Genomic DNA, 57671 nt, shown 5'->3' with positions numbered 1-57671 from the left:
CTTCCGCGTCCAATTCGACGAACGCCTCAACCCGCGCCTGTTCGACCCGGCCGGACGCGAACGCAAGACCCTCCCCGCCCCCGGCGTCCGCGACGACAAGGCCACCGCCGAGGCCTCCCGCAAGCGGTACAGGCGGCTCCTCGCCGACCTCGAACGCCTCGTCCGCCACGAGGAGGCCCGCCTCGAGAAGTCTATGATGGACCGACGAACCCGCACTCCCGCCGACTTCCGCCGTCTCGCCGCGCACCCGGTCATGTCGACCCTCGCAAGGCGGGTCGTATGGGCCGCCGACGACGGCCGCAGCGTCACGGGCTTCCGCATTGCCGAGGACGGCAGTCTCTCCGATGTGGACGAACACCGCTTCGAGCTGCCCGAAGACGCCCGGGTCCTGATCGCCCACCCCGCGCTCATCCCCGCCGAAGTCGCCGCCTGGACCGAGATCCTGCGCGACTACGCGATCCTCCAGCCCTTCCCGCAGCTGACCCGCCCCACGCCGGCGTTCACCGAGGACGAGCGGGCGACCGGCCGCCTCCGGCGGTTCGAGGGTCGCACGGTGCGGCTCGGCGCGCTCGCCGACGCCGTCCCGATCATGCGCCAGTACCGCAGCCCCGACGACCACGAGTACGTCCACCCGCTGGTGCGACAGGTCTCCGGCGGCTGCCTCCTGGTCGACATCGATCCGCCCGTCACCGACTTCAGCCCCGACCCCGACGGCCTGCACCGCCTCGTCTCCGTCCACTTCGCCACGACCGCGAACCGCCACCCCGACTACGCCGAGCCCTTGCCGGGCGAAGCGATCGACCCGGTGACCGCCGCCGAGGTGCTCGGCGCGCTCACCGACGCCTGCGCCTCCTGATCACAGTGCACACCACAGTGAACCCCGTGTCGTACCCGGTTCCTAAGCTGTCGCCCATGACCGAAACCGAGACTCCCTCAACCGCCTCCGCCCTCCCCGACGAGGACCGCCTGGCCTTCCCCTCGACCTGGAAGCGGTTCGTGCAGCCCCGCCGCGGCGACTCGAAGGTGCGCAGGGTCAAGCTCGACCCCGAGACCGGGCGCGAGTACCTCGCGACGCATCTGCCCGCGCTCGACGAGCGCCTCGCCTCGGCATGCAACGAGGAGTTCCAGCCCGCAGCGAAGGCCTTCCTCGAGGGAAAGCGGGACGTGCTCGGCGCGGCGGCAGTCCTCCTGCTCGCCAACCCCTCCACGAACTCCTCGCCCGCGAACCTGCGGCCGCTGTTCGACCTCGTCGCGCACGAGCACGACCTGCCGTTCGCCTTCGCCGCCTACGTCGAAGCCATGACCTTCGACACCGCGCAGCACGGCAAGCACGCCGTGGGCCTGGAGCGGCGGCCGCTCAACTCCTACAACTGGTCCCGATACCAAGAGCGCCAGGAGATCCGCGACCTCCGGGCGATCGCGGCCGCCGCCTCCGACGCCGACCACGCCGCGATCCTCGCCGCCGTCGCCGAGCGCCGCACCGACCCCGGGCACCGGCTCGCCGCGAGTTTCGTGCTCCCCGACGAGCACGACTGGATGACGGAGGTCTGCGACGACTACCGCGCGCACCAGACGAACTGGTCCGTCTCGCGGCTGATCCTCGAAGTGGTCGCGTCCGCCGAGCACCTCGCCGCGCTCGACGTCGCCCTGCTCGGGCGGTACTGGGTGCCCACCGCGGAGATCGCCGACCTCCTGCACCGGCTCGGCGCCGAGGCCCTCCCGGTGATCGAACACTATCTGGAGGGCCACAACTACACCGACGAGCTCAAGACCCTCTACCGAGCGCTCGCCGCGATGCCGAGCAGCGACGCCTTCGACATGCTCCTCGACCGGCTCAAGGAGCCGCACGTCATGGGCGCCGCCATCGAAGCCGCCGCGAACTTCCCCCGGCGCGCCATCGCCCTCATAGCCGAACGCGTGCCAGGAGCCGACGAAACCGAGCGCGGTCGGCTCGCCGCGATCCTCCACTCGGACCCGATCCTCCTCGACGTCGCACTCCCGCTGGCCGACGAGGCCACCCGCGAGACCCTCGCCGTCCTCACCGCCGGGCGCGAATCCGTCCCCGAGGCCCCCGCCGAGGCCGTCCCCGCGCTGCTCGTCTCGCCGCCCTGGGCCGCGGGCGCCGCCGCGGCCGCGCCGGTCGTCCTCAAGCTCGACCCGCTCCCCGTCAGCACGGCCACCTGGGCCGAGGGCGAACGCGAAGCATGGTCCGCTGAGCACCACTACGCCTTCGAGCAGTACAAGGGCAGCGACGAATGGTCCACGGACCGCTGGATCCACGAGACTCGCGGATTCGAGGACAAGGACTCCTTCCAGCAGACGGTCATGCTCGCCCTCGCGCCCGTGGAGGTCGCCACCGAACTCCTGCCGCACTGGAAGACCGGCGGCAGCTACTACCGCATCGAACTCCTGCAGCGACTCGTGGCCAACCTCGGCGCCGCCGCGGCCGACCAGGTGCTGGCCGCGACCGCCTACGACGCCGATTTCCGCCGGACCCTCCTGCTGCCGCTCGCCAACCTCACCGCCGCCCGGTACACCGCCGACGCCCTCGTCCGCTTGAAGACCCTGCGCTCCTTCGCGATCGAATGGCTCGACCGGCACACCGCCGACGCCGCCGCGCTGCTCGTCCCCGACGCGCTCGGCAGGCCCAAGAAGCTCCGCGCCGGCGCCGAGGCCGCACTCCGCTACCTCGCCGCGACCCACGGACCCGACCTGGTGCACGAGGCCGCCGCCCGGTACGGCGACGAGGCCGCCGCCGCGATCGACGCGCTCGTGGACGTCGACCCGCTCATGCCCGTCGGCATCCCGGTCCCCAAACCCGCCCCGTGGGTCTCGCCCCTGCTGCTCCCGCAGGTGCTCTTGAACGGCCGCGAGCACGCGCTCCCGCACGCCGCCGTCCACAACCTCGTCACCGTCCTCGCCCTCGGCACGCCCGGCTTCGAGTACCCCGGCGTCGCGGTCGTCGCCGCGGCGTGCGACCGGACCTCCTTGACCCGCTTCTCGATCGCGCTGTTCGAGCAGTGGCTCACCGCCGGCGCCCCCTCCGAGGACGGCTGGGCGCTCACTCAGCTCGCGCACTTCGGCGACGACGAGGCCGTGCGCCTCCTCCAGCCCCTCGTCGCGAAGTGGCCGGGGGAGAACCAGCACAAGCGGGCCGTCACCGGCCTGGCGGTGCTCGGCGCGATCGGCACCGAGGCCGCGCTCCGTGCGATCAACCAGATCGCCGAGAAGGCCAAGTTCGCCGCGATCAAATCCGAAGCGGCCGACCAGATCCAGGCCATCGCCGCGAATCTCGGCCTCACCGGCGAACAGCTCGCCGACCGCCTCGTCCCCGACTTCGGGCTGCGCGACGAGGCCGCGCTCGTCCTCGACTACGGCCCCCGGCAGTTCCGCGTCGGCTTCGACGAAGCGCTCAAGCCGTTCGTCACCGACATGGACGGCAAGCCCCGCAAGAGCCTCCCCAAACCCGGCGCGAAGGACGACGAGCTGCTGGCCGACGCCGCCTACAAGCGGTTCGCGGCCCTGCGCAAGGACCTCCGCAGCGTCGCGGCCGACCAGGTCAAGCGCCTTGAACGCGCCATGGTCCAAGGCCGCACCTGGACACCCGCCGAGTTCGACGAGCACTTCGTGCAGCACCCGCTCGTGTGGCACCTCGCCCGCCGCCTCGTCTGGATCGCCGAGCACGGCACCGCCCGCACCGCGTTCCGCCTCGCGGAGGACAAGGGCTGCAGCGACGTCGACGAGAACGAGTTCGCGCTGCCCGCCGACGCCGCCGTCCGCCTCGCCCACCCCGCGATCCTCGACGACGTGCCCGCCTGGGCCGAGATCCTGGCCGACTACGAGATCCTGCAGCCCTTCTCGCAGCTCGCCCGCCCGGTCATGGCCTTCACCGACGAGGAGCTGCGCACCGGCCGCCTCGCGCGGTTCGAAGGGGCCGCCGTCCCGGTCGGCAAGCTCCTCGGCCTCACCAGCCGCGGCTGGCAACGCACCCCGCCGCAGGACGCCGGGATCGAACCGGGCATGTTCTGCCCGTTCCCCGGGGTCGGCTACCTCGTGTTCGACCTCGACCCGGGCATCACCGTCGGCTACGTCGAGATGTACGACACGCAGGAGCTCCGCAAGGTCGTCGTCTCGCGCAACGCGATGTACGGCTGGGACGTGCCCGCGCCGAAGACCGACTTCGGCCCGGTCGACCCCGTCATCGCCTCCGAACTGCTGTCCACACTGGCGAAACTCACCGACCAGGGCTGAGGCGGCCGCCTCCGGGCCGCCGCCTGTTCGAAAGGCGGTGGGCCGGAGGCGTGTCGCACCCCCCTCATATGCTCATGCGAGACGATCCCGCCCCACGAAAGCAGGCCATGGCCGAACACCTTGCGCCACAAGAAGAACGACTCGACGTGACCGTCCAGTCGCAGCCTTCCGGACTTCCCGTCGCGGCGCTCGCGGACCTCCCGAAGGTGCTCGTCGCCCCGCCCTGGACCGAGAAGCGCAAGAGCACCGCGCCCCGCGAGATCCCCGGCCTCGAAGCACCCGCGCCGCAACTCGTCGGCCGCGGCGACGAGTTCGAGCGCGCCCTCGCCCTCGAACCCGACCTTGTCGAATGGGACCCCGACACCTACTGGGACGGCATCGACGACGACCGGGTCTACAGCTACCGCCACGGCTTCAGTGTCGCCGACGGCGTCCGCTCCCAACTTGCCCGGAGTGGTCCCAAACTCGCCGACCAGGCCGTCGAGCAGCTCCAGGACCTGCCCTGGCACGGCGACGCCCTGCTGCCGATCCGCAGCACCCCCGCCGCAGCCCTCGCCGCCCACTGGTTCCTCCGCCTCGACGCCGGACGCGACGCCGGCCTCGACTGGTTCGACCGCCACGGCCTCCACGCCGCGGCCCTCCTCGTCCCGGAGGCCTTCGGTCCCAAGGTGTACCAGCGCACCACCGCGCGCGGCGCGCTCCGCCTCCTCGCTTGGCGGTACGGCGCCGAAGCCGTCGTCCAGGCCGTCGAGGTCCACGGGCCGGAAGCGGTCGCCGGCGTCGAAGCCGTCCTCGCCGACCCCGATCGCCCCCTCCTCAACAACCCCAACGTAGGCGGTCGGCTCAGGAACACGGACTTGCCGCCGGTGCTCACCGCGGACCGGAAAGCGGTCCTGCCGCGCGAAGCGGTGTCACATCTGATGAACGTGCTCTCGCAGTGGACGCCGCGCACCCCGTACCCGGCGGTCGAGACCGTGGCCGAGGCCTGCGACCGCGATTCGCTCGCCCGGTTCTCACTCGCGATGGCGCAGCGGTTCCCCTGGATGATCGGGCAGCTCGGGCGCTTCGGCGGCACCGAGGCCGTGGCGCTGCTCGAGGAGCACGTCAAGAAGTGGGGAGCCCGGCAACTCCTGCTGACCGGACTCGGCCTGGAGGCCCTCGCCGCCCTGCCCGCCGACATCGCGTTCCCGGCCCTCTACCGCATGTCCCGCGGCAAGCTGCACGACTCGGTGCGCGCACTCGCCGCCGCCAAGGCCGCCGCCGTCGCCGCCCGCATCAAGTCCGAAGTGGAACCGCTCGCGGACCGCGCCGCGCCCACCCTGGGCCTGGACGATCCGGCGCAGCTCGTGCTCGACTTCGGGCCGCGCGCCTTCCACATCAAGGCCGACGAGCGGCTCAAGCTCCGGATCGCCGACGACGCCGGGAAGCTCCGGGCGCGCCTGCCGCGCCCCGGGCTCCGCGACGACGCCGAGACCGCCGCCGCCTCGACCGCTCGGTTCCGCAAGCTCTCCAAGGACCTCACGGCCGAGCTCGCGTTCCAAAGCGACCGTTTGAAGGACGCGATGCTCGCCAGCCGAATCTGGGACGCGGACGGGTTCGCGCGCCTCCTCGCGAACCCGGTGCTCGCCTCGCTCGCCAAGGGCCTGCTCTGGATCGGCGAGACCCACGATGGGCCGCAAGGGTTCCGGCTCGCCGAGGACGGCAGCTTCGCCGACGTGAACGACAAGCCGCTGGAGCTCGCCGAGGGCGGCCGCGTCCGCCTCGCCCACCCCGCGCTCCTCGGCCCCGATCTGCCTTTGTGGACCGAAGTGTTCGCCGACTACGAGATCCTGCAGCCCTTCGACCAGCTCGCCCGCCCTGCCCTGACCCTCACAGAGGAAGAGGCCCGCACCGGCGTCCTCGACCGCTTCTCCGGCGCCACCGCGGCGTTCGCCGCGTTGCGCGAAGTCCTCGACTGGAAGCACCTGTACTGGGACGAGCCCGACAAGCCCATCGAACTCGCCTACCTGTTCGCGCGCGAGCTGCCGCGCGAGCGCCTGAACGCCGAGAGCGCCGCTGTCGTCGACAACGCGCACCTCCTCGCCGAGATCGACCCGAGCCCCGACTACCGCGACCCCGACCCCGACGGCCGCCACCGCATCCTCTGGGTCTGGTTCTCGCCCACCAAGAACCGCCGCCGCGGCGTCCCGACCCTGCGCGGCGACGCCCTCGACCCCGTCCTCGTCGCCGAGATCCTCGCCGGCCTCGGCCGCGCCACCGGCATCAACCACTGACCAGAAAGCCGCCATGACCACCGATTCCGTGAGCACCGTCGCCGAACCCAAGCTCCAGCGCCCGCCTGCCGAGCGCCGCTACGCCGTCGAGCTCGCCAAGCTCGCCGCCGAAGACGACTCGCCCCGCCCGCCCGGCTGGGCCCTGAGCCTCCAGGCCGCCCGCACCTTCATCGTGGGCGACGACTCGCGGGGCATCGCCCGCAAGTTCGTGGGCGACCCCTCGCTCATCGACCGCGCGCTCGTCACGCTCGCGACCAACCGCGGGCTCATGCTCGTGGGCGAGCCCGGCACGGCGAAGTCGCTGCTGTCCGAGCTCATCGCCGCTGCCGTCTCCGGCGACTCGACCCTCACCATCCAGGGCGGCGCGTCCACCACCGAGGACCAGATCGCCTACTCCTGGAACTACTCCCTGCTCGTCTCGGAGGGGCCGACGGAGCGCGCGCTCGTGCCCGCGCCGCTGCTGCAGGGCATGGCCGAAGGCCGCGTGGTGCGGTTCGAGGAGATCACCCGCTGCCCGCTCGAGGTCCAGGACTCGCTGCTGTCGCCCCTGTCCGACCGCGTGCTCGCCATCCCCGAGCTCGAAGGCGACTCGATGGTGTTCGCCCGCGAGGGGTTCAACATCATCGCCACCGCCAACACCCGCGACCGCGGCGTCAACGAGATGAGCGCGGCCCTCAAGCGCCGCTTCAACTTCGAGACGGTCTTCCCGATCGCGGACTTCAAGACCGAACTCGACCTCGTCGAAGCCGAGGCCTCTGCCGCCCTGGCCCGCTCCGGCGTGCCCGCGCCGCCCTCGCGCGACGTGCTCGAAGTGCTCGTGCGGGTCTTCCGCGACCTGCGCACCGGCGACGCGAACTCGGGCCGTCCGCAGGCCGTCATGTCCACCGCCGAGGCCGTCTCGGTCGCGCACGCCGTGGGCATCAAGGCCTGGTACCTGCGCGGCGGCACCGCCGTGGCAGGGGACATCGTGGACTGCATGGCCGGGGCCGCGGCCAAGGACAACGCCGAGGACCTGGCGCGCCTGCGCCGCTACCTCGAGCAGAAGGCCCCCAAACGCAAAGGCCCGCACTGGGAGTCGCTCTACCAGGCGCGGAACCTGCTGCCCGGATGATCGACCGCCTCCACGTCCAGGGCGTGCGGCACCACTCGCCCGCCTGCGCCCGCCTCGTCGCCCGGCGCATCGAGGAGCTGCGGCCCGCCGCGGTCCTCATCGAGGGGCCCGCGGACTTCAACGACCGCCTGGCCGAGCTCGCCCTCGAACACGAACTGCCCGTGGCGATCTACTCGTACGCGAGCGCCGACCTCGCGGTGCGCCGCACGTGGGCGCCGATGTGCGACTACTCGCCCGAGTGGGTCGCGCTCACCGAGGGCCGCCGGGCCGGGGCGGCGGTGCGCTTCATCGACCTCCCCGCCTGGCACGGCGCCTTCGACGGCGTCGAGAACCGCTACTCGGACGCCGAGCGGCGCTACACCGACGCCACGGACGCGCTCTGCCGCGCCTTCGCCGTCGACAACGTGGACGCCCTGTGGGACCACCTCGTCGAGGTCGCCGAGCCCGAGGGCCTCGCCGAACGGCTCGACCACTACTTCGACCTGGTGCGCGGCGAAGCGGACGCGGACGGCCGCGACACGGCGCGCGAAGCCTATATGGCCCAATGGATCCGCGCGACCCTCGCCGAGACCGACGGGCCGGTGCTCGTCGTCTGCGGCGGTTTCCACGCCCCCGCGCTGCGCCGCCTCGCCGCCGAAGGCGACACCGGGACCCCGGTGCTCCCCGAACCGCCGGAGGGCACCGAGACCGGCGGCTACCTCGTGCCCTATTCCTTCAAGCGCCTCGACGCGTTCGCCGGATACCAGTCCGGCATGCCGTCCCCCGAGTACTACCAGCGCCTGTGGGAGGCCGGACCGGAGGAGGCGGCGGCCACGCTCGTGCAGCGCATCACCACGCGCCTGCGCGAGCGGGGCCTCCATGTCTCCACTTCGGACCTCATCGGGGCGCGGAGCCTCACCGACGGGCTCGCGCGCCTGCGCGGCCACGCCCGGCCCGGCCGCACCGACCTCCTCGACGGCCTCGCCAGCGCCCTCATCAGCGACGACCTCGAGCAGCCGCTGCCGTGGACGCGGCGCGGCCTGCTCACGGCCGGAACGCATCCGGTGGTGGTCGAGATGACCGCCGCCCTCACCGGCGAACGCGTCGGCCGCCTCCACCCCGACACGCCCCGGCCGCCGCTCGTGGACGACGCCGTCGCCGAGATGGCCCGGCTCGGCCTCGACGGCGACGGCCCGATCCGCCTCGACCTCGCCAAGCCGAAGGACCTCGAGCGGAGCCGCGCCCTGCACTGCATGCGGCTGCTGCGCCTCCCCGGCGTGCGCCGCGAGTCGGGCCCTTCCGCGGGCGCGGACGTGACCGCCGAGGAGCAGTGGACGCTGGATTCGGGCGCGGACCGGCTCCCGGTGCTCATCGAGTCCGGGGCGCTCGGCGCGACCCTGGGCGACGCCGCCCAGACCGTCCTGGAGCAGCGCGCCGACGCCGAGCGGGCGCTGGACGCCTTGGCCGCCATGCTCTTCGACGCCGCGCTGTGCGGCCGCGCGCACCTCACCGACCGCCTCGGCACCGCCGTCGAGTCCGCAGTGGACGACAGCGGCGACCTCGGCGAGGTCGGCCCCGCGCTCGCCACCGTCCTCGCCCTGTGGCGCCACGACCACCTCTTCGGGACCGCCGGCAGCGACCTCTACGCCGCCGTCGTCACCGCCGCCGCGAACCGCGTCCTATGGCTCGCCGAAGGCCTGCACGCCGGGCCGGGCCCGGCCGACCAGGGCCGCCTGCGCGCCATGCGCGCGCTGCGCGACGCCGTCCGGCACGCGCCTTCGCTCACGCCGCCCGCCGCCTCCGTTGCCGCTGCGGCGCAGCGCATCGCGGTCGACGGCCAGGCCCCGCCGGATCTGCGCGGCGCCGCGCTCGGCCTCGCCTGGGCGCTCGGTGCGCCCGCGAACGCCGCCGAAGCCGCGGCGGGCGCTGCCGACCCCGACCGGCTCGGCGACTGGCTCTCGGGCCTCTTCGCGCTCGCCCGTGAAGAAGTGCTCGCTGAGGAGCAGGGCGTCGTATCCGCAGTGGACGAACTCATCGGCGACCTCACCGAGGACGAGTTCCTGATCGCCCTGCCCGCACTGCGCCAGGCGTTCGCGATGTTCCCGCCGCGCGAACGCGGCCTCATCGCCGAACGCCTCGTCGCCGCCCGAGGCGGCGGCGACTCCCGCGGCCTCACCAAGCGCCTCGACGTCAACCCGGTCGTCATGGCGTCGGCGATGGCGCTCGAAGCCCGCGTCGAGGCCGCCCTCGCCCGCGAAGACCTCGTATTCGGAGGGGAGTCCTGATGGGGGACCAGCACAACGGTGCTCAGCAGAACAGTGCTCAGAACGACAGTGCCCAGCAGGGCGGTGCCGACCTCGAGCGCTGGCGGCTCGTCCTCGGCCCCGCCGCCGAGAACTGCCTAGGCGGCCTCGGCGAGTCCAACGCCGCCCGCGACGCCGCCCTCGACTGGCTCTACAGCCGCGACGACGACCTCGGCAAGCGAGGCGTGCGCCGCGGCGGCGCCCGCAGCGACGGCCCGCGCGGCGCGGACGACTCGCCCTCCCAGCTCACCACCGTGGACTGGCTCGACGGCATCCACCGGCTCTTCCCCAAGGAGACCATCGAGCGGCTCGAACGCGACGCGGTCGAGCGCTACGAGATCCACGACGTGCTCACCAACCCCGACGTGCTCGAGCGCATCGAGCCCAGCCCGTCCCTCCTCAAGGCCGTGCTGCGCACCAAGCACCTCATGAACCCGCAGGTGCTCGCCGCCGCCCGCCGCATCGTCGAAGAGGTCGTCGAGCGCCTGGTCGAGAAGCTCTCCGTGCAGGTGCGCACCGTCTTCACCGGCAGCCGCACCCGCAAGCCCAGCTGGCACCGGCGCTCGCGCGACTTCGACCTCAAGCGCACGCTCCGCGCCAACCTCAAGCACTACCAGCCGGAGGACCGCCGCGTCGCCATCGAGCGCCCGCAGTTCCACTCGCGCACCTCGAAGCGGCTCGAGCAGTGGCAGCTCGTGCTCCTGGTCGACCAGTCCGGGTCCATGACCGGCTCGGTGATCCACTCGGCGGTCACCGCCGCGTGCCTCCACGCCCTGCCCGGCCTCAAGACCCACCTCATCGCCTTCGACACCGCCGTCGTCGACATGACCTCTGATGTGGACGACCCCGTCGAGCTGCTCATGAAGGTCCAGCTCGGCGGCGGCACCGACATCGCCCGCGCCGTCGAATACGGGGCCGGGCTCATCGAGAACCCCCGCCGCTCCATCGTGGCCCTCATCAGCGACTTCTACGAAGGCGGCAGCGAGGCCCGCCTCGTCCACCTCGTCAAGCAGCTGTGCGAGCAGGGCACCCAGGTTCTCGGCCTCGCCGCCCTCGACGAGGACGCCAACCCCATCTACGACCACAACATGGCCGCCCGCCTCGCGAACGTGGGCGCCCACGTCGGCGCCATGACCCCCTCCCACCTGGTCGAATTCGTTGCGGAAAGGCTCGGCACGTGACCGCGGAACCCAGGCACGACCTCCTCGCCCTCACCCCGGACGCCCTTGCGGCCCTTGCCAACCGGGGTCTCGTCAAACGCGCCGCCAAAGACCTCGACGCCGGGACCGCTCCTACCGTCGCCCTCGCGGACGACGGCACTCTCACGGCCGTCTTCCCCGACGGCGCCGAGACCGCGCTCCCCGCCTCCGGCGGCCTCGAAGCCTCCACCTGCACCTGCGGCGCCGCCGGCAAATGCCGCCACCGCATCGGCGCCGTCCTCGCCTACCAGCGCGCCCAGGACGCGCCCGCAGCGGCACCCGCCGAATCCGAACCCCTCGCCACCCCCGCCGCCATCACCGACGAGGAACTGCGTGAGGTCCTCGGCCACCACGCCCTCAAAGCCGCCGAGCAGACCCGCCGCGCCGGGTACACCGCCCGCCTCACCTGGCCGGGCCCCGACCGGCCCGCCGCCGCCGAACTCCCCGCGGCCAACGTCAGCTTCCTCGTCCCCGGCCTCGGCTACGTCCACACCGACGCCACCGGCCCCGCCCGCGACACCGCGATCGTCCTCGCCGTCTGGGCCTTCCGAGAGGCCGCCCAGGACGCCGCCACGGTCAGCGTCGGCGGCGGCGCGGCCGCCGACGGCCTCGACGAGGCGCTGACCCTCGCCGAAAGGGTCCTCCTCGACGGCGCCACCGGCGCCGACGGCGTCCTCCGCGCCGCCCTCCAACGCGAATCGAAGGCCCTCACCCGCCGCCGCGCCCACTGGCCCGCCGGCGCCGTCGACGACCTCGTCGACCAGCTCGAACGCTACGAGGACCGCTCCGCCTCCTACGACCCGCAGCGCCTCGCCGCGCTCCTCGCCGAACTCCCCGCCCGCGCCCGCGCCGCCCGACACCCTGAAGGCACCCCGGCCGCGCAGATCCTCGGCAGCGAGGAAGCCGACGCCACCCCGCTCACCCTCGTGCGCCTCACCGCCCTCGGCGCCCGCGTCGGCACTGAAGGCGAGACCCGCACCCTCGAGATCTACCTCGCCCAGTCCGAGACCGGCATGGTCCTCGCCGTCCAGCGCGACTGGCCGGTCCCCGCGGACGGCACCCTCACCGGCGCCGACCTCGCCTCCCGCCGTCTCGCCGGCTGCAAGATCGGGGCGCTGGCCTCGGGCAACACCGTCACCGAGGCCGCGTCACGCACGGCCGCCCGCGCCCTCAAGCTCGGCACCGGCCGCCTCGCCAAGACCCAGGTCCTGCCGCTCGGCCTGGCCTGGAACGACCTCCCGGAGTCGCTGCGCGCCACGAACCTCGACGCTCTCGCCGACGAGCTCGCAGCCCGCCCGCCCGCGCTCGTGCGCCCCCGCGTCACCGCCGAGTCCCTGCGCGTCGTCGCCGTCGAAGAGGCCCGCCTCCTCGGCTACGACCCCGCCTCGCAATGCCTCACCGCGGAGGTCGCCGCTCCGAAGGGCGGCACCGCCCTCCTGCGCGTCCCGCACCGCGCCGCCGCGCCCGGCGCGCTCGAAGCGGCCGAGAAGGCCCTGCTCAAAGGCATCACGGCCGTCGCCGGCCACGTCCACCGCCACCGCGGCGAGCTCATCGTCGAGCCCACCGCCCTGCTCACCGAGGACGGCCCGGTCGTCCCCGACTTCGCCCCCGGCGACGACACCGCCGAGCTCGCCGCCGCCGACGCGGCGGCCGACACCGACCCGGTGTCCGCCGCGATCGACGGCGCCCTCATCGCCTGCGCCGACCTCGCGCACCAGGGCCTGCGCAGCGCCCGCGAACCGTCCCGCCGCCGCGTCGAAGCCGCCGCCGCCGAACTGCAGCGGGTCGGACTCCAAAGGGCCGCAACGGATTTCGTGCACCTGTCCAAATCGTTGGCCGATGAGGACGACCCCGTGAAATGCGCCGCCTGGACTGCCGCCGCAGTCCGAATACTGGTCACCGCTGAGCTACACTGATGACCTGGGTCACCCCCAGTCTTCTCCAGCCACTCGTATCTCAGCCGGAGCCATCCGTTCGGCGTTCGCAGAGTCGGCGATCATCATCGAAGCAATGAGGCTTGACCAATGATCGATCTGCAAGACCCGATCTTCGTCGCCCACGAGGGCGGCAAACTGCGCACCTCCACCACCGTCCCCCTCGACAGCCGCGAGGACCTCTCGGTCGCGTACACGCCGGGCGTGGCCCGCGTCTGCGAGGCCATCGCCGCTGACGAGTCCCTGGCGCGGACCCACACCTGGCGCTCCAACGTGGTCGCCGTCGTCACCGACGGCACCGCCGTCCTCGGGCTCGGCGACATCGGCCCGGCCGCCTCGCTGCCGGTCATGGAGGGCAAGGCCGCCCTCTTCCGCCAGTTCGCCGACGTCGACGCCGTCCCGATCTGCCTGGACACCAAGGACCCCGACGCGATCGTGGCGGCCGTCGCGGCCATCGCGCCGTCCTTCGGTGGCATCAACCTGGAGGACATCGCCGCCCCGCGCTGCTTCGAGATCGAGGACCGCCTCAAGGCCCTCCTCGACATCCCGGTCTTCCACGACGACCAGCACGGCACCGCCGTGGTCGTCCTCGCCGCGCTCACCAACGCGATGCGCCTGCAGGACCGCCGCGCCGAAGACCTCACCGTCGCCGTCGTCGGCGCCGGGGCCGCGGGCGTCGCCATCACCAAGATCCTCGGCGAGGCCGGGGTCGGCGACCTCATCGTCTGCGACTCCACCGGCATCATCTACGAAGGCCGCGACCGCCTCAACCCGGTCAAGGCCCAGCTCGCCGCGAGCACCAACCGCTCCGGCCGCAGCGGCGGCATCACTGAAGCGCTCAAGGGCGCTGACGTCCTCGTCGGCGTCTCCGGCGGCTCGATCCCCGAATCGGCCCTGGAAGGCATGGCCGACAACGCGATCGTGTTCGCGCTCGCGAACCCGACTCCCGAGGTCGCCCCGGAGACCGCCGCGAAGCACGCCGCGATCGTCGCCACCGGCCGCAGCGACTACCCGAACCAGATCAACAACGTGCTCGCTTTCCCGGGCATCTTCCGGGGTGCCCTCGACGCCGGCGCTCCGCGGATCACCGAGGCGATGAAACTCGCCGCGGCCCACGCCATCGCCGACATCGCCGCCGCCGACCTCGCCGCCGACCGCATCGTCCCGTCCCCCCTCGACCCCCGCGTCGCCCCCGCGGTGGCCGCCGCGGTCCACGCCGCCGCCTGACGAAACCGAAGAGGGCGGCCCGGCGAAACGCCGGGCCGCCCTTTCGTGTTGCGAGGCAGCCACGTACCGCTCCGAAAGGGGACAATGCGAAGACGGGGGGACCACCGTGCTGCCCAGCGAGAGGACCCCCGGGTGCCGCGCCCGGTCCGTCATCCGCCGGTTCCGGGCTCAGGCAACGGGTTCCATCAGGTTCGCCAAGGCGTGGATGACTTCGCGGCCCTCCACTTGGGAGGCCCACTCCTTCGGCAGGGCCGCGTGGCCGTAGGCCGCGCCGTAGAGGTTGCCGAGGATCGCGCCGGTGGAGTCGGAGTCGCCGCTGTGGCTGACGGCGGCGGTGAGTCCCTTGCGGACGTCGTCGGTGCCGAGGAAGCAGTAGACGGCGATGGCCAGGGCCTCTTCGGCGACCCAGCCTTCGCCGAGCGGGGCGCAGGTGTTGGGTCCGGGCGGGATGTTGCCGGCGAGTTTGAAGGCCTGCTGGAGGGCGTCGGCGGTCTCGGAGCGGTCGATGCCGCCGCGGAGGTGGAGCAGGGCGGCGGAGACGGCGCGCTGCGGCGTCTCGCCGTTCATCAAGTGCGCCACGATCATCGCGAACGCCCCGGCCGAGGCTCCGGCGGTCGGGTGGCCGTGGGTCATCTGGGAGCACCGCTCGGCGAAGGCGTACGCCTCATCGGGTCCGAAGTGGAGTCCGAACGGGGCCGAGCGCATGACGGTGCCGCAGCCCTTGGAGTTCGGGTTGACGCCGGGCCGCCCGCCGTCGCGCAGGCCGGAGACGCAGGCGTTGCCGGGCGCGCGGCGCGAGTAGAGCCACGGCTGCGCGGCGAGGCCCTCGGATCCCAAGGGCGGCATCGGCTCCCGCTGGGTCGTGAGCCAGCGCAGGTACGCGAGGCGGATCTGCTCGACGCGGTCCTCTTCGCTGCCGCCGTCCGTCCCGAGGAGCAGGCCTTCGACGGTGAAGAGCGTCATCTGGGTGTCGTCGGAGATCTGGTTGTTGCGCAGTTCGGTCACGCCGGCCGGACCCCAGCTCGCTTCGATTCGATCCCAAGGAGTGAATTCGACCTGGTAGCCGAGGGCGTCGCCGACCGCCCCGCCGACGAGGCATCCGAGGACGCGGTCGTGCCGCGTGATCGCTTGAGTCACACGGGGATTCTATGGGGTCCGCGCCGCCGCGCCCCGGATTGCGCCGCGCCCCCGGCCATCGAACGCCTCCTGGCTGCGGCCCGAGGCCGTGTCGTCCCCGGCCATCGAACGGCCCCGGCCTGCGGCCCGGGGCCGTGTCGTACCCCTGTGGGACAGTGTCCTTTTCGCTGGTAGTGGTGCAGGTGGGAACGGGTGGGTATCCGGGAAACCCGGAACGCCCTCGCGACGGCCCGCGGCGGCCCCACGGGTGACCCCGGCCACGCTCGTTTGCGTTCGAGCGCACTCGAAGCCATAGCGTCGGGCCCATGACAACGACCTGGATCATCACCGGCGCTTCCCGCGGCCTCGGCCGCTCCCTCGCCCTCGCCGCACTCGCCAACGGCCACAATGTACTCGCCGCGGTCCGCGACCCCGAGACCGTCGCCGACCTGGCCACCGCCCACCCCGGCTTCGCCGCCGTCGCCCACGACGTGACCGACACCGAGGCCGCCCCGGGTCTCGTCCAGGCCGCGCTCGACCGCTTCGGCCGCATCGACGTCCTGGTCAACAACGCCGGCCGCGCCGTCGTCGGCGCCGTCGAAGAGGTCGGCGACGCGCAGCTGCGCGACCTCATGGCCCTGCACCTCTTCGGTCCCGCCGCGCTCGTCCGCGCCGCCCTCCCCTCCATGCGCGCGCAAGGGAGCGGCACGATCATCCAGATGAGCAGCCAGGGCGGCCGCATCTCGTTCCCCGGCGTCTCGGCCTACTCCGCCTCCAAGTTCGCCCTCGAAGGCTGGTCGGAGTCCCTCGCCGGCGAGGTCGCCCCGTTCGGCGTGCGCGTCATGATCGTCGAGCCCAGCCGCTTCCGCACCGGCTTCCACGGCGCGCTCGAGTTCACGGAGGCCGACGCCGTCTACGGCGACACCCTCGCCGCGGTCCGCGCCGACATGGCCGGGGTCGACGGCCGCCAGGAAGGCGACCCCGGCAAGGCCGCCCGCATCATCACGGATCTGGTCGCAGGCGAGGACCTGCCGCTGCGCCTCCCGCTGGGCGCCGAAGCGGTCGCACGCCTCTACGCCGCGCACCGGCGCGGCCTCGACGAGATCGAACGCCTCGCCGACCTCGCCCGCAGCGCCGACTTCGAAGGCATGGCGCCCTCGGTCCGGCCCGTCTAGGTTTGCGGCATGTCCACCGACGATCTGCTGACGCGGGCGCTCGAGGCCATCGGCGACGACCCGGTCTCCTTCGAGGCGATCCGCCGCCTCACCGACCCGGGTCCGACCGCCGAGGCGATGACCATCGCCGAGGTCGCCGACCTCCTGGACGTCTCGGCGCACACCCTGCGCTACTACGAGCGCGAAGGCCTCGTCACGGTCACCCGAGACGGCCTCGGCCACCGCGTCTACGACGCCGCCGCCGTCCGCCGCCTCGTCTTCCTGACCCGGATGCGCTTGTCCGGCATGCCGATGCGCGACCTCGCGCACTACGTCGACCTGGTCGACGCCGGCGACGCCACCGTCCCCGAACGCCTCGACATGCTCATCGAGCACCGCGACACCATCCGCCGCCGCATCCGCGAACTCACCCTCTCCCTCGCCGCCACCGAGTTCAAGATCGCCACCTACGGCGGCGAGGCCGGCCCCGATTCGATCGAGTGAACGCGAAGCGGCCCCGGGCGAAAACCCGGGGCCGCTCCACGAATCGACTAGGCGACCGGCGCTTCCTCCACCGCCGACTTCTCCACGATGCGGTCGCCTTCGCGGTCGCCGTGGATCTCGTAGTGCAGCGGCACCGCATCGGCGTGCGGCTCGCGCTTGCGGAGGCTGAAGGGCACCAGCACCGCGGCGACCCACAGCACGCCCGCGCCGAGCATGTGGAGGCCGACGAGGAGTACGGGCAGGTCCAGGTAGTACTGCGTATATCCGATGACGCCCTGCAGGAGCTCGACCACCAGCAGCGTGTACGCCGCGCGGACCGCATTCGCAGGCGCCTTGACCGCGTGCAGCGCCGCGATCAGCGCGATGGTCATGCCCAGCAGCAACCACACCAGATCGGCGTGCAGCTGCGACATCAGGGCCGGGTCGAGGCCGTTGCGCGGCGTCTCCGCGTCGCCCGCATGCGGGCCGGAGCCGGTCACGACCACGCCGAGCACGATCACCGCGAACGCCACGCCCACCAGGCCGCGGGCAAGAAGCCGCACCGGGTGGGGGACCAGCGGCACGATCTCGCCGTCGGGCTCGCCCGAGCGCACGTACAGCGCCACCGAGAGCGCCACGAGCGGGATCGACGCGAGGAAGTGCGCGCCCACGACCCACGGGTTCAGGCCCGTCCAGACCGTGATACCGCCCAGAATCGCCTGAACCGGGACATAGAGGCACGCGCCGAACGCCAACTTGACCAGCGAGGAACGCTTCGGCACCCGCCGCCACGCCGCCAGGAACGCGCCCACCGCGATCGCCACGAGCACCCAGGTCAGGACCCGGTTCCCGAACTCGATCGCGCCGTAGATCCCCATCTCCGGGGTCGCCACCAGCGAATCCGCGGTGCACTTGGGCCACTCCGGGCAGCCCAGGCCCGACTCGGTCAGCCGCACCGCGCCGCCGGTCACGATGATGCCGACGTTCGCGACCACGCTAGCGAGCGCCCATCGGCGCACCGCGCCAGGCCTGCTAAACCACCGCTGCAACAGGTTCACGCCGCGAATTTAGCCCTGCGACCCTGCGTCGCTGCCCGCCGGGTCTCGCGGTGTGGGCTGGAGCGACCCCCGGGGTGTGTGAGGTTAGGCAAACCTGCGTGCCCCGTCTCACGACTGGCCATCTCGACGTGCCACGACGAATTAAGTAACATTTACCTTGTGGAAATGGTGACGAGGGCGACCAGCCACTCGACGGACGGGGACACCCGCCGCCGAGTGACCCGTCTGCTGCTCGAACGCGGCCACGCCACGGCCGCCGACCTCGCGCAGGAACTCGGCATCACCGCCACCGCCACCCGCCGCCATCTCGACGCGATGGAGGCCGAAGGCCAGGTCGAGACCCGCGTGGTCAAGACCGCCGGACGCGGACGGCCCGCCAGGAGCTACCAGCTCACTCCCGCCGCCCGCACCTCCTTCGGCCACACCTACGACGACCTCGCGATGGAGGCGCTGCGCTGGATCCGCCGCTTCGAGGGCGAAGACGCCGTCGGCGGCTTCGCGGCCGAGCAGGTCGCACGCCTGGAGGCCCGCTGCCGGGCCGCCATGGACGCGGTCGACTCGGACGACTCGATGGCCCGCGCGCAGGCGCTGGCCACCGCCATGTCAGGCGAGGGCTACGCCGCCACGGCGTCGGTCATCGCGACGGGCGGGCAGATCTGCCAGCACCACTGCCCGGTGGCGGGCGTGGCCGCGGAGTTCCCGCAGCTGTGCGAGGCGGAGACGCGGGTGATCAGCCGCCTGCTGGGCGTCCACGTCCAGCGGCTGGCCACGATCGCCAACGGGGACGGGGTGTGCACCACCCACGTGCCCGGCACGAACCGCGGCCTGCGGGCCGCGGGCGCCGACGGTGGACGCGGCCCGGTGCCGCTGCCCGACCCCGAACGCGCAGACCGATAACCCGACAGGTCAAAGGTGAGACTTGAGATGACCGACACGCAGAAGAGCGAACCGCTGAGCCAGGCCGAGGCCCTCGCCTCCCTGGAGCGGTACGAGTACGGCTGGGCCGACTCGGACGCCGCCGGAGCGAACGCGCGCCGCGGTCTGACCGAAGAGGTCGTCCGCGACATCTCCGCGCGCAAGAACGAACCCGAGTGGATGCTCGACCTGCGACTGAAGGGCCTCAAACTCTTCGGCCGCAAGCCGATGCCCAACTGGGGCGCCGACCTGTCCGGCATCGACTTCGACAACATCAAGTACTACGTCGAGGCCTCCGAGCGCCAGGCGGAGTCCTGGGAGGACCTGCCCGAGGACATCAAGAAGACCTACGACAAGCTGGGCATCCCCGAGGCCGAGCGCCAGCAGCTCGTCTCCGGCGTCGCCGCCCAGTACGAGTCCACGGTGCTCTACCACTCCATCCGCGAGGACCTGGAGCAGCAGGGCGTCATCTTCATGGACACCGACACGGGCCTGCGCGAGCACCCGGAGATCTTCAAGGAGTACTTCGGCTCCGTGATCCCGGTGGGCGACAACAAGTTCGCCTCGCTCAACACCGCGACCTGGTCGGGCGGCTCGTTCATCTACGTGCCCAAGGGCGTCCACGTCGACATCCCGCTCCAGGCCTACTTCCGGATCAACACCGAGAACATGGGTCAGTTCGAGCGCACGCTCATCATCGCCGACGAGGGCTCGTTCGTGCACTACATCGAGGGCTGCACCGCCCCGGTGTACTCCTCGGACTCGCTGCACTCCGCGGTCGTCGAGATCATCGTGAAGAAGGACGCGCGCGTCCGCTACACCACGATCCAGAACTGGTCGTCGAACGTCTACAACCTGGTCACCAAGCGCGCGATCGCCGAGCAGGGCGCGACCATGGAATGGGTCGACGGCAACCTCGGCTCCAAGGTCACCATGAAGTACCCGGCCGTGGTCATGGTCGGCGAGCACGCCAAGGGCGAGGTCCTGTCGGTCGCCATGGCCGGCGAGGGCCAGCACCAGGACACGGGCGCGAAGATGACCCACGCCGCCCCGAACACCTCCTCGACCATCGTGTCGAAGTCGATCTCGCGCGGCGGCGGGCGCACCTCGTACCGCGGCCTCGTGCAGGTCAACGAGGGGTCGCACCACTCCAAGTCCACCGTCAAGTGCGACGCGCTGCTGGTCGACACCATCTCGCGCTCCGACACGTACCCGTACGTCGACATCCGCGAGGACGACGTCGACATGGGCCACGAGGCCACGGTCTCCAAGATCGGCGAGGACCAGATGTTCTACCTCATGAGCCGCGGCCTGACCGAGGACGAGGCGGCGGCGATGATCGTGCGCGGCTTCATCGAGCCCATCGCGAAGGAACTCCCCATGGAGTACGCCCTGGAACTCAACCGCCTGATCGAGCTCCAAATGGAAGGCGCGGTCGGTTAAGCGGCCCGGCTAGGACTAGGAACCAGAGATTTCATGAGCATCGAATTGGCCACCGGCACCAAGCCGCACACCCACGGCCTCGGCGAGGTGCCCCCGAAGACCAAGTCGCAGCTGCTGCGCTCCTTCGAGCCCGCGGACTTCCCGGCCCTGACCGGCCGCGAGGAGGACTGGCGGTACACGCCGGTCAAGCGCCTCGCCGGGCTCGACGACACCGAGACCGCCCCGGCGGCCAAGGCCGCCGAGTACGCGATCCGCAGCCTGCCCGCGGGGGTCACCGCCGAAGCCGTCGGCAAGGACGACAAGCGCCTCGGCTCGATCCTGACCCCGTTCGACCGCCCGAGCGCGGTCGCCTGGGCCAAGACCGAGAAGGCCCTGCTCGTCTCGGTCGCGCCCGAGACGCAGGTCGCCGAGCCGGTGTGGCTCGACGTCACCGGCGGCGGCCTCGACGGCGCCACCTGGGCCCACACCTACATCGAGGTCGGCCACCACGCCGACGTCACGCTCATCGTGCGGCACACCGGCCTGGCCCGCCTCGGCGACAACGTCGAGATCTCGGTCGGCGACGGCGCCCACCTGCGCCTCGTCGCGGTCGCCGAATGGGACCGCGAGGCCACCCACGTCGAGCACCAGAAGGCCCGGCTCGGCCGCGACGCCAAGCTCGACCACATCGCCGTCACGCTCGGCGGCGACCTGGTCCGCCAGTACCTGTCGGTCGACTACGCCGGCCGCGGCGGCTCCGTGGACGCCTTCGGCCTCTACTTCGCCGACGCCGAGCAGCACCTCGAGCACCGCCAGCTCGTGGACCACTCCGTCCCCGACTGCCACTCGAACGTGAACTACCGCGGCGCCCTCCAGGGCGACACCGCGCGCACCGTGTGGGTCGGCGACGTCCTCATCCAGGACGCCGCCACCGGCACCGACACGTACGAGATCAACCGCAACCTCGTCCTCTCCGACGGCGCCCGCGCCATCTCGGTCCCCAACCTGGAGATCGAGACCGGCGAGATCGTCGGCGCCGGCCACGCCTCGGCGACCGGCCGCTTCGACGAGGAGCACCTGTTCTACCTCCAGTCGCGCGGCATCCCCGAGGCCGAGGCCCGCCGCCTGGTCGTCAAGGGCTTCTTCAACGAGATCATCCAGAAGATCCCGGACGAGGACCTGCGCGAGGAGCTCACCGAGCTCGTCGTCGCCCGCCTCGACGCGGGCAAGTTCCTCGCACCCGAGGACATCGAGGCCGGTGCCACAGCATGAGTGAAACCGCGACCGATCCCGATTTCCTGCGCGTGTGCGCGCTCGACGAACTGCCGGAGGGCGAGGCCGTCGCGGCCGACATCCACGGCACGTCGATCGTGCTCGTGCGCCGGGGCGAGGAGGCGTTCGCCCTCTACGACGAGTGCTCCCACGCGGCCGTGGCGCTCTCCGAAGGCGACGTCGAGGACTGCCAGATCGAATGCTGGCTGCACGGGTCGAGCTTCGACCTGCGCACCGGCAAACCGTCCGGACCGCCCGCCACCGAGCCGGTCCCGACCTACCCGATCGAGGTCCGCGACGGCGACGTCTACCTCAGCCTCAAGCCCAAGACCACCGAAAACGCCTGAAGGAACCAGAAGTCATGAGCAAGCTCGAGATCCGCGACCTGCACGTCTCGGTCAACACCGACGAGGGCGCCAAGCCGATCCTGCACGGCGTCGACCTCACCATCAGCTCCGGCGAGACCCATGCCATCATGGGACCGAACGGCTCCGGCAAGTCGACCCTGGCCTACTCGCTGGCCGGGCACCCGAAGTACGAGATCACCGGCGGCGAAGTCCTCCTCGACGGCGAAGACGTCCTCGAGATGAGCGTCGACGAGCGCGCCCGCGCCGGCCTCTTCCTCGCCATGCAGTACCCGGTCGAGGTCCCCGGCGTCTCGGTCTCCAACTTCCTGCGCACCGCCAAGACCGCCGTCGACGGCGAGGCCCCCAAGATCCGCACCTGGATGAAGGACCTCAAGGGCGCGATGGCCGAGCTGAAGATGGACGAGGCGTTCATCAACCGCAACGTCAACGAGGGATTCTCCGGCGGCGAGAAGAAGCGGCATGAGATTCTGCAGATGGAGTTGCTCAAGCCCAAGATGGCCATCCTCGACGAGACCGACTCCGGCCTCGACGTCGACGCCCTCCGCATCGTCTCCGAGGGCATCAACCACGCCAAGGCCACGAGCAACCCGGGCGTCCTGCTCATCACGCACTACACGCGCATCCTGCGGTACGTGAAGCCCGACTTCGTCCACGTCTTCGTCGACGGCAAGATCGCCGAAGAGGGCGGCCCCGAACTCGCCGACAAGCTCGAAGCCGAAGGCTACGAGTCCTACGTCGGCACGAAGGCCGCCTAGCCAACCAGGAAGAAGGAGCCCGTGGAGGCTGCAAGCAAGCTCGACGTCGAGGCCATTCGCGCCGACTTCCCGATCCTGCAGCGCAGGATCGGGGACAAGCCGCTGGCCTACCTCGACTCGGCTGCGACCTCGCAGAAGCCCGTCCAGGTGGTCGAGGCCATGCGCCGCTTCACCGACCACTCGAACGCGAACATCTCGCGCTCGGTCCACACGCTCGGCGCCGAGGCCACCGAGGCCTACGAGGGCGCCCGCGCCAAGGTCGCCGCGTTCATCGGGGCCCCGAGCCCCGACGAAGTGGTGTTCACCAAGAACTCCACCGAGTCGATCAACCTGATGGCCTACGCGTTCCAGAACGCCGCCTTCGACCCCGCCGCCGACCCGCGCTTCAAGCTCGGCCCCGGCGACGAGGTCGTGGTGACCGAGATGGAGCACCACGCCAACCTCATCCCGTGGCAGCAGCTGTGCCTGCGCACCGGCGCGACGCTCAAGTGGATCGGCATCACCGACGACGGCCGGCTCGATCTCGAGTCGCTCGACGAGGTCATCACCGAGCGGTGCAAGGTCGTCTCCTTCGTCCACGTCGCCAACCTGCTCGGCACGGTCAACCCGACCTCGCCGATCACGCGGCGCGCCCGCGAGGTCGGCGCCCTGGTCGGGCTCGACGCCTCCCAGTCCGTGCCGCACCTCCCTGTGGACGTGACCGAACTCGGCGTCGACTTCATCGCCTTCACCGGCCACAAGATGCTCGGACCCACCGGCATCGGCGTCCTGTGGGCGAAAGCGGACCTGCTCGCCGCGATGCCCCCGTTCCTCACGGGCGGCTCGATGATCAAGACCGTCACGATGGAGCGCACCACCTTCGCCGACGCGCCGGCCAAGTTCGAGGCCGGCACGCCGCCGATCGCCGAGGCCGTCGGCCTCGCCGCCGCCGTCGACTACCTCGACAAGCTCGGCATGGCGAACGTGCGCGCCTACGAGAAGGAGCTCGCGGGCTACATGCTCGAACGGCTCGAGACCGTCGAAGGCCTCGAGATCATCGGCCCGCGAGTGCCGATCGGGCGCAGCGCCACCGTCTCCTTCACCTTCGAAGGGGTCCATCCGCACGACGTCGGGCAGATCCTCGACGCCGAGGGCATCGCCGTCCGGGTCGGCCACCACTGCGCCAAACCCACCTGCGAGCGGTTCGGCGTCAACGCCACCACGCGCGCCTCGGGGTACCTCTACAACACCCACGAGGAAATAGACCGGCTCGTGGAGGCGTTGGGCCAGGTGCGAAAGGTGTTCGGCTGATGAATCTCGACGAGCTCTACCAGGAAGTCATCCTGGACCACTACAAGCGCCCCCGCGGCGCGGGCCTGCGCGAGCCCTACGAGGGCGAGTCGCACCAGGTCAACCCGACCTGCGGCGACGAGATCACCCTCCGGGTCCACGTGGAGGGCGACAAGGTCGCCGACGTCTCCTACGACAACGTCGGCTGCTCGATCTCGAAGGCCTCCGCCTCCGTGATGTACGAACTCGTCAACGGCGCCACCGTCGACGACGCGCTGGCGAAGCTGGCCGAGTTCACCGAGCTGATGAACTCCAAGGGCCAGTCCGAGGGCGACGAAGAGTCTCTTGAGGACGCCGTCGCGTTCGCGGGCGTCTCGAAGTACCCGATGCGCGTCAAATGCGCACTGCTGGGCTGGAAGGCGTTCCAGGACGCCTTGATCCGCGCCGAAGCCTCCTCCGGAAGGACGAACGCATGACCGACACCGTGAAGGCCAAAGAGGACGACATCCTCGAGGCCATGAAAGACGTGGTCGACCCCGAACTGGGCATCAACGTGGTCGACCTCGGCCTCATCTACGGCGTGCACGTGGACGAGCAGAACGTCGTCACCCTCGACATGACCCTGACCTCGGCGGCCTGCCCGCTGACCGACGTCATCGAGGACCAGTCCCGCTCGGCCCTGTGCAGCGGGCCCGAGGGCGGCCTCGCCGCCGACCTCAAGATCAACTGGGTGTGGATCCCGCCGTGGGGCCCCGACAAGATCACCGACGACGGCCGCGACCAGCTCCGGGCACTTGGCTTCAACGTCTAAAGTCCGCGCGGCTTCAGGCGGTGGGAAGATCGTCGAGGTCGAGCCTGAACGGCTCCCGCGTTGGGTCGAGAACTTCGCGACCCGTAACGGCGGCATCGCCTCGCACCGAGCGGACGGCGACGCCTGGACGATCGAATCGAACGAAGGCGTGTCGGCCAGTGTCACTTGGACACTGGCCGGCGGCCTGCCCGCCGGCTGGCTGCTCGACGACGACCCCCTGAAAGCCGCCGCGCATCTGCGCGACTACGCCCTCGAGCCGCGCCGCATCGCCGTGCTCCTCGCGAGGAAGGGCGCGTACTCGGTCGGCATCCTCCAGGACGGCCGCGTGCAGGCCTCCAAGACCGACACCGCCTACGTCCAAGGCAAGACCAAAGCGGGCGGCCAGTCCCAGCAGCGCTTCGCTCGCCGCCGCGAAGGCCAGGCCCACGCCGCCGAGAAGCGCGCCCGCGACGCCGTCTTCGCCGTCCTCGGCAACGCCGAGTTCGACGCCCTCGTCACCGGCGGCCCGGTCGAAGGCATCCTCGAAGACCCCCGCCTCACCGGCCTCAAACCCGTCGTCCACTTCGGCGACATCGCCGAACCCAAAGCGGCCCTCCTCACCGCGACCGCCTACCGCGCCATCGGCTTCCGGGTCGCCCTCCCGAACTGACCGCCGGCGCTCGCGCAGCGGCTTCCAGGGACAAGACGACGGCGGATCCGCCCCGACCGGGGCCAGGCCCCGCTCATCTCCAGGTGAACTTAGCTAAGTCTGGCTAATTTGCTAGACTGGCTGTATGGCGTACGTCGTGAACATCCACGAGGCCAAGACCCAGTTGTCTCGGCTGATCGATCGTGCCGCCCGGGGCGAGCACATCGTCATCGCGAAAGCGGGCAAGCCGGTCGTCGACCTCGTCCCGCACCGCGACCGGCCCGTGGTGTTCGGGGGCTTGAAGGGCCGACTCGAGTACGACGACGCTGTGTTCGAAGTCGACCCCGACATCCAGGAGATGTTCTACGGAGACGCCGATGCTCCTGCTTGACAGCCAGACGGCGCTGTGGGTCATGAACGACAGTCCCCGGCTCGGGGCCCGGGCCCGGCAGCGAATCGAGTCGGCTGCGGCAGTACACGTCTCGGTCGCCACGATCTGGGAGCTGACCATCAAGTCGGTGCTCGGCAAGCTGAAGATCCCGGACGACTTCGCGGACCAGGCCGCGGCCAATGGGCTCGAGCTCCTCGAGATCTCGGCGGACCACGCCGAGGGCATCCGAGACTTCCCCGAGCTGGTCCGCCACGACCCGTTCGACCGGCTGATCGTCTCGCAGGCGTACCAGCACCGGTTGACCCTGATGACGGCGGACGCCGTCCTGCTCGGCCTCGGCCGCGACTTCGTGGTCGACTCGACCGTGTAGCGGGCCGCCCGGTTTCGTCAGGGTGCGAAGGTGAGGGCGGTGGACCAGTTGCCGCCGATCTCGCCTTGGACCTTCATGTGGAGCAGCTGTATCGACTCGAGGGCGAGGGCGTGCTTGAGGCCGCCCACGTCGATGGGGCGGAGGTCGGCGTCGGTGCAGAGGTTCGCGATCCGCTTGCGGGAGTCGAGGTCGTCGCCCGCGATGAAGACGTCGAGCCTGCCGGTGTTCGCGAGGCGGGACGCGAAGGTCGTGTTGAAGGCCTTGACGACGTGCGCGCCCGGCGCGGCCTCGGCGATCTCTTCGGCCGCCGACTTCCCGGGCGGGGTTACGAGGCTGTCGAAGGTCTCGTAGTCGACCGGGTTGCTGATGTCGACGACGATCTTCCCGTACAGCTGGCCGGCCCACATCTCCGCGACCTGCTTGTTGCTCTCGTACGGCATCGCGAGCACGATGACTTCGGCTCCCGCGGCGCTGTCGAGCGCTTCCCCGGAGGCGCTTGCTCCCAGCTCCTCGGCGAGGGCCGCGGCGCTGTCGGGTTCGCGGTCGGCGATGCGGACCTGGTGGCCGCCGCGGACGAGCCGCAGGCCGATGCCGCGGGCCATGCCGCCCGCGCCGACGATGAGTATCTCCATGGTTCCTCCTTGCGTTGCACTGAGCGTCGGTCAGGGGGCGGTCTCGGCCCGGATCTCGGCGGCCGCCGCGTCGGGGTCGCCCCCGGCGCGCGCGGGCGCGGCGCCGCGGAGGGTCAGGTTCGGCATGAACAGGGTGAGGACGATGGTCACGGCCGCGATGAGGGCGGCGACGAGGAAGACGCGGTCGAGGCCGTCGGTGAAGGCCTGCTGCACGACGAGCCGCACCGGCTCGGGCAGGTGCGCGACGACCGTCGGGGATTCCATGACGGCGGAGAGGTCCGTGCCGCCGAAGGCGGCGGCCTCGGCCGGGCTCAGTTCCGCGACGGCCGCCGGGAGGTTCGCGGCGAGCTCGCCGTTGAGCTTCGCGGTCATGACCGCTCCGAGGACGGCGGTGCCGACCGCGCCGCCGAGGGAGCGGGCGAAGTTGCTGGTGCTGGTGCCCGCGCCGAGGTCCTCGACCCGCACGATGTTCTGCATCGCGAGCACCAAGGGCTGCATGAACATGCCCATGCCGATGCCGAGCACCAGCAGGTAGAGGCTGGAGAGCCACAGCGGCGTGTCGACGTGCAGCTGCGTGAACAGGGCGAGCCCGGAGGTGATGACGACCGACCCGGCGACGAGGAACCACTTGTACCGGCCGAGCCGGGAGATCACGAACCCCGAGGAGACCGAGGTGAGGACCATCCCGGCCATCATCGGGATCATGAGCAGGCCCGACTCGGTGGGCGAGTAGCCGCGCACCATCTGGAAGAACAGCGGGATGTAGACGATCCCGGAGAACATGGCGACGCCGAAGACGAGCGCGATGACGGCGGCGAGCGCGAACGTGCCCTGCTTGAACATGCGCAGCGGCAGGATCGGCTCTTCGGCGCGGGTCTCGATGTAGAGGAACACGGCCGTGAGCACCGCGGCGGCCGCGAAGAGCCCGAGGATCACCACGGAGTTCCAGGCGTAGTCGTTGCCGCCCCAGGTCACCGCGAGAAGGAGGCATACGACGGCGGGGACGAGGCAGGCCGCGCCGAGGTAGTCGATGCGGCGCGGCCGGGTGGGGAAGCGGTGGCGGCGCAGGACCTGGTCGACGGCGACCATGGCGGCGAGGCCGAGGGGGAGGTTGATGTAGAAGATCCAGCGCCAGTCGACTTCGGAGAGCCAGCCGCCGAGGACGGGCCCGGCGACGGAGGAGATGCCGAAGACCGCGCCGAAGAACCCCTGGTACTTGCCGCGTTCGCGGGGTGAGACGACGTCGGAGACGACGGTGAACGCGAGGGAGATGAGGCCGCCGCCGCCCAGGCCCTGGAGGCCGCGGAAGATGATGAGCTGCAGCATCGTCTGGGAGAGGCCGGCCAGGGCCGAGGCGGTCAGGAAGATGGCGATGGCGACGAGGATGAGCGGCCGGCGGCCGTAGAGGTCGGAGAGCTTCCCGTACAGCGGGGTGGAGGCGGTCGTGGCGATGAGGTACGCGGTGACGACCCACGTGTAGTCGCCCATGCCGTTGAGGTCGCCCACGATGGTGGGCAGGGCGGTGCCGACGATGGTCTGGTCGAGGGAGGCCAGGAGCATGGTGAGCATGAGCGCGCCGAAGAGGGTGTACAGCTCCCTCTTGCTGAGTGCGGCGGGCGCGGGTTCGCTCATGTGGTCGAGCGTATGGCCCGCCTCCGTTGAGGCGGGCCGAAACTCCCTATTCGGGCTTGCGGTCGACGGCCCATGAGCCGCCGGGGACGATGACGTGTCCGACCTGGGCTTCCTTGTCGGTGTGGTTGATGATGAACCGCCAGGGGCCGCGGTCGACGACGTCGAGGCCGGGGCGGCCGGGCCCGGAGAGCTTGAGCTCTTCGAAGAGGCGGTCCCAGGCGTCGTCGACGAGTTTGCAGGAGACGTACCAGGCCTCGCCCTCGCCGAAGGGGTTGACGGTGACGGCGGGCTGGTTCTCGATGACGTCGCCGGTCGCGTACTGGGTGACGCACTGGGCGCCGCGGAGTTCGACGAGTTCGCAGAAGCGCTCGGCGGCGCCGAAGTTCCACAGGGCGCGGGGTTCGCCGGCTGCCTGGGGGAGGTGCTCGGTGACGCGGATGCCGAAGAGGTCGGTCATGCCGCCGAGGTACCCGTCGAGCCAGACCTGGCAGTGCTCGTCGACGGCGCCGGTGAGGTAGGAGGCGACGAGGCGGCCGCCTCCGGCGGTGAACCAGCGCAGGTTCTCGGCGCCGGCCCGGCTCAGGACGTAGGTGGTGGGGGCGATCACCGTCGTGTACTTGGAGAGGTCGCCTTCGGGGGCGACGAAGTCGGCGACGACGCCGCGGTCGCGCAGGACCCGGTGGATCTGGGCGACGTTCTCGAGGTAGTCGACGGGGCCGGGCAGGTGGGCGCCGCCGCCGGTGGCCCACCACGATTCGGGGCTCCAGAGGATCGCCACGTCGGTCTCGACGGGCGCCTCGACGGTGTGCGCGATCCCGGGGAGGGTGTTGCCGAGTTCGGCGACCTCGCGGAAGACGCGGGTGTTCTTGCCCGCGTGGGGGAGGAGCGCGGAGTGCCACTGCTCGGCGCCGCCGCGCCCGGCCCGCCACTGGAAGAACATGGCGCCCTTGGAGCCGCGGCTGATGTGCATCATGGAGTGGCGGGCCATGCGGCCGGGGGCCTTGGCGATCCGGCCGTCCTTGGAGTGGAGGGTGCCGGCGGCCTGCTCCATGAGGAGCCAGTCGCCGCCGCCGGCCCAGGAGCGGGAGAGGTCGGCGTGGAGGGCGCTCTGCTGCTCGGCGCGCTCGTCGGGCGCGGACGGGTAGGAGTCGAACGCGACGACGTCCACTTCGGACGCCCATTTCCAGTGGTCGACCGGAACCCACTGCCCGAACACGAAGTTCGTGGTGATCGGGACGTCTGGGTTCGCCGCTCTGAGGATGTCGCGCTGCTCCTTGTAGTGCTCGAGCATCGCGTCGGAGGTGAAGCGCTTGAAGTCGAGCTCGTGCGCGGGGTTGGCGAGGTACTGGGTGGCGCGCGGGGCGAGGATCTGCTCCCAGTCGCTGTAGTGCTGGCTCCAGAACGAGCCCCACCACGCGGCGTTGAGCGCGTCCAGGGTCTCGTACTTCGTCTGCAGCCATTGGCGGAAGGCCCGCTCGGCGTGCGCGGAGAACGTGGCGGAGCCGTACTCGTTGTGGACGTGCCACATCGCGAGCGCGGGGTGGTCGGCGTACCGCTCGGCGAGCTTCGCGGCGATCGTCCGCGAGGCCTCGCGGTAGGCGGGCGCGCAGATGTCGTAGGTGTCGCGGGAGCCGTGCACCTGCCGGACGCCGTCGGGGCGGGTGTTGAGCGCGCCGGGGTGGGCGAGGGTGAACCACGGCGGCGGGGAGGCGGTCGGGGTGGCGAGGTTGACGCCGATGCCGCCGTCGTGGAGCTTCCCGAGCACGGTGTCGAGCCAGTCGAAGTCGTACTCGCCTTGGCGCGGTTCGAGCCTGGCCCAGGAGAAGACGCCGACGCTGACGAGGTTCACACCCGCCTCGCGCATGAGCATGACGTCGTCGTCCCAGACCTCTTCGGGCCACTGCTCGGGGTTGTAGTCGCCGCCGTAGCTCAGTCCGCTGACGCCTTTGGGCCAGTCCATGGGGTTCTCCTCGCGCGCATCGCACAGGCGCGGCCGGGGCGCCGCGCCCGAAGGGGCAGTTAGTTGCCTGACAAAACTAACCGCATCTGGGTGGTTTCGCCAGCCTAAATGCGAGCGCGATGCGCGTTCCCCGGGGGCCGGTCTACTGCGCGGCCGCCAGCGCCCCGAACCGCTCGGCGCGCAGCCGCTCCGGCCACGTGTCGTCGATCGGCGGGAGCTGCGACGGGTCCACGCCGACCGCCCACGCCAGCAGCAGGTCCGCCAGGCGCGGGTTGCGGGCCAGGCCCGGGCCGTGCATGTACGTGCCGATCACGTGCCCCGCCCAGGCGCCCTCGGTGGTGCCGTCGTTGCCGATGCCCGCCGTCACGCGCGCGAGCGGCTGCACCGCCTCGCCCAGGTGGGTGCGGCCGCCGTGGTTCTCGAACCCGGTGATCTGCCCGATCCCCAGCTGCGGCGCCGCGTCGCCGGCGATCTCGCCGACGGCCCGCGACGGGCCTCGGTCCGAACGCAGGTCGAGGATGTTCAGGCCCTCGTAGGCGCGGCCGTTGGCGTAGAACGACGAGCCCAGGAGCTGGTACCCGGCGCAGATCGCCAGGATCGGCTTGCCCGCCTCGGCGGCCCGGTTCAGCGCGCCGTCCTGCAGCAGCCGGTCGGCGGCCACCGCCTGCGGGCCGTCCTCGCCGCCGCCGATGAGGTACATGTCCGCGGTGTGCGGGACCCGCTGGTCGCTGCGGACCTGCATGGGCTCCACGTCGATGCCGCGCGCGCGGGCGCGGTGCGCGAGCACCAGCAGGTTGCCCCGGTCGCCGTAGGTCGACAGCAGGTCGGGGTAGAGCCAGACGATGCGCAAAGTGCTCATGGCCACGGTGGGACGCTCTCTCTCGCTAGTTGACCCGGTTGAATTCGGCGCGGATGTCCTGGAACGCCGTGTAGTTCGCGACGACCTCCACCGGCCCCGGCGGCACCGCCGCGATCGCGGCCCTGATGTCGTCCACCACGATGAAGTCGACCCCGTCGACCTCCAGGCGCACCGCCAGGTCCGTGCGGCGGTCGCCGGTCACCACGACCTTGCGGCCCGCCAGCGACGTGAAGTCGACGTCGTAGATCCACGACGTGTCGAACCCGTCCACCTCGCGCGCGTTCAGCGACAGGACCACCGGCGGGTGCGGCTCGATCATGTCGAACGACTCGAGCCAGCCCGCGGGGTTCTTCGCCAGCAGCAGCCGCAGCTGGCGGCCCTCCCGCTCGACCTTCGCGTACCGGCCGGCCACCGAGGCGACCTCCGAGAGCCGGGGCGCCGCCTGCGCCGGGTCCACCCCGAACAGGCTCGCCACGGCCAGCGCCGTGGCCGCGTTCGCGCGGTTCACCCGGCCCGGGAGCTGGAGGTTCAGCTCGTAGCGGCGCCCGTCGGGGCCGACCACGGCCTCGCCCTCCTGCGCCACCGACCACTGCGGGCTCGGCCGGTTCAGGCCGCAGTTCGTGCACCGCCAGAACTCGCCGAACCGGTCGAGGTGCGAACCGCAGTTCGGGCAGATCGCCGAGTCCGCCGTCCACGATTGGCCCGCCGCGACCCACACGACGCGCTGGCAGACCGAGGCGGCCCACACGATGAGCGGGTCGTCCGCGTTCGCCACGATCGTCGACTGGCCCGCGGAGGTCTGCAGGGTCTGGCGCCACTTCGCCGCCAGCGCGGTGACCTCCATGGCCCGGTCCAGCTGGTCGCGCGAGAGGTTCAGCAGCGCGACGACTTTGGGGCTCGCCGCGTCGAGTAGCTGGCCCAGGTAGTGCTCGTCGCACTCGAGCGCCGCGTACTCGGCTTTGGGGGCCTTCGCGAGCGCCGTGGTGTGCCCGGTCGGCATGTTCGCGCCGAACGAGTTGGTCGCGACCTTCCCGATCGCCTCGATCGCCGCCGTCGTGAACCGGGTCGTCGTCGTCTTGCCGTTCGTGCCCGAGATGAGCACGACGTGGCGGCCTTCGGCCAGCAGCTCCAGCAGCCTCGGTTCGACGATCAACCCGACGCGCCCGCCGATCACCGAGCCGTCGCCGCGGCCCGTCGCCCGCGAGAGCGCCGCCGCGGTCCGCAGCAGCGTGGTGGCGAATTTCGCGCGTGGGGTCAGATTCGCGCTCATGCAGGCTCGCTTTCGGCTTGATCGGAACCGGTGACTATGCAGAAGAGTTTGTCACATGCGCACCGGAACGCGTGATGAGTGGCGGCCGAGCGTGAGGTGGAGCGGACGGGGCAACGCGAGGCAGCGACGAACGCCGATGCCCCCGGCGCACCTGGCAGCGGCGCCGCCCTCCACTCCCCGCCACCGGTCACTCCACAGTGACCGCGCCGCCGCGCACCGTGCCCGCGTCCCTGGCTCTCCGTGTCCGTCCCGTCGCGCGGATGCGGATCCCAAGGGCCCCAACCCACCCGCGCGAGTGAACCGTGAACGAAATTCATATTCCAGGTCACGTGTTGCGCACTCGTCACTCCACCCCCCTCCACCAATCCTGACCAGCCCATACGCCACGTCCACCACGAATGCCACGCGGAAACAACCCCCAATGGTGGGGGAGAGTGGAGTAAGGTGGGGCGCAATGGTGGGGCCATCACCCCATCGACGCGGTCGGAGCGGCCGCGCAGCCTGAGAGTCACGGGGGGTGGCGCCGATGTTCCTCGGCACCCACAACCCGCGCCTGGACGACAAGGGCCGCGTCATCCTCCCCGCGAAATTCAGGGAAGGACTGGCGGAAGGCATCGTGATCACCAAGGGACAGGAGCGCTGCCTCTACGTGTTCCCCGAAGCGGAGTTCACGCGCATCGCCGAATCGCTCCAGCAGGCGCCCATGTCGAGCAAGACCGCCCGCGCCTACAGCCGCGTCTTCTTCGCCTCCGCCCACGACGAGGTCCCCGACAAGCAGGGCCGCGTCACCATCCCGCCGCGGCTGCGCGAGTACGCCGGCCTCGACCGCGAACTCACCGTCATCGGCGCGTCCAACCGCGTCGAGATATGGAACACCCCCACCTGGGACGAGTACCTGGAGGCCTCCGAAGAGGCCTTCGCCGACATCGAAGAGGGCGACCTGCCCGAAGGACTGTAGAGAAGGAGGTGAGCGGAATGAACGCGCCGCACATCCCCGTCATGCTCGACGAAGTGCTCGAGTACCTGGCGCCCGCCGCCTCGCGCCCCGGCGCGGTGTACGTCGACGCGACCCTCGGAGCCGGGGGCCACAGCGAGGCCATGCTGACCGCCCACCCCGGCCTCACGGTCATCGGCGTCGACCGCGACCCCAACGCCCTCGAACTCGCCTCCAAGCGCCTCGCCGGTTTCGGCGACCGCTTCATCCCGGCCCGCGCCGTCTACGACGCGATCCCGGAGGTCCTGGAGGACAACGGCTTCGACAGGCTCGACGCCGTCCTGTTCGACCTCGGCGTCTCCTCGATGCAGCTCGACCAGCGCGAGCGCGGCTTCGCGTACAGCCAGGACGCGCCGCTCGACATGCGCATGAACCCCGACGACGAGCTCACCGCCGAGATCGTCGTGAACACGTACCAGCCCGGGGAGCTCGTGCGCATCCTCCGCGAGTACGGCGAGGAGAAGTTCGCCACCCGCGTCGTCTCCGCGATCGTCAAGGCCCGTGAGAAGGCCCGCATCACTTCCAGCAGCGAACTCGCCGAGCTCGTCAAGGACGCGATCCCCCAGGCGGGCAAGCGCACCGGCGGCAACCCCGCCAAGCGCACCTTCCAGGCCCTGCGGATCGAGGTCAACGGCGAGCTCGACACCTGGGAGCGCGCGCTGCCCGCCGCGCTCGACGTGATGGCCCCCGGCGGCCGCGTCGTCGTCCTCTCCTACCACTCGCTCGAAGACCGCATCACCAAGCAGGAGCTCGCGAAGCGGGCCACCTCCACCAGCCCGGCGGGCCTGCCCGTCGACCTCCCCGGAACCGAACCCACCTTTCGACTCCTTACGAAGAAGGCCCAGCAACCGACACAGACCGAACTCGACCGCAATCCGCGCGCGGCGCCCGCCCGGCTCCGCGCCGCGGAACGCATCGCACCGTCCACAGGAGCAGGAGGCGCACCATGAGCGACCAGTACCGTCGCGCGCAAGCCGACCCCGACGAGATCATCAAGGCCGCCCGCCGCCGGGCCCGCGCCGCGTCCTCGCGGCGCCGGGGCCTCGTCGGCGACGCCGATGAATCCGCCGCGCCTGTGTTCGAGGGGAACCTCGCCGTCCAGCCCGCGACCGCGCCGGTCGAGGCGCCGCCCGTCGAGACCCCGGCCGCGCCGCAGCGCGAGACCGTCGTCATCCCGCGCACCCGCACGGAGACCAGGCCCGCGCCCGCGCCCGAGCCGGTCGAGGTGCCGCGCCCGGCGTTCGTCGGCGGCATCCTCGCGCTGGTCGTCGCCGGCATCTTCGGCCTGCTCGTGCTCAACACGGTCATCAACGAGGACGCCTACCGGCTGCAGGAGCTGCGCACCCAGGCGGGCGAGCTCGACCAGACCGAGCAGGCCCTCGAGGACGAGCTCGCGAACCTGGACACGCCGGTCAACCTCCAGGCCCAGGCCGACCTCTACGGCATGGTCCACCCGGACAAGGTGACCTTCCTGTACCTGCCCGGCGGCGAGACCGTCGAGGTGCCCTGGAACAAGGAGTAAGGACCTCGATGACCGAATCCGACCCCCGGCGGCGGCGCGACCCCTCCTCGATCAGTCGAGCCCGCCGCTACACGCCTCGCGGGCGCACCGTCCGCGAGGCGGCCGACGGGGCCGAGGACAACCGGGCCCGCGAGAACGGGGCGCGCGACCGCGAGGCCGCGCGCCGCGAGCGCAACCGGACCGCACAGCAGCACGAGACCGACGACCTCGCGGCGCGCAGGCGCCGCGAGGCCGCGGCCCGCTCCCGCGAGCGCCGCCAGCGCGAGACCGGCACCGTCACCGAGCCCCGCAAGCCCGAGGCCGAACCCCGGCGCACCGGCACGGTCCGCTCGGAACCGGTGCGCCGCACCGGCACCGTACGCCCCGGCCCGACCCGCCGCACCGGCCCGATCAACCCGCCGCGCCGCGGCGGCACCCGCGTCCGCGCCACCGGCCCCATCGAGGTCCGGCCGCAGGCGAGCCTCCCCCGCATCGGCAACCCCCGGCGGCGCCTGCGGATGGCCGCTGCCTTCGTCATGATCCTGCTCATCGTCTCCGGCGCGCGGCTCGTGCAGCTCCAGGTCACCGACTCCGCCGCCTACGCGGCCGAGGCGCTCAACCAGCGCCTCACCACCGAGCCGCTCCCCGCCGAGCGCGGCGCGATCCTCGACCGCAACGGCAACCGCCTCGCCTACTCCATCGAGGCCAACTACATCGCCGTCGACCCCGGCATGGTCAAGGGCGACCCGGCGGAACTCGCCGCGAGGCTCACCTCGCTCCTGGGCCGTCCCGCCTCCGACCTCGAGCCGATCATCGCCACCAAGGAGACCGCCCAGGGCGACCCGATCCGCTTCGCGTACCTCCAGCGCGGCGTCGACCTCGCCATCGGCGACGAGATCCGCGAGTTCGAGAACCCCGGCCTCATCATCGGCGAGGACGAGCGCCGCGTCGTGCCCGGACACGACCTGGCCGCCAACGTCATCGGCTTCACCGGCGGCGAGGGCAACGGCCTCGGCGGCCTCGAGGCCACCTACGACGACTGGCTCTCCGGCGAGGACGGCGAGGTCTCCTACGAGCGCAGCCAGTCCGGCCAGCCCATCCCCGGCGCGTTCTACCGCGAGGAGGAGGCGGTGCCGGGCAACGACCTCCAGCTCACCCTCGACGACAAGCTCCAGTTCCAGGTGCAGAACATCCTGCAGGACACGGTGAAGGAGCACGACGCCGAGTTCGGCTCCGCGCTGGTGATGGAGGTCGGCTCGGGCGAGATGCTGGCTATGGCCTCGACCCCGACCTACGACGCGGCCAACCCGTTCGACGTGGACGACCCGGAGGCGTACCGCGACTACGCCACGCAGGCTACTGTGGACCCCGGTTCGATCCACAAGGCGATCGTCTTCGCCGCGGCCCTTGAAGAGGGCTGCATCAAGCCGGACGGCACCATGCCCGTCGAGCAGACGATCACCAAGGGCGACACCGTCTACAAGGACGGCTACGAGCACGGCGACGCCGTGCTGAGCCTGGCCGGGATCATCGCGCAGTCGTCCAACGTGGGCACGATCCAGCTCGCCGACTGCATCGGCAAGGAGAAGCTGTACGAGTACCAGCTGGCCTTCGGCCTCGGCAGGCCCACGGGCGTGGGCATCGAGGGCGAGGCGGGAGGCATCCTGCAGGAGCCGCAGAACTGGTCCGGGACCTCGTACGGTTCGGTCCCGATCGGCCACGAGGGCACCGCGACGATCATGCAGATGGCCGCGCTCTACGGCGCGATCGCCAACGACGGCGTGTACGTCCAGCCCACCCTCATCGACCACAAGATCGAGGCCGACGGCACCGTGGTGGAGCAGCCCGAGCCGGCCACGCACCGCGTGGTCTCGCAGGAGACCGCCGAGAGCCTGCAGTACCTGCTGCAGGCCCCGATCGCGGCCGAGACCGGCACCGGCCGGAGCGCGCAGCTGGAGAACTACCACCTCGCGGGCAAGACCGGCACCGGCGGGCTCGTGGTCGACGGCGAGTACGCGCCGGGCAACGTGACCTCGTTTGTGGGATTCGCCCCCGCCGAGGACCCGCAGTACGTGGTGGCCGTGAGCGTCTACGTCCCCGGGGGCGGTGGCGGCGGTACGACCACCGGTGAGGCGTTCAAGGAGATCAACGAGTTCGCCTTGGGCTACTTCGGGGTTCGCCCCGCGACCGAGCCCGCGCCGGCGTTCGACGTCTGGGGCTGAGCGCGGCGGTGCGGGGCGGCGGGCGCGGGGGTGACGCCGCTCCGAACTTCTGCACGAGGGGGAATCGGAGGCGGGCGCCGGGCGTTAGCATCGAAGGCGTCAAGGAAGAAGGAGCCGATTGTTTTGAACGTTGACCCTTGGGCACTGTGCGAGGTCCTGGCGGAGCCGGCCGACGCGCGGGGAGCGGTGCTGCTGCACTTCCTCGACGGGTTCATGGACGCAGGCCAAGCGGGTCGCGGGGTGGTGGACCACCTGTTCAAGACCTGCGAGCACACCCCGGTCGCGTCGTTCGACGTCGACCAGCTCATCGACTACCGGTCCCGGCGGCCCAACCTCACGTTCTCGATCGACCGCTGGTCCGACTTCGAGGCCCCGCAGCTGGTCGTGTACCTGATGCGTGACGCCTCGGACAAGCCGTTCCTGCTCATGACGGGCCCTGAGCCCGACTTCGCGTGGGAACGCTTCGTGGACTCGGTGGAGGACCTGGTGGAGCATTGGCACGTGCCGCTCACGCTGGGCTTCCAGGGCATCCCGATGGGAGTGCCGCACACCCGGCCGCTCGGCATGACCGTGCACGCCACCCGGCCCGAGCTCGTCTTCGACAACCGCCCGGTGTTCAACGAGGTCACGGTCCCGGGCAACGCCGCGGGGCTGCTGGAGTACCGCCTCGGGGAGTCCGGCCGGGACGCGATCGGGCTCTCGGTCCACGTGCCGCACTACGTCATGCAGATGACGTACCCGGCCGCCACGATCCGTCTCCTCGAGGGCATCCGCGAGGCCACCGGCCTCGACCTGCCCTCGGACGAGGACCTGGAAGTCGAACGCGCCCAAGTGGACTCGGACATCGCCGAGCAGGTCGCCGAGTCCGACGAGGTCGCCGACGTGGTGAAGACCCTCGAGGAGCAGTACGACTCGTTCGCCGAGGCGGCCGAGGCCGACGAGATGCTGCAGGACGGCCGCATGCCGACCGCCGATGAACTCGGCGAGGCCTTCGAGCACTTCCTGGCGGAGCGGAACAAGCGCGACGACGACTAGGGGGCGAAAGAGCGGGCCCGACCGGAAGGTCGGGCCCGCTCTCGCGTTCAGGGCCTACTTGCCGTGCTTGGCCTTGGAGGCGGTGCGGCCGCGCTCCTTCTGGTCGAGCACGACCTTGCGGATGCGGACGGTGTCCGGGGTGATCTCCACGCACTCGTCCTCGCGGCAGAACTCCAGGGACTGCTCCAGCGACAGCGCGCGCGGCGGGACCACGTTCTCGGTCGAGTCCGCCGAGGCGGCGCGCATGTTGGTGAGCTTCTTCTCCTTGGTGATGTTCACGTCCATGTCGTCCGAGCGCGAGTTCTCGCCGACGATCATGCCCTCGTACACCTCGGTGGTCGGGCCGACGAACAGCGTGCCGCGCTCCTGCAGGTTGATCATCGCGAAGGCGGTGACGGCCCCGGCGCGGTCGGCCACGAGCGAGCCGTTGTTGCGCGTCTGCAGCTTCCCGAACCACGGCTCGTGCTTCTCGTAGATCGAGTGCGCGATGCCGGTGCCGCGGGTCTGCGTCAGGAACTCGGTGCGGAAGCCGATGAGGCCGCGGGAGGGCACCAGCCACTCCATGCGGATCCAGCCCGAACCGTGGTTCGTCATGGTCTCCATGCGGCCCTTGCGGGTCGCCATCAGCTGGGTGATCGCGCCCAGGTGCTCCTCGGGGGAGTCGATGGTCAGGCGCTCGACCGGCTCGTGGGTCTTGCCGTCGATCTCCTTGGTGACGACCTCGGGCTTGCCGACGGTGAGCTCGAAGCCCTCGCGGCGCATCTGCTCGACCAGGATCGCCAGGGCCAGCTCGCCGCGGCCCTGCACCTCCCAGGCGTCGGGGCGCTCGGTCGGGAGGACGCGGAGCGAGACGTTGCCGACCAGTTCGCGGTCGAGGCGGTCCTTCACCAGGCGCGCGGTGACCTTGTGGCCCTTGCCGCCCTTGCCGACCAGCGGCGAGGTGTTGGTGCCGATGGTCATCGAGATCGCCGGCTCGTCGACCGTGATGAGCGGCAGGGCGACCGGGTTCTCCGGGTCGGCGAGGGTCTCGCCGATCATGATGTCCGGGATGCCCGCGATGGCGCAGATGTCGCCGGGGCCGGCCTTCTCGGCGGGCTTGCGGGTCAGCGCCTCGGTCATCATCAGCTCGGTGATGCGCACGTTCTGCTGGGTGCCGTCGCGCTTGATCCAGGTGACGGTCTGGCCCTTGCGCAGCTCGCCCTCCATGACGCGGCACAGCGCGATGCGGCCGAGGAAGTTGTCGGCGTCGAGGTTGGTGACGTGGGCCTGGAGCGGCTTCGCCTCGTCGTACTCGGGCGCGGGCACGTGCTCGATGATGGTGTCGAAGAACGGCTTGAGGCTGTCGGAGTCCTCAGGGACGGTGCCGTCCTTGGGCTTGTTCAGCGAGGCGACGCCGTCGCGGGCGCAGGCGTAGACGATCGGGAACTCGATCTGGTCCTCGTCGGCGTCCAGGTCCAGGAACAGGTCGTAGGTCTCGTTGACGACCTCGTCGATGCGGGCGTCCGGGCGGTCGGTCTTGTTGATGCACAAGATGACCGGCAGGCGCGCGGAGAGCGCCTTGCGGAGCACGAAGCGGGTCTGCGGGAGCGGGCCCTCCGAGGCGTCGACCAGCAGCACCACGGCGTCCACCATGGACAGACCACGCTCGACCTCGCCGCCGAAGTCGGCGTGGCCGGGCGTGTCGATGATGTTGATGACCATCTCGGAGCCGTCGGCCGGGTTGGTGTAGTGGACCGCGGTGTTCTTCGCGAGGATCGTGATGCCCTTCTCGCGTTCCAGGTCACCCGAGTCCATGACGCGGTCGTCGACGGCCGCGCCCTCGCGGAAGGCGCCCGCCTGCTTGAGCATGGCGTCGACGAGCGTGGTCTTGCCGTGGTCGACGTGGGCGACGATGGCGATGTTGCGCAGATCAGAGCGTGTAGACACGACGACCATTGTCGCTTAAGCACGAGACGGACCTGGCGTCAACCCTGGTGATCGCGGACACCAGAAATCCCGCCACTGGGCCGAGGGTTGTTCACATTAGGCCTTTCCTATGACAGAAAATCCCTCCTTGCCTAAGCTGCCGTCTATGGGCGTATTCCATATAGCCATCCGATTCGTTATGGTTCTCGCGCTCGCCGCCGGGGCGATCCTCGCCGGCGCGCTGCCCGGACAGGCCAAGATCACCGGTGCGATCGTCACCACCGACGGCGGCACGCTCAACGTCCGCACCGGCCCGGCCACCGACCAGAAGACCGCCGGGACCCTCGCCAAGGGCGCGAACCCCGAGGTGCTCTGCATGGTCCGCGGCGAGGAGATCAGCGGTACCGTCCGCACCACCGCGACGTGGCTGCGCATCGGCAAGGACCGCTGGATCTCGGACGCGTACGTCACCTGGTCGCCCGCGCAGGCCGTGCCCTGGTGCTCCGCCGCCAGCAAGGCGCCGACCAACGCCGCCGTCAGCACCAGGGGCGGCGAGCTCAACATCCGCGCCGCCGCGAACTCCACCGCCGGCAGGCAGGGCACCTACCCCAACGGCACCGGCATCAGCGTTCAGTGCCAGGTGTGGGGCCAGGAGGTCGACGGCACCGCCCGCAAGACCGGGGCCTGGTACCGCATCGGCGACAAGCGCTTCGTGTCCGCCGCCTACATCAAATGGAGCGCGGGCGAGCCGTGGCTGCCCTGGTGCGGCCAGGACCCGCCCTCCGTGCCGCGCGGCGGCACCGCCGGGTTCATCAGCGCGCACGCGCCCGCCGCGCAGGCCAGCGACCGGGCCACCGGCGTGCCCGCCTCGGTGACGATCGCGCAGGCGATCCTCGAGACCGGCTGGGGCAAGGGCGCCCTGGCCCGCGAGGACCACAACCTGTTCGGCATGAAGTGCTTCGGCTCGCCCGGCGACCACGCCATCGGCTGCCGCGACTACGCCACCTTCGAGTGCAGCCCCACCGGCGGCTGCTTCGACATGGACGCCACGTTCCGCGCCTACGCGAACGTCGCCGACTCCTACCGCGACCACGGCGACCTGCTGTCGAACTGGTCGCGGTACGCCACGGCCATGGACCACGCGGACGACGCGAAACGCTTCGCCCAGGAGATCCACAAGGCCGGCTACGCGACCGACCCGGAGTACTCGGACAAGCTCATCGGGATCATGGACGACTACGACCTGTACCGGTTCGACTGAATCGCAGACTTCCTTCCTGCCAGCGGGGCGGGTCCGGTCGCCGACCGGACCCGCTTTCGCCTGCCGCACGGGTGAGTTGAAGGTCACATCTGCGGGTGAAACGGCACTACGCGGGGGAGTAGCCTCGTAGGGCGGCCCCGCTTCGAACAGCGGGCCTCCCAGAACTGTCGGACCCGAACGTTAGATTCCCACCGTGGCCAACGAGCACCTTCAGATCGACAACAAGACCCACGCATCCGGCACGATCGTCGTGCGCGGGGCACGCGAGCACAACCTCAAGGACGTCGACCTCGACCTTCCCCGGGACTCGCTCATCGTCTTCACCGGCCTGTCCGGTTCCGGCAAGTCCTCCCTGGCCTTCGACACGATCTTCGCGGAGGGCCAGCGCCGCTACGTCGAATCGCTCTCGGCCTACGCCCGCCAGTTCCTCGGCCAGATGGACAAGCCCGACGTCGACTTCATCGAGGGGCTGTCCCCGGCGGTGTCGATCGACCAGAAGTCCACCTCCCGCAACCCGCGGTCGACGGTGGGCACGATCACCGAGATCTACGACTACCTGCGGCTCCTGTACGCCCGCGTCGGCGTCCCGCACTGCCCGCAGTGCGGCGAGCCGATCGTCAGCCAGTCGCCGCAGCAGATCACCGACCAGATCATGGCGATGCCCGAGGGCACCCGCTTCCAGGTCCTGGCCCCGGTCGTGCGCAAGCGCAAGGGCGAGTTCGTCGAGCTCTTCGCCGACCTCCAGCAGCAGGGCTACGCCCGCGCCCGCGTCGACGGCGAGGTGTACGCCCTCACCGACGTGCCGAAGCTGAAGAAGCAGGAGAAGCACGACATCGACGTGGTCATCGACCGCCTCGCCGTCAAGGCCTCCTCGATCCAGCGCGTCACGGACTCGGTGGAGTCGGCGCTCGGTCTCGCCGACGGCGTCGTGGTCCTCGACTTCGTCGACGTGGACGCCGCCGACCCGAACCGCACCCGCCGCTTCTCCGAGAAGCTGGCCTGCCCCAACGACCACCCGCTCTCGCTCGACGAGCTCGAGCCGCGCACCTTCTCCTTCAACGCGCCCTTCGGCGCCTGTCCGGTGTGCCACGGCCTCGGCGTGCGCAAGGAGGTCGACCCCGAGCTCGTCATCCGCGACCAGGAGTCGACCATCCGCGACGGCGCGCTCGCGCCCTGGTCCTCGGTCGGCATGGGCGACTACTTCCTGTTCCAGATCGTCGCGCTCGGCGAGGCGGTCGGGTTCGACGTGGACACGCCCTGGGCCGACCTGCCCGACCGCGCGCAGAAGGCCGTCCTGTACGGCTACGACGAGACCCTGCAGGTCTCCTACCGCAACAAGCGCGGCCAGCGCCGTTCCTACGAGACGCGCTTCGAGGGCGTCGTGCCGTGGGTCGAGCGCCGCCACCACGAGACCGACTCGGAGTGGACGCGCGAGAAGTACGAGCAGTTCATGCGCGAGATCCCGTGCTCGACCTGCGAGGGCACCCGGCTCAAGCCCGAGGTCCTGGCCGTCACCGTGGAGGGCCTGTCCATCCACGAGGTGTGCACGCTCTCGGTCGCGGACTGCGCGGTGTTCTTCGACGCGCTCAAGCTCTCCAACCGCGACTCGATCATCGCCGCGCCGATCGTCAAGGAGGTCAAGGCCCGTCTGCGGTTCCTGCTCGACGTCGGCCTCGACTACCTGACGCTCGCGCGCGCGGCCGGCAGCCTGTCGGGCGGCGAGGCCCAGCGCATCCGGCTCGCGACGCAGATCGGCGCCGGGCTCGTGGGCGTGCTCTACGTGCTCGACGAGCCCTCGATCGGCCTGCACCAGCGCGACAACAACCGGCTCATCGCCACCCTCGAGCGGCTGCGAGACCTGGGGAACACGCTGATCGTGGTCGAGCACGACGAGGACACGATCCGCGTCGCCGACCACATCGTCGACATCGGTCCGGGCGCGGGCGAGCACGGCGGCCACGTCATCTACTCGGGCCCGGTCAAGGGCCTCGTGGACGCCGAGGGCTCCATCACCGGCGACTACGTGTCCGGCCGCAAGCACATCCCGGTCCCGGAGAAGCGCCGCCCGGCCGACCACGGCCGTGAGCTGGTCGTCAAGGGCGCCAGGGAGAACAACCTCAAGGGCATCGACGCGGCGTTCCCGATGGGCTGCCTCGTCTCGGTCACCGGCGTGTCCGGCTCGGGCAAGTCCACGCTGGTGAACGAGATCCTGTACAACACGCTGGCGGCGGAGGTGAACGGCGCGAAGATCGTGGCGGGCCGGCACCGCACGATCACCGGCATCGACGGGGTCGACAAGGTCGTGGGCGTCGACCAGTCGCCGATCGGGCGCACGCCGCGCTCGAACCCGGCCACCTACACCGGCGTGTTCGACAAGGTCCGCAAGCTGTTCTCGGGCACGCCGGAGGCGAAGGTCCGCGGCTGGGGCCCGGGCCGGTTCTCCTTCAACGTCAAGGGCGGGCGCTGCGAGGCGTGCAGCGGCGACGGCACGTTGAAGATCGAGATGAACTTCCTGCCCGACGTGTACGTGCCGTGCGAGGAGTGCGGCGGGGCCCGCTACAACCGCGACACCCTCAAAGTCCACTACCGGGGCAAGACGATCTCGGACGTGCTCGACATGCCGATCGAGGAGGCCGCGGAGTTCTTCGAGCCGATCCAGACGATCCACCGGCACCTGAAGACGCTCAACGACGTCGGCCTGGGCTACGTGCGCCTCGGCCAGCCCGCGCCGACCCTGTCCGGCGGTGAGGCGCAGCGCGTGAAGCTCGCGTCCGAGCTGCAGAAGCGATCGACCGGGAAGACCGTGTACATCCTGGACGAGCCGACCACCGGTCTGCACTTCGAGGACGTGCGCAAGCTCCTCGGGGTGCTCGACGGCCTGGTGGACAAGGGCAACACGGTGATCACCATCGAGCACAACCTCGAGGTCATCAAGTGCTCGGACTGGGTCATCGACCTCGGCCCCGAGGGCGGCGACAAGGGCGGCACGCTCGTGGCGGCCGGCACCCCAGAGGAGGTCGCGGCGATCGCGGCGAGCCACACCGGCGCGTACCTGCGCCCGCTGCTCGGCCTGGACGGCAAGGGCAACGGCGACGGCGCGGCGGCGCGCCGGGCCAAGGCGGGCAACGGCCGCAAGGCGGCCGCCAAGCGCTAGCGCGGCGGCGGTTGCCGGCTCATCCCGCCGGTCCTCTGGCGCGCAAGGGAAACGAAGATCACGGGCGACGCGGCCGAACTCGGCCGCGTCGCTCCCGTATTCGGCCGCAACGCGATGCGAGCATCGCACGGTGCTCATCCCCGGTGCTCTCTATATCGGCGCGGCCACGGCCGCCCTCCTCGCGGGTCCTGGCCTCGGCCGCTGCGTCGCCTTGGCGACCGACCGCCATCCCGACCCGCGCCTGATCAAGGCCGTCTGCCTCGCCGCGGCCCTCCTGATCGCCTGGCGCGCCGACGGACTGCTGCACGGGGTCGCGCTCGGCACGGTCGCGGCCGCGGGGGTGGCGGCGGGGTGGATCGACGTCTATCAGCGGCGGCTGCCCGACGCGCTCATTCTGCCCGCCTACCCGCTGGTCGCGGCGCTGCTCATCGCGACCGGCGAACCCGGAACGCTCCTGCGGGCCGCCGCCTGCGCGGCGATCGGTATGGCGCTCTACGGGATCGGCTGCGCGTTCGGCCAGATCGGCTTCGGCGACGTGAAGCTCGCCGGGCTGCTTGGACTCGTCTCCGGTTGGGCCTCTTGGGAGGCGGCGGCCCTGGCGCTCGCGGCCACGATCGTGATCGGCGGCGCGCAGGCGGCGGCGGTCGTGGTGACGGGCCGCCGGGACTTCCCGTACGGCCCGGCGATGCTCACCGGGACCGCGGCGGGCATCGCCGCGGAGCCGTGGGTCGTCCTGTACCCGGTTTCGTGAGCGACCGGTAAGTTCACTTACGAGTGAAATGTCCATGGGAACTCTGCGCGTTTTCCCGATCTCCCTATGGAACTCGGTGCAATGGTTATATTCGTGGCGGACCTAGTACAAAAGGGTCGAGAACGATACACCGAGTACTGAGAGGTGACAGTGATTCGCTTTATCGCAAAGGCCGCGGTCGCGGCGGCGGCCGCCGGCGTCATGGCGGCGGGGATGGCCGCACCGGCCATCGCGGCTGAGACCACCGCTCCCATGGGCGGCTACGAGAATCACGAGGTCGGCGGGATCAACCTCCTGTCGGACCTGTGCGTCGGCAGCCTGAGCAGCGATGTCGGGCTCATCTGGGACTGGAGCGACATCACCAGCCCCGACGTGATCGCCATGACCGACGTCGACAGCAGCTGCGACTCGCAGTCCCAGATCCTCATCGACATCGAGCCGTGAGGTCCCAGCCCGCGAACACACCTCGGGGCGGCCGCCGTGTCCGGCGGCCGCCCCGAGCTGTTCCCTTACGCCGCCGAGCAGGTCACCGAGGCGGGCGCGACCGCGGTACGGGCGTCCTTGCTCCCGATGAACCCGAACGTGAAGGTGCGGCCCGGCTTCAGTTCCTGGCCGTCGGCCAGGTCCGTGGCGGTCACCGTGTGGCCCTCCTGCACCAGCGCCACGCTCCAGGAGTGGACGATGGACTGGCCGGTGGGCAGCGCCCACCGCAGCGAGACGTCCCGCAGGGGCGCGTCACCGGTGTTGGTGACGAGGATCTGCGCGTTGAACCCGCCCGGCCACTGGCCGTTGATGCGGTACTCCACTTCGCACGACGGCGAGGCCGTGACCGAACCGGCCTGCTCGGCGGCGAAGTTCGCGATCTGCGCGAGCGGCGCGTTCCAGTTGATGGTCAGCTCGTTCGTGGCCCATGACCCGATGTCGTCGATGTAGCACCGCTGCGGGGCGCAGCCGGTCAGCCAGCGCTGCGCGACCGGGTCCCACGTCGAGGTGACGCTGTTCGGGCCGCCCGCGAGGGTCCCGGCGGGCGGGTTCGGCAGGCTCGGGTCGAGCTGGTTGGCGTACCAGCGGCTGTGCATGTTGTGCGAGTCGTGCGAGCCGTAACCGGTCACATAGGAGTTGCCGAGGGCGTTGCGGCCCAACAGGTAGTCGAGCCCGGACAGGACGCCGTCGCGGTACTGCGCGTCGCCGGTGAGGTCGAAGGCGGTCGCCACGACGACCAGCTCGTTGAGCACCGCGCTGTTCGAACCCCAGTCGAAGGTCCCGCTGGAACCGTAGGAGAGGTCCCACGGGCTCGCGGCCTGCAGCTCCAGGTACCCGTCGGCCCCGGCCACGACCTGCGCGACCACCTCGTCCCGGCCCGGGAGCGCGTTCGGCACCAGCGCCAGGTCGAGCTTGGCGAGGGCGGCCACGCCGCCCCAGTAGAAGGCGCCCGCGCCGAACGTGTCGGCGTCGTGCAGCTTCGAGCCCAGCACGGACTCCTCATAGGTCTTCTTGCCGGTGGTGAGGAACAGTTCCGCTGCGGCCCAGTAGAACTCGTCGCTCACGTCCGAGTCGCCGTAGGGGCCGCCGCCGTCGGGGCTGGTGTCCGGGGCGTACACGTCGGGGTGCGCGAGCGCGGCCTGCCAGGCGGTCTCGGCCGCTTCGAGGCACTCGGCCGCGAAGTCGGCGTCATAGGGCGCGAACAGGCGCGCGGCCTGCGCGGCGGCGGCGGCGAGGTTCAGGGTCGCGGCGGTCGAGGGCGGCTGCAGGTAGCGCGGCTGCGGGTCGTCGGCCGGCATGAGCGGCAGGCCAGTCCAGCGCTCGTCGTGGATCTTGTGGTGGGCCATGCCCGCCAGCTCCTCGCCCGCGGGCACCTGCATCGAGAGCAGGAACTCGACCTCCCAGCGGGCCTCGTCGAGGACGTCGGGGACGCCGTCGCCGTGCTCGGGGATGCGCAGGGTGCCGTCGCCGAGGCGGCTGGCGTCGCCGGTGGGGGCGTGGAGCGCACGCTCGTACACGGACATGAGCTGCGCGACCGAGATGCCGCCGTTGACGACGTACTTGCCGTGGTCGCCCGCGTCATACCAGCCGCCGGTCACGTCCAGGGTGTAGTCGCACGCGTCGGCGGCGCAGGGCACGGCCCCGTCGCCCTGGTTCGGCGCGACGTCCACGTGCCCGGCCTCGCGGCCGTACCCGGGCGCGATGGCGTCGTCGATGGCGATGCCCGAGCGCTGCGGGTAGTAGAAGGACATCGCGTCGACCGCCATGTCGCCGTAGGGGTTCCCGCCGATCGCGAACGGGTAGGAGGTCTCGCCGTCGGCGGTGAGCGTGAAGCCCTCGCCGGTGGCGGTCGCGCCCGAGAAGTCGATCACGTGGACCGCTTCGCCCGAGGTCGGCTCGTCGCCGTAGGGCGCGGAGTTCCCTTGGGCCACCAGTGATCCGGCGGCGTCGTGGAGCTGCCACGGGACGGGGTCGGCGGCGTCGGTGACGAGGGTGGCCCGCTTGGGGGCGTCGGCAAGGTATCCGACCTGGTTCACCCGCACGCGCGGCCCGGTATCGGGCTCGTACACGGGCGGTTCGGCTCCGGTGAGCAACTGGACCTCCGATAGGCAGAACCGCCACGGCTCGGCGTGGCGGCCGATCTGGAACGCGAGTTGCGCGTCGGTCCAGTCGGCGTTGGCGGTGAAGGCGTAGCTGAACTCCTGCGCCTCGGCGGTGAGCAGCGGGAACTCCTCGATCGCGGTCGGCCAGGGGTCGACCGGTCGCTGCACGAGGGCGCGCACGCTGACATCGGACGAGGCGCGCGCGGTGAAGCGCAGCTCGTAGGTCTCGCCGGTGACCAGCGGCAGGCCGTCCTGGCCCACGATGGCGTCCCAGGCGTTGGCGGTGCCGCCGGGGACGTCCACGCACCACTCGCCGTCCGCGACCGCGCCGGCCAGGTTGGCCGTGGCCCACCAGCCGTTCGTGCCGGACGCGAAGTCGCCGTTGGTGATGAGGTCGGTGGGCTCCTCGTCCTGGGCCTGGGCGGCGGGGGCCGCCGCGGCGGCCCCGAGTGCCAGTGCGGTCAGGACGGCGACGCCGAAGCGTCTCCGGCGAAGTGCGGTTCGCGGCATGGGGAGTGGCCTTCCAAAGTGATTGGGAGCGATACCACCAGCCATCTTGTCATCGAAGCATGTAAATGTCAATCACTCGGCGGCGGCGGGCGGACCGCTCGTCCCGCGCACGACCAGTTTCGACTCCAGTTTCAGGCACACGCCCGGTTCCCTTGCGCCCCTGAGTTGTTCGTCGGCAGCCTCGACGGCGAGGCGGGCGAGCCGGCGCGCGTCCTGGCGCACCGTCGTCAGGTCGATGTGGCTGAGCCCGGCGATGTGGCTGTCGTCGTAGCCGACGATCGAGACCTGCTCGGGGATCTTCACCCCGGCCCGCGTGAACACGTCGAGCAGCCCGATCGCGCACTGGTCGTTCGCCGCGAACACCGCCGTCGGCAGCGGCGCGTCCTCCTCGAGGAGCAGCCGCGCCGCGTCCGAGCCGCCCTCCTGGGAGTGGTTGCCGGGGATGACGCGGATGCGGTCGGCCAGGCCGTGCGCGCGCATCGCGTCCCGGTAGGCCCGCCGCCGCTCCGGCCCGCCCGGCCGGTTGCCCGCGTCCACGTGCACGATGTCGCGGTGGCCCAGGCCCACGAGGTAGTCGACCACCTCGCGCGCGCCGGGCCGGTCGTAGGAAGTCACCACGTCGATCCGCGCGTCCTTGATGTGGCGCCCGAGCACCACGGTGGGCACCCGCGTGCCCAGCTCGGTCACGTCCGCGTCGGGGATCGTGGGCCCGCACAGCAGCAGCGCCTCGCTGCGGTGCCCGATGAGCGCCTCGATCGCGTTGTGCTCGTTGCGGGTCGGCACCGTCGCGCTCAGCACCAGGTCGTAGCCGAGCTCCTCGGCCGCCGGGTAGATCGCTTCCACGAGGTCGACGTGGTACGGGTTCCGAGCCGTGAAGAGCACGCCGAGGACCTTGCTGCGGCCGCGGGCGAGCAGCCGCGCGGCCATGTCCGGCTTGTAGCCGAGTCGCGCGGCGGCGTCGAAGACCCGCTCGCGGGTGTCGGGGCTCGCGCCGGGCTGGCCGCGGAACACCAGCGACACCAGTGCCCGCGAGACGCCGACCTCCGCGGCGACGTCGGCCATCGTGGGTTTGCGAGACCGCGGTGCCGGGCTGCGGTCTGTGGATCTCCGCGCGTGCGGGGGGTTCATCGCACCGTCGTCCTTCCTTATGCAGCTTTGTTGAAAGTTCCAGTAATTGAGGGGTTGACCTGGGAACGAAGTGACCAGTGTAACCACCGGGTACCAGGAAGCCCGCCCCCGAGGACCGTGCGCGACCGTCAAGGCAAGCCCTTGCCCAGGTGATGGGGCACCGCCGAAACGTGAATACGACTCCCGATTCGGCCATAGACTCGACCCTGGGGGTGAACGCCATGCATCAGCTGGCAGTCAAGAGCTTCAAACAGCCCGACGAGACCATGGACCTCAGCGGCCACGGCCACCGGGACACGGTCATGATCGACGGCAGGCCCGTCGAACTCTCCGAGTTCGACAAGGGCTGGCGCTGGTCGAACGACGTCAAACCGATCGCGGGCACCGACTCGTGCCAGGTCCACCACCTCGGCTACTGCATCGAGGGGCACCTGCAGGTCCACATGAACGACGGCACCGACAAGGACATCAACGCCGGCGACGCCTTCGACATCCCGCCGGGCCACGACGCCGAGGTCGTGGGCGACCACAAGGTCGTCCTCGTCGACTTCGGCAAGGCCTTCGACGCGAAATAGCGACCCGATCGCCAGGCCGCTCCCGCACCGCGAGGGCGGCCCCACCTCGTGCCCACCCCCTGAGACACGCTTTCCACCAGGTGCCGGATCACATCCGGCCGGGTGGCAGACTTGAAGCGTGTTGCGATGGATGACAGCTGGAGAATCTCACGGACCCGAACTCGTGGTCACCCTCGACGGCCTGCCCGCCGGGATCGAGCTGACCACCGGGGCGGTCGCCGCCGAACTGGCCCGCCGCCGCCTCGGTTACGGCCGCGGCGCGCGCATGAAGTTCGAGGCCGACGCCGTCAGCTTCATCGGGGGCGTCCGCCACGGCCGCACCCTCGGCTCGCCGGTCGCCATCCGCGTCGGCAACTCCGAGTGGCCCAAGTGGGAGACCGTCATGGCCGCCGACCCGGTCGACCCGGCCGAGCTCGAAGGCATCGCCCGCAACGCCCGGCTCACCCGCCCGCGCCCCGGCCACGCCGACCTCGCCGGCATGCAGAAGTACGACCACGACGACGCCCGCCCGATCCTCGAGCGCGCCTCGGCCCGCGAGACCGCCGCCCGCGTCGCCGGCGGCACCGCCGCCAAGGCCTTCCTCAAGCAGGCCTTCGGCATCGAGATCGTCTCCCACGTCAAGGCCCTCGGCCCCGTCCGCGCCAAGGAAGGCCTCGTGCCGACCCCGGACGACTTCGCCGCCGTCGACGCCGACCCGCTGCGCTGCATGGACCCCGAGGCCTCCGCCCGCATGATCGCCGAGGTCGACGCCGCCAAGAAGGACGCCGACACCCTCGGCGGCGTCGTCGAAGTCCTCGCCTACGGCCTCCCGCCCGGGCTCGGCTCCCACGTCCAATGGGACCGCAAGCTCGACGCGCGCCTGGCCACCGCCCTCATGTCGATCCAGTCGGTCAAGGCCGTCGAGATCGGCGACGGCCTCATGCAGGCCGCCGTCCGCGGCTCCTCCGCCCACGACGAGATCGTCCCCGGCCCCGGCGGCGTCCAGCGCCTCACCGACCGCGCCGGCGGCCTCGAAGGCGGCATCACCACCGGCCAGCCGCTCCGCGTCTCCGCGATGCTCAAGCCCATCTCGTCGCTGACCCGCCCGCTGCGCACCATCGACACCGTCACCGGCGAACCCGCGGAGGCGATCAACCAGCGCTCCGACGTCTGCGCGGTCCCCGCCGGGGCCGTCGTCGCCGAGCACATGGTCGCCTACGTCCTCGCCGAAGCGGCCCTGGAGAAGTTCGGCGGCGACTCCGTCCCCGAATCCCGCCGCAACTTCGAGAGCTACCTCGAGAACCTGCGGGTGAAGTAGCGGTGCTCGTCGTCATCGTCGGGCCGCCCGGCTCGGGCAAGACCACGATCGGCCGCGCCCTCGCCGCCGCGCTCGACGCGCCGTTCCGCGACGTGGACGCCGACATCGCCGCCGCCGCGGGCAAGCCGATCCCGGACATCTTCGTGGACGAAGGCGAGGAGCACTTCCGCGCCCTCGAACGCGAAGCCGTGCGCCGGGCCGTCGCCGAGCACGACGGCGTCCTCGCCCTCGGCGGCGGCGCCGTCCTCGCCGAGTCCACCCGCAAGCTCCTCGCCGACGTCACCGTCGTCCACCTCCGCGTCGACCTCGGCGAAGCCGTCAAGCGCACCGAGATCGACAAGGGCCGCCCGCTCCTGCAGGTCAACCCTCGCGCCACGCTCCGACGGCTCATGGACGAGCGGCTGCCGCTCTACCGCGAGGTCGAGACCTTCGCCGTCGACACCACCGGAAGGGACGTGGACGACCTGACCGCCGAGATCCAGGCCCGCCTCGCCGTCCGCACCGTAGAGGTCCGCGACGCCGAGACCCCTTACCCGGTCCTCATCGGCCGCGGCACCACCGACCGCCTCCCCGAGTTCCTCGGCAAGGCCACCCGGGTCGCCGTGCTCCACACCACCAGCACCGCCGCGCTCGCCGAACGCGTCGGATCGCTCTGCCCCGAAGGCGTCGACGCCACCCTCATGGAACTGCCCGACGCCGAGGACGGCAAGACCGTCGCCGTCGCCGAGCAGGTCTGGGAAGCGCTCGGCGCCGAAGGCTTCACCCGCACCGACCTCGTCGTCGGCGTCGGCGGCGGCGCCGTCACCGACCTCGCCGGGTTCGTCGCCGCCTGCTGGCTGCGCGGCGTCGCCGTCCTCCACGTCCCGACCTCGCTCCTCGGCGCGGTCGACGCGGCGGTCGGCGGCAAGACCGGCGTCAACACCGCCGCCGGCAAGAACCTCGTCGGCGCCTTCCACCCGCCCCGCGCGGTCCTGGTCGACCTCGACCACTTCACGACCCTGCCGAAGCGCGACCTCGCCGCCGGCCTCGCCGAGGTCGTCAAGGCCGGCTTCATCGCCGACCCGGTGATCCTCGACCTCGTCGAAGCCGACCCCGCCGCGGCCCTCGACGCCCGGAACCCGGTCGTCGCCGAACTCGTCGAGCGAGCCATCGCCGTCAAAGCCGAAGTCGTCGGCTCCGACCTCAAAGAGGGGGGCCTGCGCGCCATCCTCAACTACGGGCACACCTTCGCCCACGCGGTGGAAAAACTCGAGCACTACCGCTGGCGCCACGGCGACGCCGTCGCCGTCGGCATGGTCTACGCCGCGCACCTGGGCGCCATCACCGGCCGGGTGGACCTCGTCGACCGCACCAAAGCCGTCCTGTCCTCGCTCGGCCTGCCGATCACGTACGAGGCCGGACGCTGGGACGACATCCTCAAGGTCATGAAGATCGACAAGAAGAACGTCGGCGCCACCCAGCGGTTCGTGCTCCTCGACGCGCTGGCCGCGCCGGTCGTCGTGGATGACGTGACCGCCGAGCAGCAGCGCGAGGCCTATGAGAGGCTGACCGGATGAAGACCTTGGTGCTGAACGGCCCCAACCTCAACCGGCTCGGCAAACGGGAGCCCGCGATCTACGGCTCCCAGACGCTCGCCGACCTCGCCGACCTGTGCGTCACCACCGGCAAGGAACTGGGCCTGGAGGTCGACTTCCGGCAGACCAACCACGAGGGCGAGCTCCTCGAGTGGCTGCATGAGGCCGCCGACAACGGGTACCCGGTCGTGCTCAACGCCGCCGCCTGGACCCACACGTCCGTGGCGGTCGGCGACGCGTGCGCCCAGCTCACCGCGCCGCTCGTCGAGGTGCACCTCTCGAACGTGCACCAGCGCGAGGCGTTCCGTCACCACTCGTACGTGTCGGCCCACGCCGTGGGCGTCATCGCCGGGCTCGGCCCGAGCGGCTACACCGCGGCCTTGCGTTTCATCTCAGAGCAGCACGGCATTTCCGAATAGCCGCTGCGCCGCCCACCACAGCCGGTGCGGCCGCGGCCCTGACCAGCTCGACCGCCCGCTACCATTGACGGTCGGTCAAGACAGAACCTCTACCGAAAGAGACGAACGCCCGTGGCATCCACGAACGACCTCAAGAACGGCATGGTGCTCAACCTGGAGGGCCAGCTCTGGCAGGTCCAGGAATTCCAGCACGTCAAGCCCGGCAAGGGCCCGGCGTTCGTGCGCACCACCCTCAAGCAGATCCCCTCGGGCAAGATCGTCGACAAGACCTTCAACGCCGGCACCAAGGTCGAGACCGCGAACGTCGACCGCCGCACCATGACCTACCTGTACAAGGAAGGCGACGACTTCGTCTTCATGGACACCGACACCTACGACCAGATCCCGGTCGGCCCCGGTGTCGTGGGCGACGCCTCGAAGTTCCTCCTCGAGAACTCCGACGCCACGGTGGCCCAGCACGACGGCAAGGTCCTCTACGTCGAGCTCCCCGCCTCGGTCGAGCTCACCATCACGTACACCGAGCCGGGCCTGCAGGGCGACCGCTCCTCGGGCGGCACCAAGCCCGCGACCGTCGAGACCGGCGCGACCGTGCTCGTCCCGCTGTTCATCGACAACGGCGAGAAGATCAAGGTCGACACCCGCGACGGCAAGTACCTCTCCCGGGCCTAGGCGTGGGGACGCAGAGCAGCAGCAGCCCTGACCGGCTCACCGCCCGCACCAAGTGGCGGATGCGGGCCGTCGAGATCCTGTACGAAGCCGAGAGCCGCGACACCGAGCCGTCGCGGGTCCTCGCCGAGCGCGCCGACCGCGCGTTCAAGGACCCGGAGGCCCCGCGCCTGCCGAAGTACGCCGAGGAGCTCGTGCGCGGGGTCGCCCAGCACCTCGACGAGCTCGACGCCGTGCTCGGCAAGGCCTCCACGAGCTGGTCGGTCGAGCGGATGCCCGCGGTGGACCGGAACGTCCTGCGCGTGGCCCTCTACGAGATCCGCCACGTGGCCGACGTCGACACCGCCGTGGCGATCAAGGAGGCCATGCGCGTGGCGCTCCAGATCGGCTCCTCGGACGACACGTCGTTCGTGAACGCCGTCCTCGACGCCGCCGCGAAGGCCGAATAGCCAAGGCGCGCAAGCAGGTACGCGAAAGCCGGGTCTCCCTCTTGAGGAGGCCCGGCTTCAATCGTTCCTAGGGCCTATTCGGCTTCCGAGGCGAAGAACGCCTGGAGGTCGTGCACGAGGACGCCGAAGTCCTCGAGCTTCTCGATCAGGCCCGAAGGCGTGGTCGAGTAGACCACGGCCAGGGTGTAGAGGTCGTCGGCGCGGATCGAGAGGATCCGGCCGTTGTAGTCGCCGCGGCGCTGCTGGATGGAGCGCGCCAGCTTGGCGACGTGCTCCAGCTCCGAGTCCGGGTGGTCGTACAGCGCCTCGAGGTTGAGGACGATCTTCTCCGCCTGCTCGACCGGGAGCGGCACGCCCTCGGGAAGCAGCTCGGAGACGGGGATCCGGTAGAAGTCCGCCAACTCGGCGAGACGGCTGACGGTGATCGACCGGTCGCCCCGCTCGTAGGAACCGATGACGACGGCCTTCCACTTGCCGCCGGACTTGTCCTCGACGCCTTGCAGCGACAGCCCCTGCTGCATGCGGATGTCACGCAGCCGGTTGCCGAGCGCCTTGGCGTAGTCAGATGTCGCCATGCTGGGATCAACTCCAATTTTCGGTACGAGAGGAATCCTATTGTTGACTACGGTCGGTGACCATCGGCCGGTGGGGTGCCCCCAAACAGTGTTCTTCGTCGCGTGAGACCCTCGCAACCGCCCGGCAAACCATATAGAATCCGACATCAATGCTGCTACCGACCCCGTGTTTTTGGGACCGGTCTTTACGCTCCGTCACCGGCGGCGTAGCATGGCCCGCGACGAAACCGTTCTTTAACAGACCGTCCAGTGAGGCGGAGAAGGAGGTTCGCGTGGTTTCCCCTGCCCTCAGGCAGTCTGAGGAAGACCCGTCGGGCAAGCAGATCCTCTCGGGCGACGACATCGGCCGGATCCTCGACCGCATCGCCCACCAGATCCTCGAGAAGACCAAGGGCGCCCCCGACACCATGCTCCTGGGCATCCCCACCCGCGGCGTGGCGCTCGCCGGCCGGCTCGCCGACCGCATCCGCCGCTTCGCCGACCTCGACGTCCCCGCCGGGACCCTCGACATCACGCTCTACCGCGACGACCTGCGCCGCAACGCCCTCCGGGCCCTCGGCCCGACCGACCTGCCGCCCGGCGGCGTCGACGACCAGCGCATCATCCTCGTCGACGACGTCCTCTACTCCGGGCGCACCGTGCGCGCCGCGCTCAACGCGCTCTACGACCTCGGCCGCCCCGCGAGCGTCCAGCTCGCCATCCTGGTCGACCGCGGCCACCGCGAGCTGCCGATCCGCGCCGACTACGTCGGCAAGAACATCCCCACCGCGCGCGACGAGTCCGTGGCCGTGCGCCTGACCGAGTACGACGGCCACGACGCCGTGGTCCTCACTGGAGGCCGGGAGCGATGAAGCACCTGCTCACCACCAAGGAACTGAGCCGCGAGGAGGCCGAGCTCATCCTCGACGTCACCGAGCAGATGGCCGAGGCCGTCACCGGCCGCGAGGTTCCCAAGCTCCCGGCGCTGCGCGGGCGCACCGTCGTGAACCTCTTCTTCGAGGACTCCACCCGCACCCGCACCTCCTTCGAGACCGCCGCCAAGCGGCTCTCGGCCGACGTCGTCAACTTCGCGGCCAAGACCTCGAGCGTGAACAAGGGCGAGAGCCTGCGCGACACCGCGCTCACCCTGCAGGCCATGGGCGCCGACGCGGTCGTCATCCGCCACCCCGCCGCGGGCGCACCGCAGCGGCTCACCGAGTGGATCGAGGGCGCGGTGCTCAACGCCGGGGACGGCACGCACGCCCACCCGACCCAGGCCCTGCTCGACGCCTACACGATGAAGAAGCGGCTCGGCGGCGTCGAGGGCCGCACCGTGGCGATCGTGGGGGACATCCTCCACTCGCGCGTGGCCCGCTCGAACATCTGGCTGCTGTCCAAACTGGGCGCGCACGTGCGCCTGGTCGGCCCGCCCACCTTGCTCCCCAAGGACATCGACGACTGGCCGGTGGAGATCGGATACGACCTCGACGCCAGCCTCAAGGGGGTGGACGCGGTCATGATGCTCCGCGTCCAGCGCGAGCGCCAGAACGCCGCGTTCTTCCCGACCGCGAACGAGTACGCCCGCCTCTACGGGCTCGACGAGCGCCGCCTGGCGCTCATGCCCGACCACGCGATCGTCATGCACCCCGGCCCGATGAACCGCGGCATGGAGATCGCCGCCGCGGTCGCCGACTCGCCCCGCGCCACCATCACCGAGCAGGTGACCAACGGCGTGTGGGTCCGCATGGCCGTCCTCTACCTCCTGCTGACGAACGGAGAGAGCAAGTGAGCAACGTGCTCATCAAGAGCGCCGACATCGTCGGCAAGGGACGCCGGGACGTCCTCGTGCGCGACGGCCGCGTCGCCGAGATCGGCTCGGTGTCCGAAAAAAGCACTGTCGCAAAGGACGTCGAGGTCGTGGACGCGGACGGGCTGGTGCTCCTGCCCGGCCTGGTCGACCTCCACACTCACCTGCGCGAGCCCGGCCGCGAGGACGCCGAGACCGTCCTCTCCGGCACCCGCGCCGCCGCCAAGGGCGGCTACACCGCCGTGTGCGCCATGGCGAACTCCTACCCCGTGGCCGACACCGCGGGCGTCGTCGAGCAGGTCGCCGCGCTCGGCCGCGCCGCCGGGTACGCCGACGTGCAGCCCATCGGCGCCGTCTCGATCGGCCTGGAGGGCAAGCGGCTCGCCGAGATCGGCGCGATGGCCCAGTCGGCGGCCGCGGTGCGCATGTTCTCCGACGACGGCCACTGCGTCCACGACCCGGTGCTCATGCGCCGCGCCCTCGAGTACGTGAAGACCTTCGACGGGCTCGTCGCCCAGCACGCCGAGGAGCCGCGGCTCACCGAAGGCGCGCAGATGAACGAGGGCGCCGTCTCGGCCGAGCTCGGCCTGCCCGGCTGGCCCTCGGTCGCCGAGGAGGCGATCATCGCCCGCGACGTGCTCC

General features: G+C 71.0%; 50 protein-coding genes (2 of these 50 only partly in view). 39 read left to right on the top strand and 11 right to left on the bottom strand.

The features are described 5' to 3' along the window. From J5V16_RS10470 to J5V16_RS10435, 8 genes are all read left to right on the top strand, one after another. Window positions 1-856 carry the end of a DUF4132 domain-containing protein gene (locus J5V16_RS10470; protein WP_208496157.1) on the top strand. 2378 nt of this gene lie to the left of the window's left edge, so the window shows 856 of its 3234 coding nt (coding positions 2379-3234); its start codon lies beyond the left edge, outside the window; its stop codon occupies window positions 854-856. A 56-nt stretch (window positions 857-912) separates the two neighbouring features. Then, a complete protein-coding gene (locus tag J5V16_RS10465; protein ID WP_208496156.1) occupies window positions 913-4251 on the top strand; it encodes a DUF4132 domain-containing protein in 3339 nt (1112 codons plus the stop codon). A 107-nt stretch (window positions 4252-4358) separates the two neighbouring features. Further along, window positions 4359-6524, top strand: coding sequence for a DUF4132 domain-containing protein (locus J5V16_RS10460; RefSeq protein WP_208496155.1), 2166 nt, complete (start codon window positions 4359-4361; stop codon window positions 6522-6524). Window positions 6525-6537: 13 nt separating this feature from the next. Continuing rightward, window positions 6538-7635, top strand: a complete 1098-nt coding sequence (locus tag J5V16_RS10455) for an AAA family ATPase (RefSeq protein ID WP_208496154.1) — start codon at window positions 6538-6540, stop codon at window positions 7633-7635. Further along, window positions 7632-9899 (top strand): DUF5682 family protein, encoded by a 2268-nt coding sequence (locus J5V16_RS10450; RefSeq protein WP_208496153.1) that lies wholly within the window; start codon window positions 7632-7634, stop codon window positions 9897-9899. The genes J5V16_RS10455 and J5V16_RS10450 overlap by 4 nt, the downstream gene beginning before the upstream one ends. Further along, window positions 9899-11098: a VWA domain-containing protein gene (locus tag J5V16_RS10445; protein WP_208496152.1), complete on the top strand. Its 1200-nt coding sequence runs from the start codon at window positions 9899-9901 to the stop codon at window positions 11096-11098. The genes J5V16_RS10450 and J5V16_RS10445 overlap by 1 nt, the downstream gene beginning before the upstream one ends. Beyond that, window positions 11095-13032, top strand: coding sequence for a hypothetical protein (locus J5V16_RS10440; protein ID WP_208496151.1), 1938 nt, complete (start codon window positions 11095-11097; stop codon window positions 13030-13032). Before J5V16_RS10445 ends, J5V16_RS10440 begins: the two co-directional genes overlap by 4 nt. Before the next feature lie 108 nt (window positions 13033-13140). Continuing rightward, complete coding sequence (locus J5V16_RS10435) at window positions 13141-14277, top strand: NAD(P)-dependent malic enzyme (protein ID WP_208496150.1); 1137 nt, start codon at window positions 13141-13143, stop codon at window positions 14275-14277. A 168-nt stretch (window positions 14278-14445) separates the two neighbouring features. On the opposite strand, the gene J5V16_RS10430 is transcribed toward J5V16_RS10435, so the two are convergent. Continuing rightward, window positions 14446-15414 (bottom strand): ADP-ribosylglycohydrolase family protein, encoded by a 969-nt coding sequence (locus J5V16_RS10430; protein ID WP_208496149.1) that lies wholly within the window; start codon window positions 15412-15414, stop codon window positions 14446-14448. 305 nt (window positions 15415-15719) lie between these two features. Here J5V16_RS10430 and J5V16_RS10425 point away from each other — a divergent pair, with 305 nt between their 5' ends. Both J5V16_RS10425 and J5V16_RS10420 read left to right on the top strand, forming a co-directional pair. Further along, a complete protein-coding gene (locus J5V16_RS10425) occupies window positions 15720-16568 on the top strand; it encodes an SDR family NAD(P)-dependent oxidoreductase (RefSeq protein ID WP_208496148.1) in 849 nt (282 codons plus the stop codon). A gap of 9 nt (window positions 16569-16577) precedes the next feature. Then, window positions 16578-17051, top strand: a complete 474-nt coding sequence (locus J5V16_RS10420; protein WP_208496147.1) for a MerR family transcriptional regulator — start codon at window positions 16578-16580, stop codon at window positions 17049-17051. 47 nt (window positions 17052-17098) lie between these two features. Here J5V16_RS10420 and J5V16_RS10415 read toward each other — a convergent pair whose 3' ends face one another. Next, window positions 17099-18088, bottom strand: coding sequence for a COX15/CtaA family protein (locus tag J5V16_RS10415; RefSeq protein WP_208496146.1), 990 nt, complete (start codon window positions 18086-18088; stop codon window positions 17099-17101). A gap of 165 nt (window positions 18089-18253) precedes the next feature. Between J5V16_RS10415 and J5V16_RS10410 the strand changes: the two genes are divergently transcribed. From J5V16_RS10410 to J5V16_RS10360, 11 genes are all read left to right on the top strand, one after another. Beyond that, window positions 18254-18985, top strand: a complete 732-nt coding sequence (locus J5V16_RS10410; RefSeq protein ID WP_208496145.1) for a helix-turn-helix transcriptional regulator — start codon at window positions 18254-18256, stop codon at window positions 18983-18985. Between the two features lie 27 nt (window positions 18986-19012). Next, the gene (gene sufB / locus J5V16_RS10405) at window positions 19013-20446 is read left to right on the top strand and encodes a Fe-S cluster assembly protein SufB (protein WP_208496144.1); all 1434 of its coding nucleotides are present in this window, start codon (window positions 19013-19015) and stop codon (window positions 20444-20446) included. 33 nt (window positions 20447-20479) lie between these two features. Next, window positions 20480-21697: a Fe-S cluster assembly protein SufD gene (gene sufD / locus J5V16_RS10400; protein ID WP_208496143.1), complete on the top strand. Its 1218-nt coding sequence runs from the start codon at window positions 20480-20482 to the stop codon at window positions 21695-21697. Further along, the gene (locus J5V16_RS10395; RefSeq protein ID WP_208496142.1) at window positions 21694-22044 is read left to right on the top strand and encodes a non-heme iron oxygenase ferredoxin subunit; all 351 of its coding nucleotides are present in this window, start codon (window positions 21694-21696) and stop codon (window positions 22042-22044) included. Before sufD ends, J5V16_RS10395 begins: the two co-directional genes overlap by 4 nt. A 14-nt stretch (window positions 22045-22058) precedes the next feature. Then, a complete protein-coding gene (gene sufC / locus J5V16_RS10390) occupies window positions 22059-22820 on the top strand; it encodes a Fe-S cluster assembly ATPase SufC (protein ID WP_208496140.1) in 762 nt (253 codons plus the stop codon). A gap of 21 nt (window positions 22821-22841) precedes the next feature. After that, a complete protein-coding gene (locus J5V16_RS10385) occupies window positions 22842-24110 on the top strand; it encodes a cysteine desulfurase (RefSeq protein ID WP_208496138.1) in 1269 nt (422 codons plus the stop codon). Further along, the gene (sufU, locus tag J5V16_RS10380) at window positions 24110-24565 is read left to right on the top strand and encodes a Fe-S cluster assembly sulfur transfer protein SufU (RefSeq protein WP_208496137.1); all 456 of its coding nucleotides are present in this window, start codon (window positions 24110-24112) and stop codon (window positions 24563-24565) included. The genes J5V16_RS10385 and sufU overlap by 1 nt, the downstream gene beginning before the upstream one ends. Further along, a complete protein-coding gene (locus J5V16_RS10375) occupies window positions 24562-24900 on the top strand; it encodes a metal-sulfur cluster assembly factor (RefSeq protein ID WP_205325677.1) in 339 nt (112 codons plus the stop codon). The genes sufU and J5V16_RS10375 overlap by 4 nt, the downstream gene beginning before the upstream one ends. Further along, window positions 24884-25549: an acVLRF1 family peptidyl-tRNA hydrolase gene (locus tag J5V16_RS10370; protein WP_208496135.1), complete on the top strand. Its 666-nt coding sequence runs from the start codon at window positions 24884-24886 to the stop codon at window positions 25547-25549. The genes J5V16_RS10375 and J5V16_RS10370 overlap by 17 nt, the downstream gene beginning before the upstream one ends. Before the next feature lie 124 nt (window positions 25550-25673). Next, window positions 25674-25919, top strand: a complete 246-nt coding sequence (locus J5V16_RS10365) for a type II toxin-antitoxin system Phd/YefM family antitoxin (protein WP_208496133.1) — start codon at window positions 25674-25676, stop codon at window positions 25917-25919. Beyond that, window positions 25906-26289 carry a type II toxin-antitoxin system VapC family toxin gene (locus J5V16_RS10360; RefSeq protein WP_208496131.1) on the top strand — a complete coding sequence of 128 codons (384 nt, stop codon included), beginning with the start codon at window positions 25906-25908 and terminating at the stop codon, window positions 26287-26289. Before J5V16_RS10365 ends, J5V16_RS10360 begins: the two co-directional genes overlap by 14 nt. Window positions 26290-26306: 17 nt before the next feature. On the opposite strand, the gene J5V16_RS10355 is transcribed toward J5V16_RS10360, so the two are convergent. The 5 genes from J5V16_RS10355 to J5V16_RS10335 form a co-directional block, all read right to left on the bottom strand. Continuing rightward, window positions 26307-26921, bottom strand: a complete 615-nt coding sequence (locus tag J5V16_RS10355; protein ID WP_208496129.1) for an NADPH-dependent F420 reductase — start codon at window positions 26919-26921, stop codon at window positions 26307-26309. 30 nt (window positions 26922-26951) lie between these two features. Next, window positions 26952-28553 carry an MDR family MFS transporter gene (locus J5V16_RS10350; RefSeq protein WP_208496127.1) on the bottom strand — a complete coding sequence of 534 codons (1602 nt, stop codon included), beginning with the start codon at window positions 28551-28553 and terminating at the stop codon, window positions 26952-26954. A 46-nt stretch (window positions 28554-28599) separates the two neighbouring features. Further along, on the bottom strand, window positions 28600-30513 hold the full coding sequence (locus J5V16_RS10345; protein ID WP_208496125.1) for a beta-galactosidase: 1914 nt from the start codon (window positions 30511-30513) through the stop codon (window positions 28600-28602). 142 nt (window positions 30514-30655) lie between these two features. Next, entirely contained in the window at window positions 30656-31372 is a 717-nt protein-coding gene (locus tag J5V16_RS10340; protein WP_208496123.1) for a type 1 glutamine amidotransferase, read from the bottom strand. A 25-nt stretch (window positions 31373-31397) separates the two neighbouring features. Next, window positions 31398-32642 (bottom strand): Mur ligase family protein, encoded by a 1245-nt coding sequence (locus J5V16_RS10335; RefSeq protein WP_208496121.1) that lies wholly within the window; start codon window positions 32640-32642, stop codon window positions 31398-31400. A 526-nt stretch (window positions 32643-33168) separates the two neighbouring features. On the opposite strand from J5V16_RS10335, the gene mraZ reads away from it, so the two are divergent. The 5 genes from mraZ (at window position 33169) to J5V16_RS10310 (ending at window position 38394) form a co-directional block, all read left to right on the top strand. Next, on the top strand, window positions 33169-33600 hold the full coding sequence (mraZ, locus tag J5V16_RS10330) for a division/cell wall cluster transcriptional repressor MraZ (RefSeq protein WP_208496120.1): 432 nt from the start codon (window positions 33169-33171) through the stop codon (window positions 33598-33600). Between the two features lie 17 nt (window positions 33601-33617). Continuing rightward, entirely contained in the window at window positions 33618-34586 is a 969-nt protein-coding gene (rsmH, locus tag J5V16_RS10325; protein WP_208496117.1) for a 16S rRNA (cytosine(1402)-N(4))-methyltransferase RsmH, read from the top strand. Next, entirely contained in the window at window positions 34583-35158 is a 576-nt protein-coding gene (locus J5V16_RS10320) for a hypothetical protein (RefSeq protein WP_208496116.1), read from the top strand. The genes rsmH and J5V16_RS10320 overlap by 4 nt, the downstream gene beginning before the upstream one ends. Window positions 35159-35166: 8 nt before the next feature. Then, entirely contained in the window at window positions 35167-37359 is a 2193-nt protein-coding gene (locus J5V16_RS10315) for a peptidoglycan D,D-transpeptidase FtsI family protein (RefSeq protein ID WP_208496114.1), read from the top strand. 123 nt (window positions 37360-37482) lie between these two features. After that, window positions 37483-38394 (top strand): proteasome assembly chaperone family protein, encoded by a 912-nt coding sequence (locus J5V16_RS10310; protein WP_243900988.1) that lies wholly within the window; start codon window positions 37483-37485, stop codon window positions 38392-38394. A 54-nt stretch (window positions 38395-38448) separates the two neighbouring features. Here the strand turns inward: J5V16_RS10310 and typA are convergent, their stop codons facing one another. Further along, window positions 38449-40320: a translational GTPase TypA gene (typA, locus tag J5V16_RS10305; protein WP_208496112.1), complete on the bottom strand. Its 1872-nt coding sequence runs from the start codon at window positions 40318-40320 to the stop codon at window positions 38449-38451. A 178-nt stretch (window positions 40321-40498) separates the two neighbouring features. Between typA and gsmA the strand changes: the two genes are divergently transcribed. The 4 genes from gsmA (at window position 40499) to J5V16_RS10285 (ending at window position 45909) form a co-directional block, all read left to right on the top strand. Then, the gene (gene gsmA / locus J5V16_RS10300; protein ID WP_208496110.1) at window positions 40499-41560 is read left to right on the top strand and encodes a sporangiospore maturation cell wall hydrolase GsmA; all 1062 of its coding nucleotides are present in this window, start codon (window positions 40499-40501) and stop codon (window positions 41558-41560) included. Between the two features lie 244 nt (window positions 41561-41804). Continuing rightward, window positions 41805-44714 (top strand): excinuclease ABC subunit UvrA, encoded by a 2910-nt coding sequence (gene uvrA / locus J5V16_RS10295; protein ID WP_208496184.1) that lies wholly within the window; start codon window positions 41805-41807, stop codon window positions 44712-44714. A gap of 130 nt (window positions 44715-44844) precedes the next feature. Beyond that, complete coding sequence (locus tag J5V16_RS10290; RefSeq protein WP_208496109.1) at window positions 44845-45465, top strand: prepilin peptidase; 621 nt, start codon at window positions 44845-44847, stop codon at window positions 45463-45465. A 150-nt stretch (window positions 45466-45615) separates the two neighbouring features. Continuing rightward, entirely contained in the window at window positions 45616-45909 is a 294-nt protein-coding gene (locus J5V16_RS10285; RefSeq protein WP_208496107.1) for a hypothetical protein, read from the top strand. Between the two features lie 65 nt (window positions 45910-45974). Here the strand turns inward: J5V16_RS10285 and J5V16_RS10280 are convergent, their stop codons facing one another. Both J5V16_RS10280 and J5V16_RS10275 read right to left on the bottom strand, forming a co-directional pair. Then, window positions 45975-48560: a glycoside hydrolase family 9 protein gene (locus tag J5V16_RS10280; protein WP_208496106.1), complete on the bottom strand. Its 2586-nt coding sequence runs from the start codon at window positions 48558-48560 to the stop codon at window positions 45975-45977. A gap of 72 nt (window positions 48561-48632) precedes the next feature. Then, window positions 48633-49622 carry a LacI family DNA-binding transcriptional regulator gene (locus J5V16_RS10275; protein WP_208496105.1) on the bottom strand — a complete coding sequence of 330 codons (990 nt, stop codon included), beginning with the start codon at window positions 49620-49622 and terminating at the stop codon, window positions 48633-48635. Between the two features lie 287 nt (window positions 49623-49909). Between J5V16_RS10275 and J5V16_RS10270 the strand changes: the two genes are divergently transcribed. The 6 genes from J5V16_RS10270 to nusB all read left to right on the top strand — a co-directional run bounded on the left by J5V16_RS10270 (window position 49910) and on the right by nusB (window position 54668). Then, complete coding sequence (locus tag J5V16_RS10270) at window positions 49910-50263, top strand: cupin domain-containing protein (RefSeq protein ID WP_208496104.1); 354 nt, start codon at window positions 49910-49912, stop codon at window positions 50261-50263. Window positions 50264-50381: 118 nt separating this feature from the next. Then, on the top strand, window positions 50382-51560 hold the full coding sequence (gene aroC, locus J5V16_RS10265) for a chorismate synthase (protein ID WP_408612401.1): 1179 nt from the start codon (window positions 50382-50384) through the stop codon (window positions 51558-51560). Between the two features lie 2 nt (window positions 51561-51562). Continuing rightward, window positions 51563-53116 (top strand): 3-dehydroquinate synthase, encoded by a 1554-nt coding sequence (aroB, locus tag J5V16_RS10260; RefSeq protein ID WP_307792916.1) that lies wholly within the window; start codon window positions 51563-51565, stop codon window positions 53114-53116. Next, a complete protein-coding gene (aroQ, locus tag J5V16_RS10255) occupies window positions 53113-53553 on the top strand; it encodes a type II 3-dehydroquinate dehydratase (RefSeq protein WP_208496102.1) in 441 nt (146 codons plus the stop codon). The genes aroB and aroQ overlap by 4 nt, the downstream gene beginning before the upstream one ends. A gap of 111 nt (window positions 53554-53664) precedes the next feature. Continuing rightward, window positions 53665-54222, top strand: a complete 558-nt coding sequence (gene efp / locus J5V16_RS10250; protein WP_208496101.1) for an elongation factor P — start codon at window positions 53665-53667, stop codon at window positions 54220-54222. Between the two features lie 2 nt (window positions 54223-54224). Next, a complete protein-coding gene (gene nusB, locus J5V16_RS10245) occupies window positions 54225-54668 on the top strand; it encodes a transcription antitermination factor NusB (RefSeq protein ID WP_208496100.1) in 444 nt (147 codons plus the stop codon). 74 nt (window positions 54669-54742) lie between these two features. Here the strand turns inward: nusB and J5V16_RS10240 are convergent, their stop codons facing one another. After that, the gene (locus tag J5V16_RS10240; RefSeq protein WP_208496099.1) at window positions 54743-55243 is read right to left on the bottom strand and encodes a transcriptional regulator; all 501 of its coding nucleotides are present in this window, start codon (window positions 55241-55243) and stop codon (window positions 54743-54745) included. Window positions 55244-55515: 272 nt separating this feature from the next. Between J5V16_RS10240 and pyrR the strand changes: the two genes are divergently transcribed. The 3 genes in view from pyrR to J5V16_RS10225 are tightly spaced (each overlapping or abutting the next) and all read left to right on the top strand, a layout consistent with a single transcriptional unit that may run on beyond the window. Then, the gene (pyrR, locus tag J5V16_RS10235; RefSeq protein WP_307792915.1) at window positions 55516-56094 is read left to right on the top strand and encodes a bifunctional pyr operon transcriptional regulator/uracil phosphoribosyltransferase PyrR; all 579 of its coding nucleotides are present in this window, start codon (window positions 55516-55518) and stop codon (window positions 56092-56094) included. After that, window positions 56091-57011 (top strand): aspartate carbamoyltransferase catalytic subunit, encoded by a 921-nt coding sequence (locus J5V16_RS10230; protein ID WP_208496097.1) that lies wholly within the window; start codon window positions 56091-56093, stop codon window positions 57009-57011. The genes pyrR and J5V16_RS10230 overlap by 4 nt, the downstream gene beginning before the upstream one ends. Then, on the top strand, window positions 57008-57671 hold the 5' portion of the coding sequence (locus tag J5V16_RS10225) for a dihydroorotase (RefSeq protein WP_208496096.1). It continues 650 nt past the right edge of the window; 664 of the gene's 1314 nt are visible here — the first part of the coding sequence; the start codon lies at window positions 57008-57010; its stop codon lies off the right edge, out of view. The genes J5V16_RS10230 and J5V16_RS10225 overlap by 4 nt, the downstream gene beginning before the upstream one ends.

The organism is Glycomyces niveus, from assembly GCF_017592475.1.
GTDB lineage: Bacteria > Actinomycetota > Actinomycetes > Mycobacteriales > Micromonosporaceae > Glycomyces > Glycomyces niveus.
Note: the sequence above shows the minus strand (reverse complement) of the source record. Positions and strands in the feature narration are given on the sequence as shown.

Bases quoted from the DNA above. Each gene is read 5' to 3' on its own strand.
- J5V16_RS10465 (WP_208496156.1), top strand. From the start codon at position 913: ATGACCGAAACCGAGACTCCCTCAACCGCCTCCGCCCTCCCCGACGAG.
- J5V16_RS10460 (WP_208496155.1), top strand. From the start codon at position 4,359: ATGGCCGAACACCTTGCGCCACAAGAAGAACGACTCGACGTGACCGTC.
- J5V16_RS10455 (WP_208496154.1), top strand. From the start codon at position 6,538: ATGACCACCGATTCCGTGAGCACCGTCGCCGAACCCAAGCTCCAGCGC.
- J5V16_RS10450 (WP_208496153.1), top strand. From the start codon at position 7,632: ATGATCGACCGCCTCCACGTCCAGGGCGTGCGGCACCACTCGCCCGCC.
- J5V16_RS10445 (WP_208496152.1), top strand. From the start codon at position 9,899: ATGGGGGACCAGCACAACGGTGCTCAGCAGAACAGTGCTCAGAACGAC.
- J5V16_RS10435 (WP_208496150.1), top strand. From the start codon at position 13,141: ATGATCGATCTGCAAGACCCGATCTTCGTCGCCCACGAGGGCGGCAAA.
- J5V16_RS10425 (WP_208496148.1), top strand. From the start codon at position 15,720: ATGACAACGACCTGGATCATCACCGGCGCTTCCCGCGGCCTCGGCCGC.
- J5V16_RS10420 (WP_208496147.1), top strand. From the start codon at position 16,578: ATGTCCACCGACGATCTGCTGACGCGGGCGCTCGAGGCCATCGGCGAC.
- J5V16_RS10410 (WP_208496145.1), top strand. From the start codon at position 18,254: ATGGTGACGAGGGCGACCAGCCACTCGACGGACGGGGACACCCGCCGC.
- sufB (WP_208496144.1), top strand. From the start codon at position 19,013: ATGACCGACACGCAGAAGAGCGAACCGCTGAGCCAGGCCGAGGCCCTC.
- sufD (WP_208496143.1), top strand. From the start codon at position 20,480: ATGAGCATCGAATTGGCCACCGGCACCAAGCCGCACACCCACGGCCTC.
- J5V16_RS10395 (WP_208496142.1), top strand. From the start codon at position 21,694: ATGAGTGAAACCGCGACCGATCCCGATTTCCTGCGCGTGTGCGCGCTC.
- sufC (WP_208496140.1), top strand. From the start codon at position 22,059: ATGAGCAAGCTCGAGATCCGCGACCTGCACGTCTCGGTCAACACCGAC.
- sufU (WP_208496137.1), top strand. From the start codon at position 24,110: ATGAATCTCGACGAGCTCTACCAGGAAGTCATCCTGGACCACTACAAG.
- J5V16_RS10375 (WP_205325677.1), top strand. From the start codon at position 24,562: ATGACCGACACCGTGAAGGCCAAAGAGGACGACATCCTCGAGGCCATG.
- J5V16_RS10365 (WP_208496133.1), top strand. From the start codon at position 25,674: ATGGCGTACGTCGTGAACATCCACGAGGCCAAGACCCAGTTGTCTCGG.
- J5V16_RS10360 (WP_208496131.1), top strand. From the start codon at position 25,906: ATGCTCCTGCTTGACAGCCAGACGGCGCTGTGGGTCATGAACGACAGT.
- J5V16_RS10355 (WP_208496129.1), bottom strand. From the start codon at position 26,921: ATGGAGATACTCATCGTCGGCGCGGGCGGCATGGCCCGCGGCATCGGC.
- J5V16_RS10350 (WP_208496127.1), bottom strand. From the start codon at position 28,553: ATGAGCGAACCCGCGCCCGCCGCACTCAGCAAGAGGGAGCTGTACACC.
- J5V16_RS10345 (WP_208496125.1), bottom strand. From the start codon at position 30,513: ATGGACTGGCCCAAAGGCGTCAGCGGACTGAGCTACGGCGGCGACTAC.
- J5V16_RS10340 (WP_208496123.1), bottom strand. From the start codon at position 31,372: ATGAGCACTTTGCGCATCGTCTGGCTCTACCCCGACCTGCTGTCGACC.
- J5V16_RS10335 (WP_208496121.1), bottom strand. From the start codon at position 32,642: ATGAGCGCGAATCTGACCCCACGCGCGAAATTCGCCACCACGCTGCTG.
- mraZ (WP_208496120.1), top strand. From the start codon at position 33,169: ATGTTCCTCGGCACCCACAACCCGCGCCTGGACGACAAGGGCCGCGTC.
- rsmH (WP_208496117.1), top strand. From the start codon at position 33,618: ATGAACGCGCCGCACATCCCCGTCATGCTCGACGAAGTGCTCGAGTAC.
- J5V16_RS10320 (WP_208496116.1), top strand. From the start codon at position 34,583: ATGAGCGACCAGTACCGTCGCGCGCAAGCCGACCCCGACGAGATCATC.
- J5V16_RS10315 (WP_208496114.1), top strand. From the start codon at position 35,167: ATGACCGAATCCGACCCCCGGCGGCGGCGCGACCCCTCCTCGATCAGT.
- gsmA (WP_208496110.1), top strand. From the start codon at position 40,499: ATGGTTCTCGCGCTCGCCGCCGGGGCGATCCTCGCCGGCGCGCTGCCC.
- J5V16_RS10280 (WP_208496106.1), bottom strand. From the start codon at position 48,560: ATGCCGCGAACCGCACTTCGCCGGAGACGCTTCGGCGTCGCCGTCCTG.
- J5V16_RS10275 (WP_208496105.1), bottom strand. From the start codon at position 49,622: ATGGCCGACGTCGCCGCGGAGGTCGGCGTCTCGCGGGCACTGGTGTCG.
- J5V16_RS10270 (WP_208496104.1), top strand. From the start codon at position 49,910: ATGCATCAGCTGGCAGTCAAGAGCTTCAAACAGCCCGACGAGACCATG.
- aroQ (WP_208496102.1), top strand. From the start codon at position 53,113: ATGAAGACCTTGGTGCTGAACGGCCCCAACCTCAACCGGCTCGGCAAA.
- J5V16_RS10240 (WP_208496099.1), bottom strand. From the start codon at position 55,243: ATGGCGACATCTGACTACGCCAAGGCGCTCGGCAACCGGCTGCGTGAC.
- J5V16_RS10230 (WP_208496097.1), top strand. From the start codon at position 56,091: ATGAAGCACCTGCTCACCACCAAGGAACTGAGCCGCGAGGAGGCCGAG.